This is a genomic window from Sinorhizobium sp. 22678 (genome assembly GCF_052044265.1).
Classification (GTDB): domain Bacteria; phylum Pseudomonadota; class Alphaproteobacteria; order Rhizobiales; family Rhizobiaceae; genus Sinorhizobium; species Sinorhizobium meliloti_A.
The window spans coordinates 83,787-139,350 of record NZ_JBQEMS010000015.1; the positions used below are offsets into that span (position 1 = coordinate 83,787).

55 protein-coding genes (2 of these 55 only partly in view) are annotated in these 55,564 nt (G+C 63.2%); 23 read left to right on the plus strand and 32 right to left on the minus strand.

All coding sequences use genetic code 11. The features are described from left to right. Both ACTJKL_RS21470 and rplI read left to right on the plus strand, forming a co-directional pair. Positions 1–400, plus strand: partial view of a YybS family protein gene (locus tag ACTJKL_RS21470; protein WP_018094656.1) — the 3' portion only. 554 nt of this gene lie to the left of the window's left edge; 400 of the gene's 954 nt are visible here — the last part of the coding sequence; its start codon lies beyond the left edge, outside the window; it ends in the stop codon at positions 398–400. 33 nt (positions 401–433) lie between these two features. Further along, complete coding sequence (gene rplI / locus ACTJKL_RS21475) at positions 434–1,009, plus strand: 50S ribosomal protein L9 (RefSeq protein ID WP_018094655.1); 576 nt, start codon at positions 434–436, stop codon at positions 1,007–1,009. A 91-nt stretch (positions 1,010–1,100) separates the two neighbouring features. On the opposite strand, the gene ACTJKL_RS21480 is transcribed toward rplI, so the two are convergent. Genes ACTJKL_RS21480 through ACTJKL_RS21490 form a run of 3 tightly spaced genes read right to left on the minus strand, consistent with a single transcriptional unit; the run spans position 1,101 to position 4,230 of the window. Continuing rightward, positions 1,101–2,168: an HlyD family secretion protein gene (locus ACTJKL_RS21480; RefSeq protein WP_440853739.1), complete on the minus strand. Its 1,068-nt coding sequence runs from the start codon at positions 2,166–2,168 to the stop codon at positions 1,101–1,103. Positions 2,169–2,185: 17 nt separating this feature from the next. Next, positions 2,186–3,781 carry an MFS transporter gene (locus ACTJKL_RS21485; protein WP_440853740.1) on the minus strand — a complete coding sequence of 532 codons (1,596 nt, stop codon included), beginning with the start codon at positions 3,779–3,781 and terminating at the stop codon, positions 2,186–2,188. Then, positions 3,778–4,230, minus strand: coding sequence for a MarR family winged helix-turn-helix transcriptional regulator (locus ACTJKL_RS21490; protein WP_411932821.1), 453 nt, complete (start codon positions 4,228–4,230; stop codon positions 3,778–3,780). Before ACTJKL_RS21490 ends, ACTJKL_RS21485 begins: the two co-directional genes overlap by 4 nt. Before the next feature lie 315 nt (positions 4,231–4,545). Between ACTJKL_RS21490 and ACTJKL_RS21495 the strand changes: the two genes are divergently transcribed. Then, the gene (locus ACTJKL_RS21495) at positions 4,546–6,045 is read left to right on the plus strand and encodes a replicative DNA helicase (RefSeq protein ID WP_003531702.1); all 1,500 of its coding nucleotides are present in this window, start codon (positions 4,546–4,548) and stop codon (positions 6,043–6,045) included. Positions 6,046–6,137: 92 nt separating this feature from the next. Here the strand turns inward: ACTJKL_RS21495 and ACTJKL_RS21500 are convergent, their stop codons facing one another. The 3 genes from ACTJKL_RS21500 to ACTJKL_RS21510 all read right to left on the minus strand — a co-directional run bounded on the left by ACTJKL_RS21500 (position 6,138) and on the right by ACTJKL_RS21510 (position 8,129). Continuing rightward, positions 6,138–6,440 (minus strand): branched-chain amino acid transport AzlD family protein, encoded by a 303-nt coding sequence (locus ACTJKL_RS21500; RefSeq protein WP_411932820.1) that lies wholly within the window; start codon positions 6,438–6,440, stop codon positions 6,138–6,140. Next, a complete protein-coding gene (locus ACTJKL_RS21505) occupies positions 6,437–7,090 on the minus strand; it encodes an AzlC family ABC transporter permease (protein ID WP_100672269.1) in 654 nt (217 codons plus the stop codon). The genes ACTJKL_RS21500 and ACTJKL_RS21505 overlap by 4 nt, the downstream gene beginning before the upstream one ends. A gap of 181 nt (positions 7,091–7,271) precedes the next feature. Further along, positions 7,272–8,129, minus strand: coding sequence for an AraC family transcriptional regulator (locus ACTJKL_RS21510; RefSeq protein ID WP_100672099.1), 858 nt, complete (start codon positions 8,127–8,129; stop codon positions 7,272–7,274). Positions 8,130–8,261: 132 nt separating this feature from the next. On the opposite strand from ACTJKL_RS21510, the gene alr reads away from it, so the two are divergent. The 5 genes from alr to ACTJKL_RS21535 all read left to right on the plus strand — a co-directional run bounded on the left by alr (position 8,262) and on the right by ACTJKL_RS21535 (position 13,992). Then, the gene (gene alr / locus ACTJKL_RS21515) at positions 8,262–9,401 is read left to right on the plus strand and encodes an alanine racemase (protein ID WP_324763159.1); all 1,140 of its coding nucleotides are present in this window, start codon (positions 8,262–8,264) and stop codon (positions 9,399–9,401) included. Between the two features lie 123 nt (positions 9,402–9,524). Next, on the plus strand, positions 9,525–10,928 hold the full coding sequence (gene radA / locus ACTJKL_RS21520; RefSeq protein WP_440853741.1) for a DNA repair protein RadA: 1,404 nt from the start codon (positions 9,525–9,527) through the stop codon (positions 10,926–10,928). Positions 10,929–11,003: 75 nt separating this feature from the next. After that, complete coding sequence (locus tag ACTJKL_RS21525; protein ID WP_018094645.1) at positions 11,004–11,603, plus strand: CvpA family protein; 600 nt, start codon at positions 11,004–11,006, stop codon at positions 11,601–11,603. A 146-nt stretch (positions 11,604–11,749) separates the two neighbouring features. Next, positions 11,750–13,240 carry an amidophosphoribosyltransferase gene (purF, locus tag ACTJKL_RS21530; protein WP_440853742.1) on the plus strand — a complete coding sequence of 497 codons (1,491 nt, stop codon included), beginning with the start codon at positions 11,750–11,752 and terminating at the stop codon, positions 13,238–13,240. Positions 13,241–13,251: 11 nt separating this feature from the next. After that, positions 13,252–13,992: an SDR family NAD(P)-dependent oxidoreductase gene (locus tag ACTJKL_RS21535; RefSeq protein ID WP_440853743.1), complete on the plus strand. Its 741-nt coding sequence runs from the start codon at positions 13,252–13,254 to the stop codon at positions 13,990–13,992. A 107-nt stretch (positions 13,993–14,099) separates the two neighbouring features. Here ACTJKL_RS21535 and pssA read toward each other — a convergent pair whose 3' ends face one another. From pssA to ACTJKL_RS21555, 4 genes are all read right to left on the minus strand, one after another. Next, positions 14,100–14,975, minus strand: a complete 876-nt coding sequence (gene pssA / locus ACTJKL_RS21540) for a CDP-diacylglycerol--serine O-phosphatidyltransferase (RefSeq protein ID WP_100672094.1) — start codon at positions 14,973–14,975, stop codon at positions 14,100–14,102. Positions 14,976–14,984: 9 nt separating this feature from the next. Further along, positions 14,985–15,683 (minus strand): phosphatidylserine decarboxylase, encoded by a 699-nt coding sequence (locus ACTJKL_RS21545; protein ID WP_018094641.1) that lies wholly within the window; start codon positions 15,681–15,683, stop codon positions 14,985–14,987. Between the two features lie 105 nt (positions 15,684–15,788). Beyond that, positions 15,789–17,672 (minus strand): ABCB family ABC transporter ATP-binding protein/permease, encoded by a 1,884-nt coding sequence (locus ACTJKL_RS21550; protein ID WP_275596528.1) that lies wholly within the window; start codon positions 17,670–17,672, stop codon positions 15,789–15,791. A 284-nt stretch (positions 17,673–17,956) separates the two neighbouring features. Next, entirely contained in the window at positions 17,957–19,666 is a 1,710-nt protein-coding gene (locus tag ACTJKL_RS21555) for a LysM peptidoglycan-binding domain-containing protein (RefSeq protein WP_440853744.1), read from the minus strand. Between the two features lie 242 nt (positions 19,667–19,908). Here ACTJKL_RS21555 and ACTJKL_RS21560 point away from each other — a divergent pair, with 242 nt between their 5' ends. Then, positions 19,909–20,526 (plus strand): LOG family protein, encoded by a 618-nt coding sequence (locus ACTJKL_RS21560; protein ID WP_440853745.1) that lies wholly within the window; start codon positions 19,909–19,911, stop codon positions 20,524–20,526. A 128-nt stretch (positions 20,527–20,654) separates the two neighbouring features. Here the strand turns inward: ACTJKL_RS21560 and rarD are convergent, their stop codons facing one another. The 7 genes from rarD to cysS form a co-directional block, all read right to left on the minus strand. Next, complete coding sequence (rarD, locus tag ACTJKL_RS21565; protein ID WP_275596531.1) at positions 20,655–21,596, minus strand: EamA family transporter RarD; 942 nt, start codon at positions 21,594–21,596, stop codon at positions 20,655–20,657. A gap of 212 nt (positions 21,597–21,808) precedes the next feature. Next, a complete protein-coding gene (cimA, locus tag ACTJKL_RS21570) occupies positions 21,809–23,425 on the minus strand; it encodes a citramalate synthase (protein WP_440853746.1) in 1,617 nt (538 codons plus the stop codon). Between the two features lie 54 nt (positions 23,426–23,479). Continuing rightward, the gene (pip, locus tag ACTJKL_RS21575) at positions 23,480–24,442 is read right to left on the minus strand and encodes a prolyl aminopeptidase (protein ID WP_440853747.1); all 963 of its coding nucleotides are present in this window, start codon (positions 24,440–24,442) and stop codon (positions 23,480–23,482) included. Further along, positions 24,439–24,939: a GFA family protein gene (locus tag ACTJKL_RS21580; protein WP_440853748.1), complete on the minus strand. Its 501-nt coding sequence runs from the start codon at positions 24,937–24,939 to the stop codon at positions 24,439–24,441. Before ACTJKL_RS21580 ends, pip begins: the two co-directional genes overlap by 4 nt. After that, positions 24,936–25,415, minus strand: coding sequence for a GFA family protein (locus tag ACTJKL_RS21585; RefSeq protein WP_440853749.1), 480 nt, complete (start codon positions 25,413–25,415; stop codon positions 24,936–24,938). The genes ACTJKL_RS21580 and ACTJKL_RS21585 overlap by 4 nt, the downstream gene beginning before the upstream one ends. Beyond that, the gene (locus ACTJKL_RS21590; protein ID WP_440853750.1) at positions 25,412–25,894 is read right to left on the minus strand and encodes a GFA family protein; all 483 of its coding nucleotides are present in this window, start codon (positions 25,892–25,894) and stop codon (positions 25,412–25,414) included. Before ACTJKL_RS21590 ends, ACTJKL_RS21585 begins: the two co-directional genes overlap by 4 nt. A 49-nt stretch (positions 25,895–25,943) precedes the next feature. Then, entirely contained in the window at positions 25,944–27,344 is a 1,401-nt protein-coding gene (cysS, locus tag ACTJKL_RS21595; protein WP_440853751.1) for a cysteine--tRNA ligase, read from the minus strand. 414 nt (positions 27,345–27,758) lie between these two features. Here cysS and ACTJKL_RS21600 point away from each other — a divergent pair, with 414 nt between their 5' ends. After that, entirely contained in the window at positions 27,759–27,908 is a 150-nt protein-coding gene (locus tag ACTJKL_RS21600) for a hypothetical protein (RefSeq protein ID WP_080662060.1), read from the plus strand. Positions 27,909–27,996: 88 nt separating this feature from the next. Here ACTJKL_RS21600 and ACTJKL_RS21605 read toward each other — a convergent pair whose 3' ends face one another. Continuing rightward, positions 27,997–28,827 carry an SOS response-associated peptidase gene (locus ACTJKL_RS21605; RefSeq protein ID WP_201269669.1) on the minus strand — a complete coding sequence of 277 codons (831 nt, stop codon included), beginning with the start codon at positions 28,825–28,827 and terminating at the stop codon, positions 27,997–27,999. On the opposite strand from ACTJKL_RS21605, the gene ACTJKL_RS21610 reads away from it, so the two are divergent. The 8 genes from ACTJKL_RS21610 (at position 28,826) to ACTJKL_RS21645 (ending at position 33,972) form a co-directional block, all read left to right on the plus strand. Continuing rightward, entirely contained in the window at positions 28,826–29,290 is a 465-nt protein-coding gene (locus tag ACTJKL_RS21610; protein WP_018094628.1) for an NUDIX hydrolase, read from the plus strand. The genes ACTJKL_RS21605 and ACTJKL_RS21610 overlap by 2 nt on opposite strands. After that, positions 29,287–29,727, plus strand: coding sequence for a TIGR02301 family protein (locus tag ACTJKL_RS21615; RefSeq protein WP_440853752.1), 441 nt, complete (start codon positions 29,287–29,289; stop codon positions 29,725–29,727). The genes ACTJKL_RS21610 and ACTJKL_RS21615 overlap by 4 nt, the downstream gene beginning before the upstream one ends. Positions 29,728–29,884: 157 nt before the next feature. Beyond that, the gene (locus ACTJKL_RS21620) at positions 29,885–30,154 is read left to right on the plus strand and encodes a hypothetical protein (protein WP_010969047.1); all 270 of its coding nucleotides are present in this window, start codon (positions 29,885–29,887) and stop codon (positions 30,152–30,154) included. 15 nt (positions 30,155–30,169) lie between these two features. After that, a complete protein-coding gene (locus ACTJKL_RS21625; protein ID WP_275596536.1) occupies positions 30,170–30,916 on the plus strand; it encodes a hypothetical protein in 747 nt (248 codons plus the stop codon). 108 nt (positions 30,917–31,024) lie between these two features. Beyond that, a complete protein-coding gene (ygfZ, locus tag ACTJKL_RS21630; protein ID WP_440853753.1) occupies positions 31,025–31,873 on the plus strand; it encodes a CAF17-like 4Fe-4S cluster assembly/insertion protein YgfZ in 849 nt (282 codons plus the stop codon). Further along, entirely contained in the window at positions 31,870–32,478 is a 609-nt protein-coding gene (locus ACTJKL_RS21635; protein ID WP_028012012.1) for a YfbR-like 5'-deoxynucleotidase, read from the plus strand. The genes ygfZ and ACTJKL_RS21635 overlap by 4 nt, the downstream gene beginning before the upstream one ends. A 2-nt stretch (positions 32,479–32,480) precedes the next feature. After that, complete coding sequence (locus ACTJKL_RS21640; protein ID WP_440853754.1) at positions 32,481–33,014, plus strand: tyrosine phosphatase family protein; 534 nt, start codon at positions 32,481–32,483, stop codon at positions 33,012–33,014. Beyond that, positions 32,968–33,972, plus strand: a complete 1,005-nt coding sequence (locus ACTJKL_RS21645) for an NUDIX hydrolase (RefSeq protein ID WP_379942560.1) — start codon at positions 32,968–32,970, stop codon at positions 33,970–33,972. Before ACTJKL_RS21640 ends, ACTJKL_RS21645 begins: the two co-directional genes overlap by 47 nt. A 53-nt stretch (positions 33,973–34,025) precedes the next feature. Here ACTJKL_RS21645 and ACTJKL_RS21650 read toward each other — a convergent pair whose 3' ends face one another. The 8 genes from ACTJKL_RS21650 to ACTJKL_RS21685 form a co-directional block, all read right to left on the minus strand. Then, a complete protein-coding gene (locus ACTJKL_RS21650) occupies positions 34,026–34,544 on the minus strand; it encodes a superoxide dismutase family protein (RefSeq protein WP_018094621.1) in 519 nt (172 codons plus the stop codon). Positions 34,545–34,646: 102 nt separating this feature from the next. Next, positions 34,647–35,546 (minus strand): carboxylating nicotinate-nucleotide diphosphorylase, encoded by a 900-nt coding sequence (nadC, locus tag ACTJKL_RS21655; protein WP_018094620.1) that lies wholly within the window; start codon positions 35,544–35,546, stop codon positions 34,647–34,649. A gap of 49 nt (positions 35,547–35,595) precedes the next feature. Then, entirely contained in the window at positions 35,596–37,194 is a 1,599-nt protein-coding gene (locus tag ACTJKL_RS21660; protein WP_018094619.1) for an L-aspartate oxidase, read from the minus strand. Between the two features lie 49 nt (positions 37,195–37,243). After that, the gene (nadA, locus tag ACTJKL_RS21665) at positions 37,244–38,323 is read right to left on the minus strand and encodes a quinolinate synthase NadA (RefSeq protein WP_379942565.1); all 1,080 of its coding nucleotides are present in this window, start codon (positions 38,321–38,323) and stop codon (positions 37,244–37,246) included. A gap of 184 nt (positions 38,324–38,507) precedes the next feature. Continuing rightward, positions 38,508–39,746, minus strand: a complete 1,239-nt coding sequence (locus tag ACTJKL_RS21670; protein WP_440853755.1) for an MFS transporter — start codon at positions 39,744–39,746, stop codon at positions 38,508–38,510. A 137-nt stretch (positions 39,747–39,883) separates the two neighbouring features. Continuing rightward, positions 39,884–40,726, minus strand: coding sequence for an MOSC domain-containing protein (locus ACTJKL_RS21675; protein ID WP_018094616.1), 843 nt, complete (start codon positions 40,724–40,726; stop codon positions 39,884–39,886). 78 nt (positions 40,727–40,804) lie between these two features. Then, positions 40,805–41,461 (minus strand): HD domain-containing protein, encoded by a 657-nt coding sequence (locus ACTJKL_RS21680; RefSeq protein WP_440853756.1) that lies wholly within the window; start codon positions 41,459–41,461, stop codon positions 40,805–40,807. Beyond that, positions 41,458–44,217 carry a DUF2339 domain-containing protein gene (locus ACTJKL_RS21685; RefSeq protein ID WP_440853767.1) on the minus strand — a complete coding sequence of 920 codons (2,760 nt, stop codon included), beginning with the start codon at positions 44,215–44,217 and terminating at the stop codon, positions 41,458–41,460. The genes ACTJKL_RS21680 and ACTJKL_RS21685 overlap by 4 nt, the downstream gene beginning before the upstream one ends. A gap of 245 nt (positions 44,218–44,462) precedes the next feature. On the opposite strand from ACTJKL_RS21685, the gene ACTJKL_RS21690 reads away from it, so the two are divergent. Beyond that, positions 44,463–46,466, plus strand: a complete 2,004-nt coding sequence (locus ACTJKL_RS21690; RefSeq protein ID WP_440853757.1) for a PhoX family protein — start codon at positions 44,463–44,465, stop codon at positions 46,464–46,466. 112 nt (positions 46,467–46,578) lie between these two features. Here ACTJKL_RS21690 and recO read toward each other — a convergent pair whose 3' ends face one another. After that, positions 46,579–47,322 (minus strand): DNA repair protein RecO, encoded by a 744-nt coding sequence (gene recO / locus ACTJKL_RS21695; protein WP_440853758.1) that lies wholly within the window; start codon positions 47,320–47,322, stop codon positions 46,579–46,581. 223 nt (positions 47,323–47,545) lie between these two features. On the opposite strand from recO, the gene ACTJKL_RS21700 reads away from it, so the two are divergent. Then, positions 47,546–48,286: a L,D-transpeptidase gene (locus tag ACTJKL_RS21700; protein WP_440853759.1), complete on the plus strand. Its 741-nt coding sequence runs from the start codon at positions 47,546–47,548 to the stop codon at positions 48,284–48,286. A 110-nt stretch (positions 48,287–48,396) separates the two neighbouring features. Here the strand turns inward: ACTJKL_RS21700 and ACTJKL_RS21705 are convergent, their stop codons facing one another. Continuing rightward, the gene (locus ACTJKL_RS21705; RefSeq protein WP_411923241.1) at positions 48,397–48,759 is read right to left on the minus strand and encodes a hypothetical protein; all 363 of its coding nucleotides are present in this window, start codon (positions 48,757–48,759) and stop codon (positions 48,397–48,399) included. Between the two features lie 9 nt (positions 48,760–48,768). Continuing rightward, on the minus strand, positions 48,769–49,251 hold the full coding sequence (locus tag ACTJKL_RS21710) for an SRPBCC domain-containing protein (protein WP_018094610.1): 483 nt from the start codon (positions 49,249–49,251) through the stop codon (positions 48,769–48,771). A gap of 51 nt (positions 49,252–49,302) precedes the next feature. Here ACTJKL_RS21710 and ACTJKL_RS21715 point away from each other — a divergent pair, with 51 nt between their 5' ends. The 3 genes from ACTJKL_RS21715 to rkpK all read left to right on the plus strand — a co-directional run bounded on the left by ACTJKL_RS21715 (position 49,303) and on the right by rkpK (position 52,192). Continuing rightward, the gene (locus tag ACTJKL_RS21715) at positions 49,303–49,635 is read left to right on the plus strand and encodes an ArsR/SmtB family transcription factor (protein ID WP_018094609.1); all 333 of its coding nucleotides are present in this window, start codon (positions 49,303–49,305) and stop codon (positions 49,633–49,635) included. A 71-nt stretch (positions 49,636–49,706) separates the two neighbouring features. After that, positions 49,707–50,732: an NAD-dependent epimerase gene (locus ACTJKL_RS21720; RefSeq protein ID WP_440853760.1), complete on the plus strand. Its 1,026-nt coding sequence runs from the start codon at positions 49,707–49,709 to the stop codon at positions 50,730–50,732. Between the two features lie 146 nt (positions 50,733–50,878). Next, positions 50,879–52,192: a UDP-glucose 6-dehydrogenase gene (gene rkpK, locus ACTJKL_RS21725; protein WP_018094607.1), complete on the plus strand. Its 1,314-nt coding sequence runs from the start codon at positions 50,879–50,881 to the stop codon at positions 52,190–52,192. Positions 52,193–52,277: 85 nt separating this feature from the next. Here rkpK and ACTJKL_RS21730 read toward each other — a convergent pair whose 3' ends face one another. From ACTJKL_RS21730 to cfa2, 3 genes are all read right to left on the minus strand, one after another. Beyond that, positions 52,278–52,592, minus strand: coding sequence for a hypothetical protein (locus tag ACTJKL_RS21730; RefSeq protein ID WP_100672057.1), 315 nt, complete (start codon positions 52,590–52,592; stop codon positions 52,278–52,280). Between the two features lie 240 nt (positions 52,593–52,832). After that, positions 52,833–55,139: a Tex family protein gene (locus tag ACTJKL_RS21735; RefSeq protein ID WP_440853761.1), complete on the minus strand. Its 2,307-nt coding sequence runs from the start codon at positions 55,137–55,139 to the stop codon at positions 52,833–52,835. Positions 55,140–55,297: 158 nt separating this feature from the next. Then, positions 55,298–55,564, minus strand: partial view of a cyclopropane-fatty-acyl-phospholipid synthase gene (gene cfa2 / locus ACTJKL_RS21740; protein ID WP_275596549.1) — the end only. Its footprint extends 990 nt past the window's final position; the window shows 267 of its 1,257 coding nt (coding positions 991–1,257); the start codon falls outside the window, past its right edge; it ends in the stop codon at positions 55,298–55,300.

Sequence of the window (55,564 nt, forward strand, 5' to 3'; positions counted from 1 at the left end):
TGCCATCTGGGTATTGATGCTGTTCGCCGCCTACTATCTCGCGACCCGCATCGTGCAACTGTCCGGCAAGGCGCTTCGGCCGCGGGAGGACGTTCCCTCGTCGCTCAGGATGCACCGCAACGCCATCTTCGTTTTTCTCGGCGGCCTGGCCCTCACCTTCTTCGGCGGGGCGCCGGCTGTGATCGGTGCGCTCGTCTGCGGTACCTTCGGCGCCGGCTTCCTGCTGTCGGGCTTCGCCTCTTTTCATTTTCGCACGCGCGGCAAGTCCTGGCGGCTTCCCGTGCTGTGGATCGCATACCTGTCGGTGTTCGTCTTTACGATTCCGGCTTTCTTCTTCCTCCTGTCCGGCTTGATCGATACGCGCCGCGCCATCGCACTCACGCCCACGGGAAAAAACTGACCAACGAAACGAACAAACTGAAAGGAAATCAAAATGGAAGTCATTCTCCTCGAACGCATCGCCAAGCTCGGCCAGATGGGCGAAACCGTAAAGGTTCGCGACGGCTTCGCGCGCAACTACCTGCTGCCGCTCGGCAAGGCGCTCCGCGCCAATGCCGCCAACAAAGCCCGTTTCGAATCCGAGCGCTCGACGCTCGAAGCCCGTAACCTCGAGCGTAAGTCGGAAGCCCAGAAGGTTGCCGATTCGCTTGACGGCAAGTCCTTCATCATCGTCCGTTCCGCTGGCGAGACCGGCCAGCTTTACGGCTCGGTTGCCGCCCGCGACATCGTCGAGACGCTGGCTGCCGAAGGCTTCAACATCAACCGGAACCAGGTCGACCTCAACCAGCCGATCAAGGCTATCGGCCTGCACAAGGTCACGCTGCACCTGCACGGGGAAGTCGACGTGGCGATCGAAATCAACGTCGCCCGTTCGGCAGAAGAAGCCGAGCGCCAGGCCAAGGGCGAAAGCCTGACCTCGGCCGATGCCATCTACGGCGTGGACGAAGACGCCCTGAAGCCGGAAGATTTCTTCAACCCGGAAGCCGAGATCGAGTCCGAAGAAGAATAAGTCCCGAGCGGACCTCAAGGAAAGAAGCCCGGATCCGATCGGATCCGGGCTTTTTGTTTGCGGGCGATTCCTTGCGGAACCTGGAATTGCCCTACCCGGCGGACGCGATCGCCGCCTGAGGTTCGGCCGCCTTGTCGACCCTCACCACCACCGAAAGCCCGGGAGCAAGGCGGTCGGCCATCGGCTGTTCGGGATCGACGGCGATGCGCACGCCGAGACGTTGCGCCACCTTGGTAAAATTGCCGGTGGCGTTATCGGGCCGGATGATGCTGAATTCCGATCCGGCAGCGGGAGAGAAGCGCTCGATGTGGCCTCTCAGCACCTGCCGGTTCAGGGCGTCTACCGAAATGGTGACGGGCTGACCAACCCGCATCCCGTCAAGCTGCGTCTCCTTGAAGTTGGCGACGATCCAGACGTCGTGCGGCACGACCGAGAGCAGCTGTGTGCCGGCGGTGACATATTGCCCGACACGGGCACCGATCTCGCCGAGCCTGCCGGCACGCGGCGCAACGATCCTGGTGTTGTCGAGGTCGATCTCGGCGAGTTTCACGGCCGCCTCGGCGCCGGCTACCGCACCCTCGAGGCCGGCGCGGGCGCCGAGCGTCGTCGCAAGCGACTGGCGCGAAACCTCGAGATTTGCGATCGCCTGTTTGACACCCGCGTCCGCCTGCTCGAACGCAGCCCGGGCCTGGTCGGCGTCGCTCCGCGTCGCGACACCTTTGTCGGCGAGCGGACGAATGCGGTCCCAGGTTGCTCTCGCGGTTGCCAGAGCCGCTTTGGCCCCGTCGAGCTGGGCCTCGCTTGCGGCGATTCCGGCCTTTGCCGATAGCTCCTGTTCGAACGAGTTCGCCAGTGCCGACCGTTGTGTCGCAAGCGTCGCTTTTGCCTGCGCAAGCTTCTGGACGTAAATCCGGTCATCGATCCTGACGAGGAGCTGACCAGCCCTCACCTCCTCGTAGTCGCGCACCGGCACCTCCGCGACGTAGCCGGAAAGTTGCGGGCTGATGGTCGTGACATAGCCGCGGACATAGGCGTTCTCCGTGGTTTCGACGGAGCTCGCGAAGGGCGGCAGACGCCAGGCGTAGAGGACGAGCGAAAGACCGGCGAGGCCGGCAAGAAATACGATGAGCGTTGTAGGAGAGCGGAAGTTTTTCAACATGATTACGACTTCATTGTTCAAGATATGGCCGCCGGCACGGTGTCGGGATCGCGCCCGGCAAGCCGTTTGACAGCGATTTGGATGAGCAGCACCGCGAGCGCGAAAAGCGCTATGATCGCCGCCAGCAGGAAGGCATCGTTGTAGGCGAGGATGTTGGCCTCGCGGGTGATCGTCTGCCCGAGCAGGGCAACGCCTTCCCCGTTCAGCAACGCCCTGTCGCCGATTGCCTTGGCGTAGGCGCCCGATAGCTGCCCGATGCGCTGCGCGACCAGAGGATTGGTCAGAACGATCTGCTCGGCCAGAATGTTGGCGTGGAACTTCTCCCGCAGTGTCACGAAGGTTCCGAAGGCGGCAGAGCCCATCAGGCCGCCGATGCTCTGCGTGAACAGAAAAACGACGATAAAGCTCAGGATGTAGCTCGGGCCTTTCGCGAGTGCCGCCGTGAAACCGCGGGCCATGGCCGGCGGCAGGAAAAGGGCCGTGCCGGCGGCGACCAGCGCCTGGCTCACATACATTTGTTCCGGACGCGTAAGGCTCGTCGCATGGCTGTCCATATAGGCGCCGCCAGCGAGCATGCCGAGGGCGAACACGTGGATGACGTCCGCGTGCCCCGGCTTCATCAGCGCCGCACAGAGCAGACCGCCCCCGAGCGATGCGGCCAGAATGATCCAGTAAAGTGTCGCGAGCTGGTCATACTGCAGGCCGAGCAATTGGTAGAAGTTGGTGGCGATCGCCGACTGTTCGGAGGCGACGAGGCGGAAGATCAACAGTACGGCAGCAAAATGCACGATCTCGCGCGAGGCCAACCAGCGTATGTCGATCAAGGGCTGCTCGCGATTGAGCTCGATCAGGACGACGGCCGTGAGGGTAACGACCGACAAGGCGAGCAGCATGCCGAGCCACGGTGCCTCGAACCACCAATAGAGCCTCCCCATCGCGAGGACGACGGCAACGCAGCCGAAGCCGACGGCGAGCAGCAGGTAGCTGAGGATGTCGGTACGCTGAATGACTTTGGCATGAGGCACCGGCGTCAGCGGCAGCAGATAGATGACCGGCAGCGCGATCAGCGCGAGCGCCATCTCAAGCGTGTACAGCCCGTGCCATTGTCCGATCTCGATGAGCCGCGGCGAGATCAGCCGCGTGATCGGAGCGGCCAAGGTCGTGCATGTCAGGGCGAGTGCGAGGCCCACCGTCAGCTTGCGCGCCGGCGGAAAGGCTTCCAGCATATAGAGAAAGCCGAGGCTCGACATCGGCGCGGCCGCAATGCCGCTGATGAAGCGGACGACGACCGCCGAATGAAGGTCCGAGACGAAGACGTTCATCAGTGAAGCGATGACGAAGCCGACTATGCCGATCTCAGCGAAGCGGCGAAGACCATATTGGGCGCGGATCTTCACGAGAGCGGCCGAAAGGCTGACATTGGGCGCCATGTAGGCAGCCGCAAGCCAGGCAGCCTCCACCGAGGTGGCCGAAAGCGACCCCTGGACCTGCGCAAGATTGGCCGAGGCGAGATTCAGGCCGAGGCCCTGCGTCAGAAAGAGGAGAGCGGAGCCGGCGATATAGAGAGCCGATCTACCGATGCGCATCGAGTCGGGAGCGGCAACGGCATTCATCGGTCGCCACTCCGCCCGATCGACTGGATGTTCGTCGCGATCTTGCAAACGACCTTCAGCGCGACGGCGATTTCCTGTGGCTGCAGCCCGCCCAGGACCTCCTCGCGGATGTCGCTCGCGAGCTTCTGAATCTCATCCGCCACGGAGCGGCCGATGTCCGTCATATGGATCTGCTTCGCACGCCGATCGGAAAGCTCGACCCGGCGCTCGATAAATCCCTGCTTTTCCATGCCGTCGAGAAGGCGAACGATCGTCGGCGTCTCGATATCGAGCTCTTCGGCCAACTCGCGCTGGTTGAGACCTTCTTTCCTGGCGAGCGCGAACAGCATCCGCGCACGCGGCAGCGTCAGGCCGCGCTCCTTCACCCGCGCGTCGAACACCGACCGCAGTTTGCGATTGACGGTCGCAAGTGCGTCGAACAGTTCACGATTGTCGTTTGGATTCGGCATTTAGTATCTTTTCCATATTACTAGCACGCTAACTATATGGACACTATTTAATCCGGCCATGGGCATTTTTCAAGATGCCCATCGAGGACGCGGGGACGCGAATCAGGTAGTTTTTACCGCTGCGTCAACCAGTGTCGCGTGAGAATGTAGTTTTTTACAACTTCTCCCTTGCCTCCCTGTGGATCAGTCGAACAACGGGCAAAGGCGACAGGCGGGGTTGTATGGCACGCCACTGTTGCGTGCCTGCACTAGACGCGGCGGGCAACAGTCAGCAAACCGGGTGCCTCACGGGATCATAAGCGGAAACGGAAAACGATGAACGACGCAGCGCGAAAGCTCGCCCCTTTGGCCAAGGATCAGGCGGAACAGCATTATCGCGAGGCGCCGAACAATCTGGAAGCGGAACAGGCCCTGCTCGGCGCCATTCTCGTCAATAACGACGCCTTCTACCGGGTGTCGGACTTCCTCAAACCCGTACACCTGTATGAGCCGTTGCATCGCAGGATCTTCGAGATCGCCGGCGAAATCATCCGCATGGGCAAGACTGCCAACCCGGTGACGGTCAAGACCTTTCTCAAGGCCGACGAGAAGGTCGGCGACCTGACGGTTGCGCAATATCTCGCGCGCCTCGCCGCCGAAGCCGTGTCGATCATCAATGCGGAGGACTACGGCCGCGCGATCTACGACCTGGCGCTCCGCCGGTCGCTGATCACCATCGGTGAAGACATGGTGAACATCGCCTATGACGCACCGCTCGACATGCCGCCGCAGAGCCAGATCGAGGATGCCGAACGGCGCCTGTTCGAACTCGCCGAGACCGGGCGCTACGACGGCGGCTTCCAATCGTTCAACGACGCGGTCGCGCTCGCGATCGACATGGCCGGACAGGCGTTCGAGCGGGACGGTCACCTCTCCGGCATTTCCACCGGCATCCATTCCCTCGACGGGAAGATGGGCGGATTGCAGCGTTCGGACCTGATCATCCTCGCCGGCCGTCCGGGCATGGGCAAGACCTCCCTCGCGACGAACATCGCATACAACATCGCCGCCGCTTACGAGCCGGAGGTACAGCCCGACGGCTCCTTCAAGGCCAAGAACGGCGGCGTAGTCGGCTTCTATTCGCTCGAAATGTCGTCCGAACAGCTCGCTACCCGTATCATCTCCGAGCAGACCGAAGTCTCCTCCTCGAAGATCCGCCGCGGTGACATTTCGGAAGCGGATTTCGAGAAGCTGGTCGCCTGCTCGCAGATGATGCAGAAAGTGCCGCTTTATATCGACCAGACCGGCGGTATCTCGATCGCCCAGCTTGCCGCGCGCGCGCGCCGATTGAAGCGGCAGCGCGGCCTGGACGTGCTCGTGGTCGACTACATCCAGCTCATGACCGGTTCGAAGAAGTCGGGCGAAAATCGCGTACAGGAAATCACCGAGATCACCACCGGCCTCAAGGCGCTCGGCAAGGAACTCAACGTGCCGATCATCGCGCTGTCGCAGCTTTCGCGCGCGGTGGAAAGCCGCGAGGACAAGCGGCCGCAGCTCTCCGACCTGCGTGAATCGGGCTCGATCGAACAGGACGCAGACGTGGTTCTCTTCGTGTTCCGCGAGGAATATTACGTGAAGAACATGGAACCGCGCGACGAGTTCGATCCGAAATACGAAGAGTGGAAGATGCAGATGGAAAAGGTGAAGGGCACGGCAGACGTGATCATCGCCAAGCAGCGCCACGGACCGACCGGCACCGTGAAGCTCGCCTTCCAGTCGGAATTCACGCGCTTCTCGGATCTCGCCGATCCGTCGTTTACGCAGTACGAGCACTGAGGGGCGGACTGAGAGCATTGCAATGTTTCATGGAAACACTGAAATGCTCTAAGTCTCTGGTCCAACGCACTTCCGGACGGAAAACGGGCTCTCTACCCTACGAACACCCTCGCAACCGCCACGACGATCACGCCGGCCGCCACGGCGGCCAGCAGCGGAAGCCTCGTGGCGACAAGCGCTGTCGCGAGGGTTGCGAGCGTTTCGGCCGGCCCGGTGACCAGCGCCGTCGGCGCGATGACGGCCATCAATACGGCCGGTGGGATCGCCTCCAGCGCCCGCTTCTGCTTCTGACCTATCGTGACGAAACGGATGAGGACGAGACCGCCGATCCGGGTCAGCACCGTCGCAACGGCCATCGCGAGGATCGCAAGAAGCGTGTGCGGATCGAGCGTCATGCGCGGGCCTCCTGACGTTCCCCGGTGAAGAGCGCCGCAATGACGCCCGCCCCCGCGCCGGCTGCGATGTACCAGACTCCGGGGAGGAGTTGGTGCGCGAGGACCGCGGCCGCAGCGCTCGCAGCGAGAACCGCGCCGGTCTCTCGTCCCTTCCAGAAACCCATGACCAGGACGATGAAGACCGCGGGAAACGCAAAATCGAGACCGAGCGCTTTCGGGTCTCCGAGGAACGCGCCGGCGAGCGAGCCGGCAAGGCCGGCAAGCACCCAGACCAGGTAGAACGGGACCGCGAGGCCCGCATACCAGGCGGGCGTGAGGCGCGACTCACCGGCTCGGACCTCGGCCATGGCCCATATCTCGTCGGCAAGGAGAAGCATCGCGGCATATCTCGCCGGCCCCGAGAAGGCCGGCATCTTCGTCCCGATCGATGCGCTCATCAGAAGATGGCGGATATTGACGAGCAGAGCCGAAAATCCGAGGGCCGCCCAGGAGGCCGGATGAGTCCAGATGTCCAGCGCGACGAATTGTGAACCGCCGGCGAAGACCAGCGCGCTCATCATCACGACTTCGAGGGTCGACAGGCCCTTGGTTGCGGCGACGGCCCCGAAGACGAGCCCGATCGGCATCACCGCCACGATAAGCGGTGCCATCGCCCTGAAACCTCCCCAGAATTCCTCGACTGCCCGCACCTTTTTCACGCCAGGGATCTCCCGTACCTGCAACACCAATCTTCTGAAATTGCGCACTCCCGGAGGAAAACCGTTACGCGCTTTTCCTGGAAGAGCGCCAGCAGGTAGCCCGGCAGAAGACACCCGTCTTGAACGAAAGTGATCAGCCTGAGCGATAGGTGCCCGGCGTGACGCCGGTTCGAGCCTTGAAATGGCGGCTGAAATGCGCCTGATCGGCAAAGCCGCAGTGATAGGCGGTGTCCGCCGCAGACCAGCCCTTGCGCAGCAGGGCCTTGGCTTCCCGCACCCGCTTGTCGGTGAGAAAAGCATGCGGGGTGATGTGAAATTCCTTTCGGAAGGCGCGGATCAGATGGGCGCGGCTGAGCCCCGCCAGCTTCGCAAGTTCCTCCAGCCCGATATCGTGCGTGTAATTTTCAACAAGATAGTCGCGTGCCCGGTGCACGGCTGAACTCTCGCGCGTCTGCAGAGGGACGATGATAGCGTTGCCGTGGCGCTCGAAGAGCCTAGCCAGGAACCCGAACATGCTTTCGTCCGCTTCCAGCGTACCGACCTTGCCTTCCAATGCGCGGTGCGCACGATGAAACCCGATCGCAAGCTCTCTATCGGTGAGAAGCAGCCGCGAGAAGGACGGCGTTCCCTTGAAGGAGCGGCCGGTCACATCCTCGAGTATCTCCACCAGCAGGTCCGTGGATGGATAGATCATCCGGTAGCGGTAGCCTTCATGACCCGGATGCCCGTCGTGGATTTCATCCGGATTGATGAGATAGAGATCTCCCGGGCCCGTCTGCGATCGTTCCCCCTTGATCGTGCTGATCTGGGAACCCGCTTCGATCGCACCTATGCTGAAGGTGTCGTGCGCGTGGGGGGCGAATTCGTGTGTGATGAAGGTCGCGCTCAGGCACTCCATGCCCTTGAAGCGCGGGTCGCGCCAGAAACGAGTCCGCTCGGCTCCCTCGAGCGGCATGGCCTCGATGGCCTTTTCCTGTGAGATCGTTTCCATCGGCCGATCTTATCGGGCGAGGAAAGGCTCGTCTTGCATAAAAGTGCTTTCGGCCGGAGCATTGCGTCGGCGGTTTGCGGGACGGAGCACTTGGATGTATTGCTGCGGGTATCACCCACGCAGAGTTCCAGTATGCAAAGCCCCGAGTTTCTTTCCGCCTCCAGCAGGCTCACCGTCGACCTCACCGCGCTTGCCGACAATTGGCGGGCGATGAACGAGCGGTCCGGAAGAGCCCGCACCGCCGCCGTTCTGAAGGCCGATGCCTACGGCCTCGGCGTCGTGCATGCCGCACCGGCTCTCTATGCCGCCGGCGCGCGCGATTTCTTCGTGGCCAGCGTCGAAGAAGGGGCCGAGCTTCGCCCGCTTGTTCCGGATGGGCGAATCTACATTCTCGCGGGAATGTGGCCCGGCAACGAGGAACTCTTCTTCGAGAACGATCTCGTGCCGATCATCAACTCGGAGGAGCAGCTGGCGGTCTTCATGGCAGCGCTTTCCGAACGGGGCGACCACCCCTGCGTTCTCCACGTCGACACGGGCATGAACCGGCTCGGCCTGTCGCCTGAGGAGGCCGTTGCCCTCGCCCACGACCCTGCGCGGCCTGCGAGTTTCTCGCCGGTCCTCGTCATGAGCCATCTGGCCTGCGCCGACGATCCTGGACACCCGATGAACCGCTATCAGCTTCAGCGTTTCCGCGAGGTTACGGCCGCCTTCGAGGGCGTGCCGGCAAGCCTCGCAAATTCCGGCGGCGTGTTCCTCGGCGCGGACTACCACTTCGATCTCACCCGGCCCGGTATCGCGGTTTATGGCGGCGAAGCGATAGACGGCGCCGTCAATCCGATGAAAGCGGTCGTCACCGCCGAAGCGCGCATCGTGCAGGTCAGGACGGTTCCATCCGGCGAAACGGCAAGCTACGGCGCCTCGGTCCGCTTCGGCCGCGACAGCCGCATTGCGACGGTCGCGATCGGTTATGCCGACGGCTACCACCGTTCGGTTTCGGGCGGCGGCGTCACCCTCAGACAGGCGATGCCCTCGGGCGCCTTCGGTTTCCTGCATGGTATGAAGGTGCCGCATGTCGGGCGGGTGACTATGGATCTGAGCCTGTTCGACGTCACTGACCTGCCGGAAACGGCCGTGCGTGCCGGCGATTACATCGAGGTCTTCGGGCGCAATGTCGCCATCGATGACGTCGCGCGCGCCGGCGGCACCATCGGCTACGAGCTGCTGACGAGTCTGGGCCGCCGGTATCATCGGACCTATGTCGGAGGCGCTTGAACAAGGCGCAAAGGAATATCGTCCTTTCAATCAGGAATTCGCGGCATTATGTGACCGCCAAGAGTGATTCTCGGGCGGCGGCAATTCCGCCATCCGCCCGCAAACATCCGAAAGCCGACATCCATGGCGAAAGCCCGCACCCAGTTCGTCTGCCAGAATTGCGGCACTGTCCATTCCCGCTGGGTGGGCAAGTGCGACGGTTGCGGCGAGTGGAACACGATCATCGAGGATGACCCGACGGGGGGGATCGGCGGCGGTCCCATGCGCACGCCGAAGAAGGGGCGTCCCGTCGCACTTACCACGCTGTCCGGAGAGATCGAAGACGCGCCGCGCATCCACACCGGCATTTCGGAACTCGATCGCGTGACCGGCGGCGGCTTCGTTCGCGGATCCGCACTGCTCGTCGGCGGAGATCCGGGCATCGGCAAGTCGACCGTACTGATGCAGGCGGCCGCGGCACTTGCCCGCCGGAAGCATCGGGTGATCTATGTCTCGGGCGAAGAAGCGATCGCCCAGGTCCGCCTGCGTGCTCAGCGACTTGGCGCCGCCGATAGCGACGTGCTTCTTGCGGCCGAGACGAATGTCGAAGATATCCTCGCGACGCTTTCCGAGGGCAAGCGCCCGGACCTCGTCATCATCGATTCGATCCAGACGCTTTGGAGCGACATCGTCGACTCCGCCCCCGGCACGGTGACGCAGGTCCGCACCGGCGTGCAGGCGATGATCCGCTTCGCCAAGCAGACGGGCACGGCGGTCGTGCTGGTCGGCCACGTGACGAAGGAGGGCCAGATCGCCGGCCCGCGCGTCGTCGAGCACATGGTCGATGCCGTCCTTTATTTCGAGGGCGACCGCGGCCATCATTACCGCATCCTCAGGACGGTGAAGAACCGCTTCGGACCGACCGACGAGATCGGCGTTTTCGAAATGTCGGACAAGGGCCTGCGCGAGGTCGCCAACCCGTCGGAGCTGTTTCTCGGCGAACGCAACGCGAAATCGCCGGGTGCCGCGGTCTTCGCCGGCATGGAGGGCACGCGGCCCGTGCTTGTCGAGGTACAGGCGCTGGTCGCGCCGACATCGCTCGGAACGCCGCGCCGCGCGGTGGTCGGCTGGGATTCGGCCCGCCTTTCGATGATCCTCGCCGTGCTGGAAGCCCATTGCGCCATTCGCCTCGGCCAGCACGACGTCTACCTCAATGTCGCGGGCGGCTATCGCATTTCCGAACCGGCGGCCGATCTCGCTGTGGCTTCCGCACTGGTTTCGTCGCTTGCCGGGCTTGCCCTGCCGGCCGATTGCGTCTATTTCGGCGAAGTCAGCTTGTCGGGTGCAGTCCGGCCGGTTGCGCATACCGCCCAACGTCTCAAGGAAGCCGAGAAGCTCGGTTTCTCCCAGGCCGTCCTGCCATCTGCATCGACCGAGTTGCCGAAGAACGGCAACGGCCGCTGGAGCGAGATGGAAAGCCTGCCGGATCTGGTGGCGCGTATCGCGGGATCGCGGCGTGCCCTGCAGCAGACGAGTGACGAGGACTGACGGAATAGCCGCGCCCTGGAGCATCAACAGGATGTGCCGCCTGGCGATTGGCGGTGAAGTCGGAGTAAGGACAACATGCCCATCACAATTCTCGACGGTATCGTTCTCGGCGTCGCGCTGTTTTCGGCCATCCTCGCAATGGTTCGCGGCTTCTCGCGCGAGGTTCTGTCGGTGGCGAGCTGGGTCGGCGCAGCCGCCGCGGCCTATTTCCTCTATCCGCATCTTCTGCCCTACGCCAGCCAGTACACGACCAGCGGAACGGTCGCGATGATCGGCTCGGCGGCCGTGATCTTCCTGATCGCACTGATCATCATCTCCTTCATCACGATGCGGGTGGCCGACTTCATCATCGACAGCCGCATCGGCGCGCTCGACCGTACGCTCGGCTTCCTGTTCGGAGCCGCTCGCGGCATTCTGCTCGTCGTCGTCGCCATGCTGTTCTTCAACTGGCTGGTGGCGCCGCAGCAGCAACCCGTCTGGGTGACCCACGCGAAGTCGAAGCCGCTGCTCGACAATCTCGGCAATCAGTTGGTGGCGCTGCTGCCGGAAGAGGCCGACGCCACCATTCTCGACCGCTTGCGCGGAAAGGATACGACCGGCGAAGGCGAAGGCGAGACGCCGCCGGCTCAGACGGAACAGGCGCCCGGCGAAGAAGCACCGGCGACGAACGGCTGAGATCGACAGGAAAGTTTGCGACAAAGCCCGCTGTGCGGGCTTTATCCATTTGGAATGACGCTTGTCAGTGTTTTCGGGTAAGATCGCTTGAAGACTGGCGGCCCGATCACGATATGCGCACCGGCACGTAGCAAAGGCGAATTGCGATGACCGATCTCAGATCCAGCGAAATTCATGACGAACTCGACGGCGACACCCTTCATGAGGAGTGCGGCGTTTTCGGCATTCTCGGGCATCCGGACGCCGCCGCGCTGACGGCGCTCGGCCTGCATGCGCTCCAGCATCGCGGGCAGGAAGCCGCCGGCATCGTCACCTTCGACGGGCGGCAGTTCTATTCGGAGCGCCGCATGGGTCTCGTCGGCGACCACTATACCGATCCCACGACGCTCGCGAAGCTGCCCGGTTCGATGTCGATCGGCCATGTACGCTACTCCACCACCGGTGAGACGGTCCTGCGCAACGTCCAGCCGCTGTTTGCCGAGCTGCAGGAAGGCGGAATCGCAATTGCGCACAACGGCAACTTTACGAACGGGCTGACGCTCCGGCGCCAGATCATTGCAGACGGTGCCATCTGTCAGTCGACATCCGACACCGAAGTGGTGCTGCATCTGATCGCGCGGTCGAAACACGTCTCCTCCAGCGACCGCTTCGCCGACGCGATCGCCCAGGTCGAAGGCGGCTATTCGATGCTGGCTCTGACGCGCACCAAGCTCATCGCCGCCCGCGACCCGAACGGCATTCGCCCGCTCGTCATGGGCGAACTCGACGGCAAGCCGATCTTCTGCTCGGAGACCTGCGCGCTGGATATCATCGGCGCCAAGTTCGTTCGCGATATCGAGAACGGCGAAATCGTCATCTGCGAGATTCAGCCGGACGGGTCGATCACCATCGATGCCCGCAAGCCGCAGAATCCGCTGCCGGAACGCCTTTGTCTTTTCGAATACGTCTATTTCGCCCGACCGGATTCGGTCGTCGGCGGCCGCAACGTCTATGTCGCCCGCAAGAACATGGGCAAGAACCTCGCCATCGAAGCCCCCGTCGAGGCGGATGTCGTGGTGCCCGTTCCGGATGGCGGTACTCCGGCTGCAATCGGCTACGCGCAGGAAAGCGGTATCCCCTTCGAACTCGGCATCATCCGCAATCACTATGTCGGGCGGACCTTTATCGAGCCGACGCAGCAGATCCGTGCCTTCGGCGTCAAGCTCAAGCATTCTGCGAACCGGGCGATGATCGCCGGCAAGCGCGTCGTGCTCGTCGACGATTCCATCGTCCGTGGCACCACTTCGGTCAAGATCGTCCAGATGATGCGTGACGCAGGCGCGCGCGAGGTGCATGTGCGCGTCGCGAGCCCGATGATCTTCCACCCGGATTTCTACGGCATCGATACGCCGGACCGTGACAAACTGCTCGCCAACCAGCATGCCGACCTCGCCTCGATGTGTCGCTTCATCGGCGCCGATTCGCTCGAATTCCTCTCTATCGACGGGCTTTATCGTGCCGTCGGCGGCGAGACGCGCAACCCACAGGCGCCGCAGTTCACCGATCACTATTTCACCGGAGACTACCCGACCCGCCTTCTCGACCAGAGGGCAGCGAGCAACGTTCGCAAACTCTCGGTTCTCGCAAGCAACGGATAACGAACAACAACATGACGCCCAATCTGAAAGACCGGATCGCCGTCGTCACCGGCGCATCGCGCGGGATCGGCTATTTCACTGCTCTTGAACTCGCCAGGGCCGGCGCCCACGTCGTCGCCTGCGCCCGCACCCTCGGCGGCCTCGAAGAAATGGACGACGCGATCAAGGCTTTCGGCGGTTCGGCAACGCTCGTCCCCTTCGATCTCTCGGACATGGCCGCCATCGACAAGCTCGGCGGCGCCATAGACGAGCGCTGGGGCAAGCTCGACATCATGGTCGCCAATGCGGGCGTCCTCGGCACGATCTCGCCGATCGGCCATGTGGAAGCCAAGGTCTTCGAAAAGGTGATGGCCATCAATGTCACCGCGACCTGGCGCTTGATCCGTTCGCTCGAACCGTTGCTCGTCCGTTCGGATGCCGGCCGCGCCCTCATCCTCTCCTCGAGCGCGGCGCACAAGTGCAAGCCCTTCTGGGGGCCCTACTCCGCCTCCAAGGCTGCGGTCGAGGCGCTGGCACGCACCTGGGCCTACGAGACACAGCGCCTGCCCCTGCGCATCCTCAGCGTCGATCCGGGCGCCACGCGCACCGCCATGCGGGCGCAGGCCGTGCCCGGCGAAGATCCCGAGACCCTTCCGCATCCCTCCGAGGTGGCTCAGGCGCTGTTGCCGCTGCTCGGCCCCGAGCAGACCGAGACGGGAAAGCTCTTCATCGTTCGGGAAAAGAAGATCGTCGACTACCGCATGCCGGAATAGGCCGGCGGCGCTTCCCCGCATCCGGCCTGCCGGCCCGCAAGCGGGGCGAAGGTGATTGGCGCTGATGCTCCGCCCCCGGCGGGCATCCGCGCGCGGTAACCTTTCAGCTATTCGCTATCCCCCGGCAAACCGTCGTTCCCGTGGCCACCCGGCCAGTCGCCATATTTGCGCTGCCAGGATCGGGCACCGAAGGGCAGGCTCACCAGATAGGCCACCGCAGTCACCACCATCGTCTCCCAGGTATAGGTCATCAGCGTCGCCACGTAGAAGACGACGACCAGGATGACGGGAAGGACCAGATCCCGGCGGACGCGGTTCTCCGACTTGCCGGACCAGACAGGAAGACGGCTGACCATAAGGAAGGCGATCAGGACCGTATAGACCGACGCGATCAGCGCAAATGTCCTTTCCGGCGCAAGACCGAGCAGGCCAAGATAGACGGGCAGCAAAACCAGCATCGCACCGGCCGGCGCCGGAACGCCGACGAAATATTCCGACTGCCAGGACGCCTTGACCTGGCGCTCCGCCATCACGTTGAAGCGCGCCAGCCTCAGACCGACGGCAATGGCGTAGATCAGCGCCGCAATCCAGCCGAGGGAACGCGCCTGATCGAGCAGAAACACGTAGAGGACGAGCGCGGGCGCGACCCCGAAATTGATGATGTCGGCAAGCGAGTCCATCTGGACCCCGAAACTCGAGGTCGCCTTTAGAAGACGCGCGATGCGCCCGTCGATGCCATCGAGGAAAGCGGCAAGGAGAACCATCGCAACCGCGAGTTCGAACCGATTCTCGAATGCCAGCCGGACGCCCGAGAGGCCGGCGCAGATCGCCAGGACCGTGATCATGTTCGGGACCATCAGCCGTAGCGGAATCTCCCGCAACCGGGGCCCGCGGGCCTTGTCGTGGGTGCCGGTGGCGTCCACGTGCTCAGCGGCGGACTGTTCAGGGCTTCCTGCGGATTGTTCGTGGCGGGGCTCTTCCATGACCTGTCCTCACGCGCGCCGGCTGATGACCGGGCCCTTCGCCGACCCGAATTCGGCGAGCACCGTCTCGCCGCCGGTGGCCGTCTGACCGACCGTCACGCGCGGTTCCGCACCGGCAGGCAGGAACACGTCGAGACGCGAGCCGAAGCGGATGAGGCCGAAACGCTCGCCCGCCTCGAGCGACGCGCTCTCCCGCGTCCAGCAGAGGATGCGGCGGGCCACGAGACCGGCGATCTGGACTACGCCGATCTGGCCGTGTTTCGTTTCGATGACGAGGCCGTTGCGCTCGTTTTCCTGACTTGCCTTGTCCAGCTCGGCATTCACGAACTTGCCGGCACGGTAGGCGATCCGTCGTACCGTGCCGCTCATCGGCGCGCGGTTCACGTGGCAATTGAAGACGTTCATGAAGACCGAAATGCGCAGCATCGGCTCCGATCCGAGGCCCAGTTCCTCAGGCGGCGTCACGGTGGCGACCGACGATACGGTGCCGTCCGCCGGGCTGATGACGAGATCGTCGTCGATCGGCGTCATGCGCTCCGGATCGCGGAAGAAATAGGCGCACCAGGCGGTCAGAACGAAGCCGATCCACATCAGCGGCTCCCAGAGGAAGCCGAGCGCCAGCGACACGACAAAGAAAATCGCAATGAAGCGGTAGCCTTCCCTGTGGACCGGTACGAGCGTGTTGCGCACTGTGTCGATCAAACTCATGAACTCTACTCTCCATATTTGCTTTGCGACGTGAACTAGCGCGAATCAGACAGCCCGGCAATGTCGAGGCCGGGAGATAGAGGACTCGCGGTAACATCATTGCGATCAGAGCGCCGGCATTCCGCGGTCGACGATGCCGAGATCGTCGCTCTCACGCACGCGTTTCAACTGTTCTTCGGCCTGCGTTGCCTCGCGCTGGCGGCTCCACATGGAAGCATAAAGACCGCCGCGGTCGATCAGTTCGCCATGGGTGCCGCGTTCGGCAATGACGCCGTCCTTCAGGACGATGATCTCGTCGGCGTTGATGACCGTCGACAGGCGATGGGCGATGACGAGCGTGGTGCGATTGCGCGACACGATATCGAGCGCAGCCTGGATTTCCTGTTCCGTCTTCGTGTCCAGAGCCGACGTCGCCTCGTCGAGGATCAGAATCGGCGGCGCCTTCAGGATGGTTCGCGCAATCGCGACGCGCTGCTTCTCGCCGCCCGAAAGCTTCAGGCCGCGCTCGCCCACCATGGCGCGGAAGCCTTCCGGCAGGTCACGGATGAAATCGGCGATCTGCGCCGCCTCGGCGGCTGCCTCGACCTCCGCATCGCTCGCAGTCACCCGGCCGTAACGAATATTGTAGGCGATCGTATCGTTGAAAAGCACAGTGTCCTGCGGCACCATTCCGATCACGGAGCGCAGGCTCTTCTGGGTGACGTCACGCACGTCCTGACCGTCGATAGTGATCGAGCCTTCCTGGACATCGTAAAAGCGGTAGAGCAGCCGCGACAATGTCGACTTGCCGGCTCCTGAGGGGCCGACGACTGCGACAGTCTTTCCGGCGGGCACATCGAAGGTGATCCCTTTCAGGATCGGCCGTGCCGGATCATAGGCGAATTGGACGTTCCTGAAGGAAATTGCGCCTCTTTCGATCTCCAGCTCCTTCGCGTTCGGCCGGTCGACGACCTCCGCCCGAACGTCGAGCAGATCGAACATGTGCTCGATATCGGTCAGGCCCTGGCGGATTTCGCGATAGACGAAACCGATGAAGTTCAGCGGGATCGCGAGCTGGATCAGCATCGCGTTGATGAAGACGAAGTCGCCGATGGTCTGTTCGCCGCGCTGTACGGCGAGCGCCGATATCGTCATCATCACCGCCGTGCCGGCACCGAAAATCAGCGCCTGGCCGAAGTTCAGCCAGCCGAGCGACGTCCAGACCTGCGTCGCGGCCCGCTCGTAACGCTCCATAGACTTGTCGAACCGCTTCGCCTCCATCTCCTCGTTGCCGAAATATTTCACGGTCTCGAAATTCAGGAGCGAATCGATCGCCTTGGTGTTCGCATCGGTGTCGCTGTCGTTCATCGAGCGTCGAATGGCGATGCGCCAGTCGCTCGCACGCACCGTGAACCAGATGTAGAGCCATACCGTGACAGCGGTCACCAGGAGATAGGTGAAGCCGTAGCCCCACCAGAAGATCACCGCCGTCAGCAGGAACTCGATGAGTGTCGGTACGCTGTTGAGGATCGTGAAGCGGACGATCGTCTCGATGCCCTTGGTGCCGCGTTCGATGATGCGCGAAAGCCCGCCCGTGCGCCGCTCGAGATGGAAGCGCAGCGAGAGCTGGTGCATGTGAACGAAGGTCTTGTAGGCAAGCTGCCTGACGGCATGCTGGCCGACACTGGCGAAAAGCGCGTCGCGCAGCTGGTTCAGGCCCGCCTGCAGCAAACGCGCGAGATTATAGGCGAGTACCAGCATGACGGCGCCGGTCAGGAACTGCGGCAGGAAACCGAGCGCGTCGGGCTTGTTGTTGAGCGCATCGGTCGCCCATTTGAAGAAATAGGGGACAAGGATGAGCACCGCCTTGGCGATCACCAGGATCACCGTCGCCCAGACGACCCTCAGCTTCAGATCGATCCGGTCCGCCGGCCACATGTATGGCCACAGATTCGCTATGGTTTCGATGGGATTGGCACTGTCGGCGGAAACCGTCTTCTTCTGGGGCACGTCTCAGTCCGCTTCATGATTTGATTGACGAAGACATGCGGGCGAACCGCTACGTCGCGCGCCTTCATCCCGCACCAGCTTCAATGAAAAGCGGCGCCTTTTTGGAGGACGCCGCTTTTCCTGACAGATAGGTCCACCTCCCCGCCAACGCAATGGAAGTGCCGGCAAAAGACAAACTTAGAGCGGGATGAGGAAAACTATGTGCGGTTTTCCGCCCGCATCCCGCTCTTGGGAACGATCACGTTAGTGCTTTCAGGTCGAACCGACCTCAAAAGCATCGTGATCTAGTGTCGCATATGCTTGCGGTGGATTTCCCGCGATTCTTCCTCCGACAGCATCTCGTCCGGAACCCCGAAAACCTGGCCCGGTCGGATCAGATCCGGATTTTCGATCTGTTCGCGGTTGGCGAGATAGATGGTGGTGTAGCGCAGACCGGCACCGTAGACGCGGCGCGAGATCTGCCACAGCGTATCGCCGCGGCGGATGATCACCGACGTCTTGCTTTCCTTGAGCGGTGCCTGCTCGATGGTGGCCGGCTGTTCCTTCGCCGCATCCGAAGCCGGCGCCGCCGCCTGTTCGACCACGGTTGCATTTGTCTCGCCCGCTGCCGAAGGCTCCGGCTGCTTCGAGGCATCGCTCGCCTGCGCCGCCAAGGGTTCGGCGGATGCCACCGAGGTGCCGACATTCTGGCGCGTCAATGCGTTCCCAAGAGCGCCATCGACCTTCTCCACCGCCGCTGCGACGCTTGACGGGTCCTGCGGCGCAGCCTTGAGCGCGTCCAGCGCCGTTGTCGCCGCCTTGGACGCTTCAGCGGCGGCTGCCGCCAAATCGGCATCGGAGCCGTCGGCCGGCTTGAATTCGGCCAGCGACTGGAGGGCGAATTCGGTTGCCGAGCGGGCCGCGGCGAGCTGCTCCACGGAGGGCTGCTTCCCGTCGGCAAAAAGCGCTTTCAAGAGAGTAAGCGCCTTGCCCGCTTCCGCCTTCAAACGGTCGAGACCCGTCGTGGGTGCTGCAAGCGTCGAACCGGCGATGGCGGCAACCTGAGCGCCCGCCGGCCTGTCGAAGGGAACGGAGGCGCGCATCGCGACCTTGCTCGCATCTTCGTTCATCATATCGGCGCGGATGATATGGCTGCCGACCGAGAGCTCGATCGAGCCGTCGACGACGAAATGTCCCTTGTCGTCGGCTTTCACCTCACCCAGCAGCTCGTCGTCCGCGTAAATGCGGACAAGGGCACCGGGCTTGGCGTTGCCTGCGACATACATCATGCCGCCTTCGATCTCGACCGCAGTCACCTGCAGCCCGGGAATGGTTGCCGGTGCGGCGGGAGAAGCGGAAGCGCCGCCGGGCTCGCCAGCCGGTACCGTGCCCGGATCGGCGGCTGCCTGCATCGGCTTCGGCTCGGCTTCCGGCGTCGTGATCAGCCGGCTCGCCTTGCCCGCCTTGGATACCATCGCCAGCAGGTGCCCGCTCGAATCCTTCGGTACCGAAACAGTCGCAACCTCCTCCGACGTCTTGCTGTGTCCGCCTGAGCCGACGCTTCTGAGCGTCAGCTGGTGGTCGCCTGCCGAGAGCGGCTTGTCGAAGACGGCGGCAAAATCGCCGCCCGCGCCGACATTGGCGGTACCGACGACCGTGTCGCCGCTCAGGATCTCGAGCTTCGTGCCCGGCTGGGCTCTGCCCGCGACGACCGTCGAGCCGTCCGGTTCGACGCGCAGGACGTCAAACCCCGGAACCGTCCAGTTCGCCACCGGGTCGGAGGCGGCCGCATTGCGGCCGGAGGCCGCTGTCGCTCGTTGTGCTGCGTTGCCATGCGGGGCGGACGGATCGGTCTTCGTCGCCGCCGCCGTTTGGCCGGGCTGCTCGCCTGCGCCCGATTGGGCCACCGCCCCCTTGTCGCTGTCACGCAGATTCGGCTGAACCACAAAGATCATCAATGCGGTCGCGATTGCCAGGACGCCAAGCGCCACCCAGCTGGCCTTATTCTTAATCATGCCACTCTCCACAGGGCGGAGCGCCTTGATGCTCCCCGCATGCCCCATCGGCCGGCGCTGCGACGCCAGGTGCATTATAGCGCAACCGCAGCACACTGTCCGAATTCTTCAATGTATTACTGAAATTGCTAACGTTTCTTATAGTGCTATACAAGCGCTCACTATGATTCCGACGCTCGACAGCCGGAGATTTTTCGTCCATTTTCCTTGACCCGTGCTGCACTGCAATCTCTGGTGGGACCATGAACGAGGAAACCACGCCGATTCTATCCGTTTGCGTTTATTGCGGTTCTCAGCCCGGGCGTGACGACGCCCACATGCAGGCCGGCCGCACCCTCGGCAAATCGATCGCCGATCATGGCCTGCGCCTCGTCTATGGCGGCGGCACGCGCGGGATCATGGGCGCCGTGGCGAGCGGCGTGCTTTCGTCCGGCGGACACGTGACCGGCATCATTCCCGAATTCCTGATGGACAAGGAAGCGACGCGTCACTCGCTAGGCCAGCTGAACGAATTGATCGTTACCGCCGACATGCATGAGCGCAAGCACAAGATGTTCGAGCGCGCCGACGCCTTCGTCGCCCTTCCGGGCGGGATCGGCACGCTCGAGGAGATCGTCGAAATCATGACCTGGGCGCAGCTCGGCCGCCACAGGAAGCCGATGGTCTTCGGCAATGTCAACGGCTTCTGGGATCCGATGCTGCAGCTGATCGACCACATGCGCGGCCAGGGATTCGTTCACACCGCGCATCTCGTGCAGCCGCTGGTGATCGACCGTGCGGAAGACATCATCCCCGGCATACTTGCCTCGGTCCGCGCCAACGGGCGCGAAGGCGAAGCCGAGATCATCGCCAGGCTCTGATCCAGATCGGGATGAGGAAAAGTGTGTGCGGTTTTCCGCCCGCATCCCCGCTCTAAGTTCTTAGAATCGATCACGTTCATGGCTTCAGGTCGATCCGACCTGAAGTCATCGTGATCTGACTCTGCCGATTATTCGGCCGGCGTCGGTTGAGCCGCGCGCCGCGCCCTGCTCTCCGCAAGCATCGCTCCCGAATAGATGAAGAGCGCGGCCCAGATCAGGGCGAAGGCGACGAGTTTGGCCGTTCCAAAGGGTTCGTGGAAAACGAAGACCGCGATAAGGAAGATCATCGTCGGAGCGATATATTGCATGATCCCGATCGTCGAAAGCCGGAGCAGCTTCGCGCCATTGGCATAGATCATCAGCGGCACGGCGGTGACGATCCCGCAGGCGAGGAGCAGCAGGACATCCGTCATGTTGGCGTCGCCGAGGAAGTGGCCCTGCCCCGTCGCCTCGAGCCAGATGACGTAGCCTGCAGCCGGGATGCTGAGCAGCAAGACTTCGAGGAAGAAGCCCTGGTTCGGCCCGACCGGCAGCGTCTTCCGGAAGAACGCATAGAAACCCCAGGAAAAGCACAGCCCGATCGAAACCCAGGGAAGACCGCCCGCGTCGAAGGCAAGCACGCCCACGGCGAGCGCGGCGAGGCCGATCGCCACCATCTGCGCCGGATTTGGCCTTTCCTTCAGCAGCAGCGCACCGAGGAAGATTGAGAACAGAGGGTTGATATAGTAGCCGAGCGCCGTCTCGATGGCCCGCCCCGCCCCGATCGCCCAGACATAGATGCCCCAGTTGACCGTGATGAGAGCCGCCGTGATCGTGGCCATCATCAGCACGCGTGGAGAGCGCAGCGCTACTTTCACGTCCTGCGTGCGGCCGAGCCACACGAGCACCAGGCCTGCGAGCGGTACCGACCAGACGATACGATGCGCCACCACTTCCGCCGCAGGGATATGCGACACCGCCTTCATGAAGAAAGGCAGGAAACCCCACAACAGGTAGGCTGCCAGCGCGAAGGCGAAACCTTTCGGGGAATCGACATTCTCTGCGGGCAAATTCGCGTTCGGCTCGGCCATGATTTTGATCCTGAAATTCCACCGGAGCCGAGCGGGAAGCGCTCCGGTCGCAATCGACGGCCAACCCTCTCGGGAGCAATTGCCGTCAGTCCTCCTGCGTCCTACTCCAACCGACGGTGATGCACCAATTCATTTCCGTGAACCGATGGATGAACGGCGTTGATACGACGGAACCGGACATCCCGCGCAACCCGAATTCATCGTGATCCAAACTACTCGGCCGCGATCGATCCGACCTGATCGCGGTTTTTGAGCAGCTTGTAGACGATACTGTCCATCAATGCCTGAAATGAGGCGTCGATGATGTTGTCGGACACGCCGACCGTCCACCAGCGCGCCCCTGAGCGATCCGTCGATTCGATCAGAACGCGGGTGACGGCCTCGGTGCCGCCGTTGAGGATGCGCACCTTGTAATCGGCAAGTTCCAGATCGGCGATCTCGGACTGGTACTTGCCGAGATCCTTGCGAAGCGCGAGGTCGAGCGCGTTGACCGGGCCATGCCCTTCGGCGACCGACATCATCGTTTCGCCGTCGACGATCACCCTGACCACGGCCTCCGATACCGTCTTCAGCTTGCCGTTCGCGTCGAAGCGGCGCTCGACCATCACGCGGAAGCTCTCCACCCGGAAGAAGTCGGGCACGGTGCCGAGAATACGGCTCGCGAGCAGCGTGAAGCTCGCATCCGCACCTTCATAGGCATAGCCCGTCGCCTCGCGTTCCTTGACGATCGAGATCAGCTTGTCGAGCCGCGGATCGTCCTTGGAGACCGTGATGCCGCGCCGCTTGAGGGCATTGATGAAATTGGCCTTGCCTCCCTGATCGGAGACCATGACCTTGCGCAGGTTGCCGACGCTTTCCGGTGCGACATGCTCGTAGGTCCTCGGGTCTTTGAGCAAGGCGGAGGCGTGAATGCCGGCCTTGGTGGCAAAAGCCGATGCGCCGACATAGGGCGCCTGGGGATCGGGAGAGCGGTTGAGCAATTCGTCGAAGGCATGGGCGAGCTTGGTCAGCTCCTGGAGCCTCTCGGCGTCGATTCCCGTCTCGAAACGGTTCGAATAGGTTTCCTTCAGGGCAAGCGTCGCAATCAGCGTCACGAGATTGGCGTTGCCGCAGCGTTCCCCGATGCCGTTGAGCGTGCCCTGGATCTGACGAACGCCGGCTTCGACCGCAGCCAGGGAGTTGGCCACCGCCTGCCCCGTGTCATTATGCGCATGGATGCCGAGATTTGCACCGGGCACTCCCGCCGCAATCACGGCCGAGACGATCTCGCGGATCTCGCCCGGCTGCGTGCCGCCATTGGTGTCGCAAAGGACGACCCAGCGCGCGCCCGCCTCGAAAGCCGTTTTCGTGCAGGCGAGCGCATAGGCGGGATTCGCCTTGTAGCCGTCGAAGAAATGCTCGCAATCGACCATCGCCTCGCGCCCGGACTCGACGACCGCCTTCACGGATGTGCGGATATTGTCGAGATTTTCCTCGTTCGTGCAACCGAGCGCCACCTCGACATGATAATCCCAGCTCTTGGCGACAAGACAGATCGCATCGCTCTTGGCGCTCAGCAGTGCGCTCAGTCCCGGGTCGTTGGACGCGGAGACGCCGGCGCGCTTGGTCATGCCGAAGGCGACGAAGGAGGCCTTGTCGGTGCGCCTGCACTTGAAGAACTCCGTGTCCGTGGGGTTAGCGCCGGGATATCCGCCCTCGACATAGTCCATGCCGAATTGATCGAGCAGCGTCGCAATCGCGATCTTATCCTCGACGGAAAAGTCGATGCCCGGCGTCTGCTGCCCGTCCCGAAGCGTCGTGTCGAAGAGATAGATGCGTTCCCTGGTCATGTCTCGGTTCCAACGTACAAATCACTGTTCGATTGCGGGTTCTTCGCACCCGCTCTATTCGGTCTTGCCGGCAAATTTATCGGTCGCCCGGATGAGCCGGTCGAGAATGCCCGGCTCCGAATAGGCATGTCCCGCCCCCTCGATGAGGTGGAATTCGGCATGCGGCCAGGCCTTGTGCAGCTGCCAGGCATATTTTGCCGGGCATGGCATGTCGTAGCGGCCATGCACGATCACGCCCGGAATTCCGTGGAGCTTATGGGCATCGCGCAGCAATTGCCCGTCTTCCAGCCAGCCGGCATTGACGAAGAAATGGTTTTCGATGCGGGCGAACGCGTGAGCGTATTCGTCCTCCTCGAAGGGTGTGCTGGTGTCCGGCTCCGGCAGAAGCGTGATCGTCTCCCCCTCCCAGATACTCCAGGCCTTGGCCGCGGCGAGCCGCGTCGCGCGGTCTTCGCTTGTCAGGCGGCGGTGATAGGCTCGCATCATCTCGTGGCGTTCTTCCGGCGGGATCGGTGCGATGAAGCGTTCCCACTTGTCGGGGAACATTTCCGAGACGCCGAACTGATAGTACCAGTCGAGCTCGGCCTTGGTCAGGGTGTAAATGCCCCTGACGACGAGTTCGCTTACCCGCTCAGGATAGGTCTCGGCATAGGCCAAGGCCAGCGTCGAGCCCCAGGAGCCGCCAAAGACGAGCCACTTTCCAACCCCGCAAAATTCCCGCAGCCGTTCGATATCGGCCACGAGGTGCCAGGTCGTGTTGGCTTCGATCTCTGCATGCGGCGTCGACCTGCCGCAGCCGCGCTGGTCGAACAGCATCACATCGTAGAGCGACGGATCGAAGAGCCGGCGGTGGTTCGGCGAAATCGTACCGCCCGGGCCGCCGTGGAGGAAGACCGCCGGCTTGGCGCCGGGCGTGCCCGCCCGTTCCCAATAGATCGAATGGCCGTCGCCCACATCGAGGTGCCCGGATGCATAGGGTTCGATTTCGGGATAGAGGGTACGCAATGGAGAACTCACGATAGATCTTCCTCGGGCGGCCAGTGCACCGTGTCGTAGTCGGGGTGCTGGCGGTTGGATTCCAGGACTATGAGATGGCGCTCGGCGGCCGCTTCGCTGCCGTCGTCGGTCTCTGTTTCGGGAAGCTGCGGCAGATGCGAAAACCAGAACATCCGCGACTCGACGCCGGACTGGTAGACCGGCTGGACGTCATCCGGATCGTCGAGCGAACCGAGCGCGATGTTCAGGAAGCTCGCATGCGGCATGTCATAGAAGAGCGGCGTCCCGCAATCGCGGCAAAAGCCGCGGCGCACGAGATCGGACGAACGGTACCAGGCGGGCTGGCCGCGCACGATGCGGAAATCTTCGCGCGCGATATTGGCGAGCGGCAGAAAGTAGTTGCCCCCCGCCTTCTGGCACATGCGGCAATGACAGATATGCGGATCGTCCAGCGTGCCCTCGGCGCGGTAGCGCACCGCGCCGCACTGGCAGCCGCCGGTGAAGATGCGTCCGATCATCGTGCCCAGACTCCGCCCGGAGGCCACTGCTCCGTCTCATGGTCCGGATGCTGAAACGAGATGATCTGCTCCTGCCGCCCATAATAGTCGGCATCGTCGTGAACCGGCTGCTCGAAGATCGATTCGACCCAGGGAAGCCGGGACTGGTAATTGACCTGAATTTCCGGCGCGAGATCGGAGCGGTCGTCGAAGGCGCCTATGGCGATTTCGAGGCCGCCGGGATGCCGATAGGTCATCGGCGTACCGCATTTCGGGCAGAAGCCGCGATCGATATTGACTGATGACTGGAAATAGCTCGGCTCGTCGCGGATCCACTCGACCCCGTCCTTCGGCGCCGTCACCAAGGCGGAGAAGAAAGAGCCGAACTGTTTCTGGCACATGCGGCAATGGCAGATCGAGGGGCGCCCGAGCTCTCCGTGGATGCGGAAGCGAACGGCCCCGCACTGGCAGCCTCCAGTCCTGACGGTATTGCTCATCCTTTTTCCTCCGGTGGCCAGGTTTCGGTGTCGTGGTCGGGGTGCTGATAGGAAACGAGGTCGGCAAGAAAGGAGACAGCCTCGGCGTCGGCCATGGTCTCTTCGCCGGGCAGCTCGGATACATGATCGACATAGGGCAGTTTTCCTTCGACGCCCCATTGGATGGTCGGCACGATGCCTTCCGGCCTGTCGAATGCAGCGATCGCGAGCGCCATCCCGTCCGGCGCCTCGTAGGTCAGCGGTGTTCCGCAGTCGCCGCAGAAGCCGCGCCAAACCACATTCGAAGACCGGAAGCGCTTGCGCTCGCCGCGGGTCCATACGAGCTTCGCCCCGCGTACGGAAACGAGCGGCAGGTAGAAATTGCCGCTCGCCTTCTGGCACATGCGGCAATGGCAGACGGAAGCATCGCCGAGTGTTCCCTCGACGCGGAAGCGGACCGCGCCACACTGGCAGACGCCCATATGGATCTCGTCAGCCATCTCGCCCTCCTCTTTCCTCCGGCGTGCCGGCAGCGCCATCATCCTGAAACTAGACCTGAGACCGCTTCACCTCCCAGGTGGTCACTCTTTCGCCGGTTTCGGGATCCTTGCCGTCCTTGAGCTGGATGCCTCTCGCCAGGAGATCGGCGCGGATGCCGTCGGCCTGCGCGTAGTTCTTGGCCTTCAGAAGCTCCAGACGCTCACGTACACGGCCATCGATCTCGTGAACGACCGCCTCGTCGAGTTCGACCTGCTTCGGCACCACCCCGAGAAGCGCCGCGCTCGCGGCGAAGGCCCCGAGATGGCGCGAGTCGGCGGAAGCCTTTTGCGCCAATGCATGCAGCGCCTGAATGGCCGCCACGGTGTTGAGGTCGTCGGCCAGGGCGGTGACGACGGCCGGATCCGCCTCGCCTGCAGCGTCGCCGTAGACCGGCCATTTCGACAGCAGATGCTCGGCCTCCTCCAGCCGCTTGATCGAGAAGTCGATCGGTTCGCGGTAATGGGTCATAAGCATTGCCAGCCGAAGGACCTCGCCGGGCCATTTGCGGCCGCCGAATTTTTCCGTGTGAAGAAGCTCGTAGATAGTGATGAAATTGCCCTCGGACTTCGACATCTTGCGGCCTTCGACCTGCAGGAAGCCGTTGTGCATCCAGACATTCGCCATCATCTCGGTGCCGTGGGCACAACGCGACTGGGCGAGCTCGTTTTCGTGATGCGGGAAGATCAGGTCGATGCCGCCGCCGTGGATGTCGAACACGTCGCCGAGATAGCGCCCGCTCATCGCCGAGCATTCGATGTGCCAGCCCGGCCGCCCGCGGCCCCAGGGGCTGTCCCAGCCCGGCTCGTGCTCGGCGGAAAGCTTCCAGAGCACGAAATCGCCCGGGTTTTTCTTGTGCGCCTCGACGGCGACACGGGCACCGGCCTGCTGCTCGTCGAGATTGCGCTTGGAAAGCTGGCCGTAATCGTCCATCGACCGTGTATCGAAGAGCACCTCTCCCTCGGCCTCGTAGGCATGGCCCTTGGCGATCAGCTTTTCGATGATTTCGATCATCCCGGCGATGTTTTCGGTCGCGCGCGGTTGCACGGTGGGCTCGAGGCAGCCGAGCACCGCCGCATCTTCGAGGAACTGCGTCTCGGTCTTCTCGGTCACCTGCCGGATCGCCTCGTTCAGCGGCAGCCCGGGATAGTCGCGCAATGCCCGCGCGTTGATCTTGTCGTCCACATCGGTGATGTTGCGAGCATAAATGACGTGATCCGCGCCATAGACGTGACGAAGCAGCCGGAACAGGACGTCGAATACGATGATCGGCCGTGCATTGCCGATATGGGCATAGTCGTAGACCGTCGGGCCGCAGACATACATGCGGACGTTCTGAGGATCGATCGGCCGGAATTCGGCCTTTTCCCGCGTCAGCGTGTTGTACAGTTTCAAAATCGGCATTCCGCCCATCCCAGATCTCCAAGTCTGCATGCTGCCGTCGCAATATAATCGCCGGGTGGCCCCGCGCGTTTGTCATCTTGGATTTTTGGAGACGAAAACGGCCAGGCCAGCGGTTCGCTAGCGAATAATCTTCCGGCAAATAATGCAGATGACCGTTTTCATGGCGACCCTTATCGCGCGTCACCCGGCGCCGGTCAAGAGGCGAGCCACGTGCAAGAGAAAGTCGGCATTCTGCAACCATGACGGCCATGGATTTGTCACGATTTGGCTTATCTGGAAATCGTCAGAGGGGAAGGAGATTCGCCAATGCAGCCCGGCACGGCATCAGGTCCTGTTTCCCGAGGAACAACAGGGACATGGTTTTCGTTGAAAATTCACGAGGGCTAATGCTCCCGATAGGGAAAACACCAAGGAAGACATGCAATGAAGGCCGCCAAAATTGCCGAACGCAACCCGCCGCCATCCGATCTGCTGACGAAATACCGCCCACTTGGCCTGAAGGCCGTCCTCGCAGCCGCGCTGCAAGTCAGGGCTAAACCGGCTGACAAGAAGATCGCGAAGCGTTCGGCTTAGTTCCGATCTGGGGCAGCGCCGCGCGTCCCCTTCGCCCCGCTTGCGGGGAGAAGGTGGCCGGCAGGCCGGATGAGGGGCGGTCCTTGGCTCAAAACAACGACATCTGCCCGCCATCATCCCGGTCGTCGGAGCGCCCCCTCTTCGGGACCGGCGCTATGGGCGTGACCTCGTCCTGGAGCTCAGGGCCGGTGTTGGCGACCTTGTTGACCTTGTCCGACACGGGGATTGCTTCGAAATAATCCTCCGCCGCCGGCACCATGAGGTCGGCCACCTCGCGAGGTTCCTGGCTCTTGCAATCGAGCCAACGGGAAAAGTCTTCCGGCTGGATCACGACCGGCATGCGGTCATGGATGTGACTGACGGCGCCGTTCGCATCGGTGGTGAGGATCGCCGCGGTGTCGACCTCCGAACCGTCGGCGGAAGACCACGTCTCCATGAGCCCGGCAAAGGCCACGATCCCGCCCTTTTTCGGCCGGACCCAAAAAGCTTGCGAGGCCTCCCGGCTGCCCTTGACCGGGCGGCGCCATTCGTAAAAACCGGACGCCGGCACCAGCACACGGCGATGGCGCATTGCGGCGCGGAAGGCAGCCTTCCCGATCGCGGTTTCTGCCCGAGCGTTGATGAGCAGCGGAAACTTGCGCGGGTCCTTGACCCAGCCTGGCGTGAAGCCCCAACGGACGAGCACAGCCTTGCGTTCCGGCAGGTTGCTGCCCGGTTCCGGCCGATCGGAGGCCACGATAACGACTATCGGCTGCGTCGGCGCGATGTTGAAGCGCGCAGGAAAGCCCTCCGCTTCAAGCAGGCCAAACAGTTCCAGCAATTCCTCCGGCGTGGCCGTAAGCGCAAAACGTCCGCACATGACATCGATGTGGCACTTCACGTAGTATGGGTCAACGACCAAGGTGATTTTCGATTCCATGATAACGAAGCAACCCGAGCGCGCCTCCTCCGCCATTCTCGAACGGAACGGCCGCTATCTTCTTGTCCGGCGGGCCAATCCGCCGTCAGCCGACATGTACGCGTTTCCCGGCGGCAGGGCGGAGCCCGGGGAGACGCCTGCGCAGACGGCATTGCGCGAACTCGCCGAGGAAACGGGCATCAGCGCCCGCGATCCCGTGCTCTTCGAAATCTATGACCTGCCCGGTATAGGCCCGCAGGAGCGTCACTTCCTGCTTTCGGTCTTCACCGTCCAGGCCGATCCTGATTTGGTCGCGATCGCCTGCGATGATGCCGCCGGCGTTGGCTGGTTCACACCGGAGGAGATTTTCACCTTGCCCATTCCGGAAAGCGTGCGCGACTGCGTGGAAAAGCTGGCTGCCGGCGGGCCAAGGCGTATTCCTGAGGCGACGACCGGCGTCAGTTCGGATTTGAGGGGCGCATGACCGATCAACGGCTCCCGTTCAGACTGTTGCTGCTGACAGGCATTCTCCTTGCGACCGCCGCGGGCGTGGCGGCTCAGGAAAAGCAGCCTGCCCAGCAGACGGCCGCTCCTTCCCCGGCGCAGGAGGAAAAGCCGACCCCCTACGACCGGCGGTTGATCCGCCTCGCCGAAATTCTCGGCTCGGTGCATTATCTGCGCAATCTCTGTCTCGACCAGCCCGAGGACGGCTGGCGCCGCTCCACGCAGGAACTGATCGACAAGGAGGCGGCCGGAGAGCCGAAACGGCGCGAGCGCATAACCGCGGCTTTCAACCGGGGCTATCGGACCTTCGCCTCGGTCTATACCAGGTGTACGGAGCCCGCGACGCTCGCGGAAGAACGCTACCGTGCCGAAGGTGCAACACTCGTTTCGGAAATCGTCGCCCGCTTTGGAAATTAGGAAGATATTAACCTCTTTTTCCCTGACCCCGTGTCGTTTCGGGAAAAGGCTGCTAAGTTTGTTAAGAGAGTGATAAGAAGTAGCCGGCCTGTCTGCCCGTTCAGTTGCGGTTCAGCGGATAGGCGTTAGGTTAGCCAGTGCACGTAATGGAAGCCGCATGGAACGAATGATGGAACCAAGCCTGACAGACATCGACGACATGATCGTCCACGAGAAGATGCAGGCGGCGCTCGAGCACCAGAACGAGGCTTGGGCGGATGGCATGGCCGACGGCATCGAGCCCGAAATCATCGCCGATGCGGCGATTGCGCTGGCCATGCGCGAAACCGTCCGGCTTCATGGCGAAGAAGGTGCCGAGGCAATGCTTAATTCGCTTCGCGAGCGCATGCTCGCCGGAGAATTCTCGCCAGAGCGGACGATTCAGTAACATCAGGACTGCCCGATGAACCGGAACCCTGCAAACCGGGCCCTCCCGGTTGGTCTTGTCGTGTTGCTGCTGGCGAGTGCGACGATGCCCCCTGCGCCCGCGTTCGCGCTCAGTGAGTTTCAGGGCGCCCCTGCCCCCATTGCCGGCGAACAGAACGCAGCCCCAGGCGACGAGGCCGAAGAGTCCGCGCCGGAAGAACGGGCCCCCCTCGAAATTCCGATGCCAGACCCTCTCGTCGACAGGACGGCCGTCGAGTCGAAGGACGATGAGATCGCCGCGCCTGACGTTGTGGAGCCTGTCGAGGTCCTGACGGATGTTTCGAAGATCCCGGTGCCGGTCGCACGCATGCGCGAACTGATCGTCGAGGCCGCGGCTTCGGGTGACATCGAGCGGTTGCGCCCGCTGCTCGGCAAGGGCCCCACCCAGACCCAGGTTACCGCCACCGCCGGGGAAGACGACCCGATTGCCGCACTCAAAAGTCTTTCCGGCGACCAGGACGGCATCGAAATTCTGGCCATCCTCCTCGATGTCATGTCGACGGGCTTCGTGCTTGCGGACAAGGGTACTCCCGAGGAGGCCTATGTCTGGCCCTATTTCGCCGAGAAGCCGCTCTCGTCGCTGACCGCCCCGGAAAAGGTCGACCTCTTCCGACTGGTGACCGCCGGCGATTTCGCCGGGATGGAAGAGTTCGGCACCTACAATTTCTACCGCGTCGGCATCACGCCGGATGGAAAGTGGAAGTTCTTCGTCGCGGGCGATTGAGCGCGTCTCGTGCCGGAGAGAGGGAAATGCTGGCGGTTCCCGCTCGGCATGCTTGCCCTTCCCCGGCAGACATCCTACCTCTTCGGAATAGAGAATAGGACTCGACATATGCCAATGGTTTGCCTCGACGGCCGCGCAATCATTCGTGTCTCCGGAAAGGACGCGGAGACCCTTCTTCAGACGCTGATCACGACGGATATCGCCTCGTTGACCCTGGACGAGGTCAGGCCTGGCGCGCTGCTGACACCGCAGGGCAAGATCCTTTTCGATTTCCTGATCTCCCGCGACGGCGAAGCGTTGCGTCTGGAGACGACGGAGGATCAAGCCGAAGCGCTCGTCAAGCGCCTGACGATGTACAAGTTGCGATCGGCAGTGGAGCTGTCGCTCAATTCGCCGGCGCCGGTGACGGTCGTGTTCGGAGAAGATGCGCCTGCCGAGAGCTATCGCGATCATCGGTTCGAGAAGGCGGGCATATCCGCTTGCCGCCTCTATCGCGACATGCCTGCAGCGGAAGCGGGCGTCGCCGATCTGGACCGGCTCAGAATCGCGGCGGGCATCGCCGTTGCCGGGCGCGATTACGACCTGCAAGATGCCTTTCCGCATGACGTGCTCATGGACATGAACGGCGGCCTTTCCTTCCGCAAGGGCTGCTATGTCGGGCAGGAAGTCGTTTCGCGCATGCAGCACCGCGGCACTGCGCGACGCCGCCTCGTCATCGTCGCCGGCGAGGCGACGCTGCCGCCGAGCGGAACCAACATTTCGGTCAACGGACGGCCGATCGGTTCTCTCGGCACCGTACTGGATCGGGACGGCCTGGCTATCGTCAGGATCGACAAGGCAGGCGAAGCGATCGCCAAGGGTGAGGCCATTCTTGCAGGCGACGTGCGCCTTACCCTCACGCTCCCCGCCTGGACGGGACTCGTCTTTCCGAACGAGACAGGTGAGGCGAGCGCATGATGAGTGCGCGTGCGTGGCAGCGTATGCTTTCCGGGCGGCGGCTCGATCTTCTCGACCCCTCACCGCTCGACGTCGAGCTTTCCGACATCGCCCACGGACTTGCCCGCGTGGCGCGTTGGAACGGGCAGACTTCCGGCGACCACGCCTTCTCCGTTGCCCAGCACAGTCTCGTTGTCGAGGAGATTTTCCGCCGCACCAATCGCTGCGATGCCCAGGATTGCCTGATGGCCCTGCTTCACGACGCGCCGGAATACGTCATCGGCGACATGATCTCGCCGTTCAAGGCTGTCGTCGGCGGCGGTTACAAGACCGTGGAGAAGCGCCTGGAGAATGCGGTCCACCTGCGCTTCGGGCTTCCGGCACATACGCCCCGGGAGCTCAAGGAGCGGATCAAGAAGGCCGACCGTATCGCGGCCTATTTCGAAGCGACGGAACTTGCCGGCTTTTCCGCAGAGGAGGCCCGAAAGTTCTTCGGTCAGCCGCGCGGCATCACCCGCGAGACGTTGCTGATCGACCCTCTGCCCGCGGTCGAGGCGCAGCGGCTCTTCGCCACGCGCTTCAATGCGTTGGAGTCCGAACGCGCCAAGGCGAGACAGGAGGCGTGACCATGACGGCAATCGTCGTCTCGCCGCTTCAGCGTATCGCGGAAATGGCCGTCCGGCACGGCTGCCGCGAAATGCTGAGCCTGCTTGCGAAGGGCCAGAATTTTCATCGCCCAACCGTCATCAACCATGCGAAGCATCTGACGATCGGCGTCAACGACATCAGCTTCGCCGGAACGGGCGATCTGATTGCGCCCCAGGAAGAACACGTTCATCGAATCATCGATTTCGCCCGCCAATGGGACCGGACGCGGCCGATGCTCATACATTGCTGGATGGGCGTCTCCCGCTCGCCTGCGGCCGCGCTGATCGCCGCACTCGCCGTCGAACCGGACCAGGACGACCACGCGCTCGCGAAGCGCCTCCGGCTCGCCTCGCCCTATGCGACGCCGAATGCGCGGCTCGTGGAAATCGGCGACCGGGCGTTGTCCCGCAAGGGTGCGCTCGTCGCCGCAGTGCGAGCCATCGGCCGCGGCGCGGATGCCGACGGCAATGCTCCGTTCATCCTGCCCCTGCAAGACGTGCAGCATGCCGGGTGAAGCGCAGCCGGTCACGGTCGAGATCGGGCTCAATGCCGTGATCGTCGCGGTCGTCAGTCGCAGCCCGCGCATCCTCGCGGTCAGCGAGGCGGACGGGGACGCTCGGGACAGCCTGCCCTTCGGCCCCTTCGATCCGGCCCGCCACCGCACTTTCGAGGCAAGCCTGCGGGCGCGCGTCGAGAAGCGTACGGCGCTCAAGCTCGGCTATATCGAGCAGCTCTACACCTTCGGCGACCGCGGGCGCCAGCGTCTGCCCGGCGAGGAAGGCAAGCACATGGTGTCCGTCGGCTACCTGGCGCTGACGCGCACGGACGCGGAGAACAACGAGAGGCTGGCCGAAGCGGGCGCCCATTGGCGCGACTGGTACGGCTATCTGCCCTGGGAAGACTGGCGTCTCGGACGTCCCGCGATACTTGACCAGACCATCCTGCCGGCGCTTGTTCGCTGGGAGTCCGGCGACGAAAAGCCGGCCTCGGCGCAGCGTCGTTCACGGATACGCCTCGCCTTCGGCCTTGACGATTTTCCCTGGGACGAAGAGCGCGTGCTGGAGCGCTACGAATTGCTCTATGAGGCGGGTCTGGTGCGCGAGGCCGTGATCGACGGCCATTGCCGCGATCCGGAAAACCCGGCGGCGGGGCTGGCGATGCGCCACGACCACCGCCGGATCGTCGCGACCGCTGTCGCGAGACTGCGCGGCAAGCTCAAATACCGGCCGGTGGTTTTCGAACTGATGCCGCCGGCATTCACCCTTACCGATCTGCAGGCAACCGTCGAGGCGATTTCAGGCCGCCATCTCCACAAGCAGAACTTCCGCCGGCTGGTCGAAGGAGCGGAGCTCGTCGAGCCGACGGGAGAGACCCTGGCATCGACCGGTGGCCGTCCGGCCGCACTCTTCCGCTTCCGCCGCCAAATCCTGGACGAGCGGCCCGCGCCCGGCCTCAAGGTCGGCGGCCGCTGAACCTTAAAGCGCGCCGCGTTTTGCCAAAACCGCTGCGCACCGGGCGAGATGCACTATTTCACCACCGCGCAGGCCAGCCGGTCGCCGGCATCGCCGGAGGGCTGGCTGCGGTTGTCGTCCGAATGCATATGGATCACCAGGGCCCGGCCGCGAAGGGCGGTGGCCTTGTCGTCGAGAGACACGAAGCTGTTGAAGACCTGGGCGCGCAGGATGCCATCGGCGCCGACATACTGGTTGGGCATGTCGCCGGCATGCGGGCCATTGGAAGCGAGGAAGCCGTGCTCGGAATTTTCATCCTCGCCGGCAAAATGCTTTCCCGCCGACTCGAACCCGTCCTTGGGATCGCAGCGCCCCATTTCGTGAGCATGAAAAGCGACCCAGGTATCCTTCGGCAGGCCGCTTATCTCCATCTCGATCAGCACGCCCTTGCCACCTGCCGTCAAAGTGGCCCGCCCGATGTCGGTACCGTCCTTGCCCACGAACTCGGCCGTTGCCGTTTGCGAGGATTGTTGTGCCGAAGCGGCACCCGCCAAGCCTGCCGCACAGGCGATCGCGATCATCGTTCTCATCATCGGAGTTCTCCCTCTCACTCGCGGGTCGATAGAAGACAACGCGCGGCTGCCGAGGTCGTTCCGCAAAAACGCGGCTGAGTTGCAGTCATCCGGCGAATTGAGCTAAATCGACACGTCCAGACCGATGTCGAGCGTCGGTGCGGCCATCGTGATCTTCGAAGTCGAGATGTAGTCGACGCCCGTTTCGGCGATTGCCCGAATGGTTTCGATCTTAACGTTTCCCGACGCCTCCAGCCTGGTGCGGCGCAGGTCACCGGGATAGGAAGCGGCGGACAGTCCCCAATGTGCCGCGTTGATTGCGACGGCCTCGCGCAGCAGTTCCGGCCCCATATTGTCGAGCAGGACCACGTCCGGCGAGGCGGTCAGTGCCTCGCGCAACTGGGCGAGGCCGTCGACTTCGACCTCGACCTTGACAAGATGGCCGCAATAGGCCCGCGCGGCGCGGACGGCGCCGGCAACACCGCCGGAAACGGCGATGTGGTTATCCTTGATCAGCACCGCGTCGTCGAGGCCGTAACGATGATTGGAGCCGCCGCCGAGGCGAACGGCGTATTTTTCGAGAGCGCGAAGGCCGGGGATCGTCTTGCGCGTGCAGCAGACCTTGGCGCCCGTATGGGCGATCTCGTCGGCGAACGTCGCCGTGTAGGTCGCGACCCCCGAGAGATGCATGAGAAAGTTGAGCGCCACCCGCTCGGCCGAAAGGAGTCCTCGGGCACGGCCGGAAATTCGCGCAATCGTCGTACCTGGCGCCACCCGGTCGCCGTCCGCAGCGAGCGCCTCGAAGCGGATCGACGGGTCGATCAGGCGGAAGGCGGTTCGCGCCAGTTCCAGCCCCGCAATCACGCCCGCTTCGCGCACGCTCATATTCGCGGCGGCTGTCCGCTCCGGCCCGATCGTCGAGAGGGTGGTGATGTCACCGGCCCGGCCGAGATCTTCCAAAAGGGCCGCTTTCACCTGCTCCTCGACCATGAGAGCGGGCAGTTCCGGGCGAAGGGCGATCATTATGTCGTTCCTGCGATTGGAGTAGCTTCTAATTTCGCGTTTGCCGCCGTCATGCCGGCTCGCTCTCGGCCACGTCCGCGGCCAGACGCTCCGCCTGGGCAAGCGTCAGATAGGTCCGGCGCCGCCATTCCGGCCGCTCGTCCGGGCAATCGGCCCGAAAATGACCGCCGCGGCTTTCCGTCCGCTGCAGGGCGGCGATCGCGATGAGCTTGGCCGTGGTAACGATATTGGCGAAGCGCAGGCGCTTGTTCGTCCTCTCGAGTTCCGCAATCCCCCGGATCGCCCGGGTCAGGCTTTCGCGCGTACGCACGACCCCGACGCAATCGCTCATCAATTGCCGCAGCACCTTGAAAGGCGGGCTGTCCTCGACCGTCACGGGATCGTCGTTCTCGCCGGCATTGTCGCCCCAGGCAGTCAGCTTCGGGGCCGGCAAGCTGCCCTTGATATTCTCCGCGATCCGCGCCGCGAAGACGACCGCCTCCAGCAGCGAATTCGAGGCAAGACGGTTCGCGCCGTGAACGCCGGTCGATGTCACTTCGCCCGCCGCCCAGAGGCCGTCGATGGAGGTACGCCCCTCCCCGTCCGTCAGCACGCCGCCCATGTGGTAGTGCACGGCAGGCGTGACGGGGATCGGCTGTCTGACCGGATCGATGCCCGCTGCCATGCATGAGGCGTAGACGGTCGGGAACATCTCAGGAAAATGCCTGCCGACGGCCTTTGTGCAATCGAGGAAGGCGCCGCGTCCGGCCTGAACTTCCGCAAAGACCCCGCGCGAAACGATATCGCGCGGCGCGAGCTCTCCATCGGGATGGATGTCGAGCATGAAACGGCGGCCTTGCGAGTTCACAAGGGTGGCGCCATCTCCGCGCAACGCCTCGGTGGCAAGCGGCGCCGGATCCTTGCCGATGTCTATCGCGGTCGGATGAAACTGGACGAACTCGGGATCGGCAATGATGGCGCCCGCCCGTGCCGCCATGCCGACGCCCTGGCCGCATGCTTCCCATGGATTGGTGGTGACCGCATAGAGATGGCCGACACCGCCCGAGCAAAGAACGACGGCGCGCGCCGGGAAGGAAACGCGGCTCTTCGACTGGCCGGCATCCGGCCGCGCGATCACGCCGGAGATAAACCGGCCCTCGCGCACCAGTTCCTCGACCACGTAGCCCTCGATCACCCGGATCGACGGGGTATTGCGCACCGCGGCAATGAGCGCCTCCATGATCGACTTGCCGGCCATGTCGCCCTTGACGCGGACGATGCGCCGCTCGGAATGCGCGGCTTCCCGCGAAAGCAGGAGCTTTCCCTCCAGGTCGCGGTCGAAGGGCACCCCGAATTCGAGCAGATCGTGGATGCGGGCCGGGCCCTCTGCGACCATCATGCGCGTCATCTTCTCGTCGACGATACCGGCACCGGCCGCAACCGTGTCGGCGACATGCTTCTCGAATGTATCGCCCCTGCTCATCGCGGCGGCGATGCCGCCTTGCGCCCAGGCCGAGGAGGCGCCGTAGCCGATCGGTGCGGCGGCAAGGATCGTAACGGGACGCGGCGCCAGTTTCAGCGCGCAGAAAAGCCCGGCAAGGCCGCCGCCGACGATGACGATGTCATCGATCCCGTTGAAGGACTGCGGGCGGAAATGGTCGGTCAGCATGGCTCGATAACTCCTCCACGGGCCTGCGCCGGGTTTGCCCCGGCATTGATCACTGCTTGAGGTTCACCATGCGCTCGACCGCCAGCCGCGCGCGGTCGGCGATCGCCGGATCGACCAGAACCTCTTCCGTCATGTCGAGCAGGCTGTCGAGGATCTTCGGCAGCGTGATGCGCTTCATGTGCGGACACAGGTTGCACGGCTTGACGAAATCGACGCCCTTGACTTCCGCCTGGATATTCGAGGCCATCGAGCATTCCGTCACCAGCAGCACCCGTTGCGGCCGCTTGTCCTTGACGTAATTGATCATGCCCGATGTGGAACCGGAGAAATCGCAGACGGCGATGACATCGGGGTGGCATTCCGGATGGCCGACGATCTCGATGCCGGGATTGGCTTCCTTGTAAGCCAGGAGTTCGGCTGCGGTGAAGCGCTCGTGCACCTCGCAATGACCTTTCCAGGTCAGGATCTTCTTATTCGTCTGGCGCGCCACGTTCATCGCCAGATACTCGTCCGGGATGCAGAGCACGGTGTCGGACTCCAGGCTTTCGACTACTGCCAGCACGTTGGAGGAGGTGCAGCAGATGTCGGTCTCCGCCTTCACGTCGGCCGAGGTGTTGACATAGGTGACGACCGGCACGCCCGGATAGCGTTCCCTGAGGAGCCGCACATCCGCTCCGGTGATCGAGTCCGAAAGCGAGCAACCTGCTCTCGCATCGGGAATGAGCACCGTTTTTTCCGGATTGAGCAGCTTCGACGTCTCGGCCATGAAGTGCACGCCGCACTGGATGATGATCTCCGCGTCGACCTTGGTAGCGTCGCGCGCAAGCTGGAGCGAATCGCCGACGATGTCCGCCACGCAGTGAAAAATGTCCGGCGTCTGGTAATTGTGGGCCAGGATGACCGCGTTGCGTTCCTTCTTCAGCCGGTTGATCGCATGAACGTAAGGCGCATATGCCGCCCACTCGAATGCAGGAATGAAGTCCTTGACCTTTTCGTAAAGGTGCTCGGTCTCGCGCGCGACTGCCGGGGTGAAGGCGAGATCCGGCTTTTCGATGACGCCGAAGCGTGCCGCAGCGCTTGCAAAGGCCGGAGCGGGCGCCGCTTCCTTGCGAAGGTCAAGAGTGGTCATCGGGCTCTCCTCTCTCGCCGTTTCCGGCAATTTCTAATTATGCTCAAAATGAGCATAATTAGATCAAAACAAAAGCGGCTGAGCCGCCGGAACTGATTTAGAAAGTTTTGTGACAGATTTCAAGCGCGCAGGGTGGAAACGACACGCCCGCATATCGCACGGGCGCATCGCGACATTTTGGTGATCAGGCCATTGCCGGGCGGGCGACGGCACGCTCCTCGATCGGCCAGTGCACGATGGCCGCGAACACTCCGAGCGCGACGCCCACCCACCAGACCGGATCGTAGGATCCGAATTGGTCATAGAGATAGCCGCCCATCCATACGCCGAGAAATGAGCCGATCTGGTGCGACAGGAACACGATGCCGCCGAGCAGGCCGAGATGCCGCGTGCCGAACATGATCGCCACCAGCCCGTTGGTCGGCGGCACCGTCGAGAGCCACAGGAGGCCCATGGCGACCGCGAAGACGATGACCGATGTCGGCGTCTGCGGCAGCAGCAGGAAGGCCGAGACGACGACTGAACGGGCCAGATAGATCAGCGCCAGGAAATAGGGCTTCGAATAACGCTGGCCGATGATGCCGGCCGAGAAAGAGCCGATGATGTTGAAGAAGCCGATCAATGCCAGCGCGATTACCGCATAGCGGGCGTCGATTCCGATATCGCCGATATAGGCCGGAAAATGCGCGGTGATGAAAGCGACCTGATAGCCGCATACGAAGAAACCCGAGACGAGCAGAAGATAGCTCTTGTGCCCGAGCGCTTCCTTGAGCGCTTCCCCGACTGTCTGCTTGAACAATGCCTCGGACTGGCGCCCGGAAGAGGCATTGCCGCGCAGCGGAATCGCAAAGAGCGGAACGAGCAGCATCATGAGGCCGAGATAGACGAGGCTGTCGGACCAGCCATAGGCGGAGATGAGACCTTGGCTCAGCGGCGCGAAGAGGAACATGCCGGCCGAGCCGGCTGCGGTGCCTATGCCGAAGGCGAGCGAGCGCTGCTCGGGCGCGACGTTGCGGGCAAAGGCGGAAAGCACGATGCCGAAGGAACCCGACGCAACGCCCAGACCGACCATGACGCCGCCGCCGATATGCAGCCAGATCGGCGCATCCGCGAAGGCCATCAGGATCAGCCCCGCTGCATAGACGAGGCCGGAGAGCGCGAGCACGCGCCAGGTGCCGAACTTGTCGGCGATCGCGCCGAAGAACGGTTGGCCAAGGCCCCAACAGAGATTTTGAAACGCCATTGCCAGGCCGAAGGTCGTCCGGTCCCAACCCTTCTCGGCAAGCATCGGCAGCTGGAAGAACCCCATGGCGGAACGCGGCCCGAAGGTCAGCATCGCGATGATGGAGCCGGCAACGATGATGAGCCACGGCAGGCCGCTGCGCTCCGCCGGACGGGTGACTGCGGGAGAAATGGCAGACATGGGCAAGCTCCTGATGATGAGGGGCCATCCTATGGCGGCGACGAGCCCGGGGGAAACCAATTATATTGAGGGTGGCATCACAGGAATTGATCCGCCGGCCGCTCGCACGTTTTCGCACGCCCGCGTTTTAAGCCGCCTCAGCGCACCTTCATCGGCCAGCGCTCCTCGCGACGGCGGAGGACCTCGACCGCGTCGCCGAGCCTGACAATGCCCTCCCCCCGCGGCACGGCGTTCCAGCCGAAGAGCACGCCGGGCACGCGCCGGTCCGCAGACATGCGCTTTACCGAAAGACCCTGGATCGGGTTACCGCCGACGCGTTCGCCGGTCGTCTGATCCTGCGTCGTCATGATGCACCGGGCGCAGGGCTTTACGAGATCGAAGGTAATCCCGGCAATCTCCAGGCTCTCCCAGAAGTCCTCGGCCCAGGCCTCGTCGCAATCGATGACGATATTGGTGCGGAAGCGCTCCATGCCGACCGGCTCCTGCCCCTTTTCCATCAGGGTGCGGTTGAGGTCGGCGAGCGAGCCCGTTGTCGTAACCAGAACCGGGAAGCCGTCGGCGAATGCGACGGGCGCCGCCGCTCCCGCCCATTCGGCGCCGACGAAGCGCTCGGCCTCATCGTCCATGCGGACGAGCTTGACGGGGCGCCCGAACCAGCCGGACAGCGTGTCGTTTGCAGCACCCCCGGCGACCGCCGCATTGACGTCGCTCGACCAGACCCGGACATCGAGGCGGTCATTCGGGTCGAAGCGAACGGAAAGCTCCTTGCCGTTCATCCGCAGGCGCACACCGCCGGCGACATGCTCCGCCTCCACCTGCGCAAGCGCCTGCAGCTCGCGCTGTGTGATAAAATGTCCGTCGGGCGCGACCAGCATGAAGCGCCGGTCGCCGGCGAGCCCATCGAGATTGACGGTAACGGCCGTTTGCGGCACCGCGCGACCGCTCTTCAGGGGATGGATGTTCAGGCCGGTCACTTGCATGTCAATTTTCCGAATTCAGAAATCGGGTCAGGCCGTTGCCAATCTGATTCACCGGGACGTGCCAACCCATTGAAGCTTTTAGATTTCATCCAGCATCATGGCAAGCACGCCGCGAAGCCGCTCCTGCCGCTCGACGGCCAGCCGCCGCCCCGCCGCGGTCTGGAAATCCTTCGCCAGGCGGAAGAGCTTCGCCTCGAAATGGTCGATCGCGAAAGCCTTGTCGTCGAGCGGCCGGGCTTCGGCCAGGGGATCGAGGGGATCATAAAGCGCGCTGTTCATGCGCCCGGCGATGTAAAAGCAGCGGGCAGCGCCGACCATGCCGATGGCATCGAGCCGATCGGCATCCTGCAGGATCTGCGCCTCCAGCGTTTCCGGCGGCAGATTGGCCGAAAAGCTGTGTGTCAGAACGGCGTGGGCGACGGATGTGATATCGGCCGCACTCCAGCCGAGCCTCTCGAGGATTTCGGACGCCTTTTCGGCCGCCAGCCGAGAAGCCGCTGCACGCCGTGGGGAATTTTTCTCGACCGACACGCAGTCGTGCAGCAGCACGGCGGCGGCCAGCAGGCGGGTGTTGCCACCCTCCTCCGACTGGATGCGGAGAGCGTTTTTCCAGACTCGGATGAGATGCGAGGCGTCATGGGAACCATCGTCCGCGGCGAAGGCATGCGGGAGGAGTTCGCCGGCGAGCCGGTCATGGGGTGCGAAGGCGGCCGCGAGTGCAGGAAGTCGGCTCATGCGCGGTGAGCCCCGTTGCCAGCGCTGCTCGACAATATCTTCTGGTAGAAGAGCCCGATACCGATCAGTACCGCCCCCAGGCCGATGAAGGACAGCGCCCGCAGAAAGCCTTCGAGATTGGACATGTCGACCAGGAATACCTTGAGCACGGCGATGAAGACCAGCACCGCCGAGGCGATACGGATGCTCTTGGCATTCATGCGTGAGCCGACCACGAGAAGCAGCACGCCGAGAACCAGCCAGACCACCGAATAGGTGTAGGTCTCACCCTGCAGGAAGCCCTTCCAATCGGCGACGTTCTGCCCTTGCCAGAAACGGCGCACGCTGAGGCTCGCCCAGGCGAAGGCGAGAACGGCGCCACTGACGGCGAGCGCCGCCACATAGGGCAGCGGGCGACGGCCCCGCGCATACCGGGCAAGCCCCGCATAGCCTATGGCGGGGAGCAGATAACCGATGAGGAGCAGGTCGAAGAAGGGAACGCTTCCGAGCAGTTCACCGCTGAAATACGGGTTCAGACCGACGAGGTGGGCGGCAAGCACGGAAAGCATCGACAGGACCCCGAGCACCATGCCGCCATAGCGGAACACCGGACTCGGCGACCTCCCGTCGAGTGTCATGAATATCCCGGAGGCGCCGATCGCGAGAAGCGTGTAGATCGCCTGCTCACCGAGTGTCGGGACGGAACTGTCGAGCACGCCGCGGTTCATCGCGTGGCGAACGAGGATCGCGACCGTCAGAAGCACGAAAAGGCTCGCCAGCGCCTGCAGCAGATTGCGCACCCGCACATCCGGCAAGGTCCTCAGGAAATAGGCGGAGGCGACGAGCAACAGCGCCGGGATGCCGTAGCCCGGGAGCAGCGCATTGAAGACCGGCACCGTTCCGAGGCTGCCCGGCCCGACGATCGTCGGCTCCCAGGCAATCCGCGCGAGAACGACGACCGCGCCGGCGACCGTCACCCAGGGAAGAACCGGCCAGGAGCGAAGACGCGTCGCGAAGCTGTATGCGGCCCCGAGGAAGGCGATCGCCAGTGTCGTCACCAGGCCGTCGGTCCAGGCGTGAAGCCCGATGACGAGAAGACCGAAGGAGCCGAGCGCCAGCAGACCGCCGGGAACGTCGGCTTCCCCCGCCTCTGTGCCGCGGCGATCGAGCCATTCGACTAGCCCGAGAAGGAACAGCCCGCCGGCGAAGGCGGCGAGGCCATGCGGCAGGTCGAAGGTGAAATTGCCCGTCATCAGGAACGACATGGCCAGAAGCGCATTTGGCACTGCCGCGGCGAGCCCTGCCCAAAGAACGACGAATGGCCGATTCCCTGCCGGGCGCCGGGCAAGCACGAGGGCGCCGAAGAGGACGAAGAGCGCCGAAAGTATCATTGCGCTCAGCATGGCCGTGTGGCCGGGGACGACGATCTCGGGCGGCAAATCGGCCAAAGACGGATCGAGATAGGACAGAACACCACTCAGCGCAGTCAAGCTCCAGGTGCCTGCGATGGCACCGAAGGCGGCGAGCAGTGCCGTATAGACCGCGTTTGGACGCAAGGAGCCTGCAGCGGCAAGCGCCGCGACGACGACCACGAATTCGGGCACCGGGAAACGCTGGGCGTCGACGGCCGGGCTGATGAACAGCAGCGCGAGAACGGCTGCGACGATCGCCGCCGAGATGGAGATGGCAAGTCGGGGCGGCTTGAAGAGCCGCTCCCAGGCACCCGCCGCCGCCGGCGCTCCGCTCGGCTCCGCGTCCCGCTCGCCGAGGCCCGGCCAGATCAGCGCGACACCGGCGATCATCACCAGGAGCGCGAAGGTAACCGGAGGCGCCTCGAAAGGCGTCGCGAGCGCTACATAGGCAAGGCCCCAGAGACCGAGGCCGGCATTGGCAAGCGTCGGAACGACCGACCAGCGGCGCAGACGCGACGCGGCAAGCGTGGCGAGCCATGCGGCCGCAAGGAAGCCGAACAACACCCAGGGGCGCGGCTCTCCGCTGGAGACGAACAGGGGCGTCAGAAGCGATGCGAGAAGACCGAGGCCGGCAAATGCCTGACCGTGCAGCAGCGACAGCCCCACCGTCGCAAGCGAAATCACCGCCAGCAGAATGAAAGCGGCTGCAGTGCCGATGAAGCCGTAGATGCCATAGGCGGCATAGACGACGCCAAACAGGGTGACGGCACCGGCAGCGGTCAGAACGCCCGGTATCATCGCGTTGCGGAAGCGGTCCGCGACAGCAGGCACGGCGCGCCGGCGGATCACCTCGCCGGCTGCTCCGAGCGCGACCCCGAACAGCGCGGCGAGGGTCAAGCGGACCGTGGGGCTCAGCAAGCCGGCATCGATCGAATACTGCACGAGGAAATAGCCGCCGAGCGCCAAGGCGAGCCCCCCGACCCAGACCGGCCACCTCCCGCCGATCCGGCTCTCCAGGCTCTCGGTCCGCGCTGCCGCAGCCGAGGGTACCGCCGGTGGCGCGGCCTCCTCGTCGAGGCTTTCGGCAGCACCCCTGGTTTCGTCAGCAACGGTGTGAGCGTCCTGCCGCGCCCGCGCCCATGGACCGTCGGCCATCGCCTCGGGCTCGGCAGCCTTCGCAACGTCAGCCTCAGTCCTCACGGATTCGATATCCGGGGAGCCCTGTTCCGTCGACTCTCTCCCGAGCCGCGCGATCTCCGCCTTCAGGCTCTCGATTTCACGGTCAAGGCGCTCGGCCGTCCTGCGGCCGCCGAGGAAAGCAGCGAGCGCCATCACGAAGGCTAGAAGAGCTATGGCCTCGAGCATCAGTTCCCCCGGCATCACCACGATCAGGATCGATTCGGACAACGTTAGCGCGAAACGGGCGCCGAAAATATCCTGCGGCAGATATCCGCGGATTTATGGAGCCGTGGGGAGCGTCGCGGCATCGCGACCCTCTGCAGCAATCTCTTCATCCAATTGTCGCAGAGCTGTCATGAACTCGCTGGTAAAGCGAGACCGGGACGCCCGGGAGATCGGGCGCGTCTACCGTCTCAATGGGGAGAATTGCCATGGACAAGTATCTCGGCCTTACCGAAGAAACCGAATTCAAGACGCTGACGGAGCGCAGGGAAGAACTGGAAGACGTCGGCCATAACTGTTCCACCAACCCGACCATGGGCGACATCATCAACCGCCGCTTCTCGCGCCGGTCGTTCATCGGCGGCTCTCTGGCCGTGGCTGCCATATCCACGACGGTCAGCCCCCTCGCCCTGCTGACGGCTGACGAAGCACGGGCAAACGGCGAAGCGTCGCGATTCGCCTTCAAGGAGATCGAAGCCGGTGTCGACGAGACCCATCATGTTGCCGAGGGTTACGACGCCGACATCCTGCTGCGCTGGGGCGACAAGGTCTTTGCCGACAGCCCGGAATTCGACCCGCTGAACCAGACAGCCGAAGCCCAGAGCCGGCAGTTCGGCTATAACAACGACTATGTCGGCTTCATTCCGCTCGAAGGCAATCCGGACCACGGCCTGCTGGTCGTCAACCACGAATACACCAATGCCGAGATCATGTTCCCGAACTTCGCCCGCGTCGAAAAGGTGACGGAGGACGGCAAGGAGGAGGACAAGGTCGTGCTCGGCGAGTACACCAAGGACCTCGTCGATATCGAAATGGCCGCCCATGGCGGCACCGTCATCGAAATCCGCAAGGTCGACGGGAAATGGCAGCCGGTCCTCGACGGCAAGTACAACCGCCGCATCACGGCCACGACCGAGATGCAGCTTTCCGGCCCTGTTGCCGGCCACGAGCGGGTCAAGACCCCATCGGATCCGACCGGCAGGAAGGTCTTCGGCACCATCAACAATTGTGCCGGCGGCGTCACCGCCTGGGGCACCTACATGATGGCCGAGGAAAACTTCAACGGCTATTTCGGCGGCGAGTTCGCCGAGGATCATCCGGAATTCAAGCAGATGAAGCGTGTCGGCGCGCCGGGCGGGCAGTATGAATGGTCGAAATTCTACGACCGCTTCGACGTATCCAAGGAGCCGAACGAGGCCAACCGCTTCGGCTGGGTGGTCGAAGTCGATCCGCTGGACCCCACCTCCGTCCCGAAGAAGCGCACCGCGATCGGACGCTTCAAGCACGAGGGCTGCGAGTCGATCGTCAACAAGGATGGCCGCGTCGTCCTCTACAGCGGCGACGACGAACGCTACGATTATGTCTACAAGTTCGTGACGAAAGGCACTTACAACCCTGACGACCGCGCCGCGAATATGGATCTCTTCGACGAAGGCACGCTCTACGTGGCGAAATTCGACGAAGACGGCACGGTGACCTGGATGCCTCTGGTCCACGGCGAAGGGCCGCTGACGACCGAGAACGGCTTCGCCTCCCAGGCCGACGTGCTGATCGACACCCGTTTTGCCGCCGATGCGCTCGGCGCGACCAAAATGGACCGGCCGGAAGACGTTCAGCCCAATGCGAAGACCGGCAAGGTCTATGTCATGCTGACCAACAACACGAAGCGCAAGGAGGACGAGATCGACGCCGCCAATCCGCGCGCCAAGAACGCCTTCGGCCACATCGTCGAAATTTCGGAAACCGACGGCGATTTCGCCTCGACGAAATCCCGCTGGGACGTCCTCCTGAAGTGCGGCGATCCGAGCGTCGCCGAGGTCGGTGCCTCCTTCTCCACCGCGACGACCAGGAACGGCTGGTTCGGCATGCCGGACAATTGCGCCATCGATGCCGATGGCCGTCTCTGGGTCTCGACCGACGGCAACAATGAAAAGGTCACGGGGCGCACGGACGGTGTCTGGGCCGTGGAGACGGAAGGCGAAGGCCGCGGTACCTCGAAGCTGTTCTTCCGGGTGCCGGTCGGTGCAGAAATGTGCGGGCCGAGCTTCAACCCGACGAGCGACACCTTCTTCCTCGCGGTTCAGCATCCGGGCGATGCCGGTCTCGCAACCTACGAGAAGCCGGCGACGCGCTGGCCGGATTTCCGCGACGACATGCCGGTGCGCCCGGCCGTCGTCGCCGTCACCAAGCAGGGTGGCGGCAAGATCGGCTGAAGCGTTCGGAGCGCCACACGCTCTGCGACCTGCCATCCCTGTGCCCGTCACAGGGATGGGAGAAAAAGGCATCCGCCACCCGTCGCCACCGCGGTCGCCTTCTCAAAAACACTTAAGCCTCCGACGATGCGGCCTTCAGCGCCTTCAGCGTCGAATGGACGAAACCGTCCCGCGCCGACGCGGCGTCGACGCCCCGCGGCTCGTAAACATGGCGGTTGAGGAAATAGGCGGTAAGGCGGAAGGCGGCGGCAAGGCTTTCGTGATCGGCAGCTCTGCTTCCTCCCGATAGGAAGTCCGGGAGGGCGAGCATGCGGTCGGCGTAAGGGGCACCCGCTTCGCGGCAGATCGCGCGGCCCGATTTCGGCGATACGAAGACAAGGTCGCTTTGCGCACCCGTCGCCCCACATTGAGAAAGATCCAGGCCGAAGCCGAGATCGTTCAGCACCGCGAGTTCGAAGCGCACGAACAATTCGCCGGCATCTGCCGGGTCCTGGAGGTGATCGACGATGACGGCGAGCGCCTCGTAGAGATGGGGATGCGGGTCGCGCTCCGGCAGGAGCCGCAAGAGTGCGCCGATCGCCTGAATTCCGTAGACGGAAGTCGCCGTCTCGATCAGCCTCGCGGCGCGCAATTGCAGCGGCTCGACGCGGAATTCGCCGAGATGCTCGTCCAGCCTCGCCCGCCAGCTCACCTCCACGGAATTGCCCGGCTGCAGCACCGGCTGCATCGCACGCGAGCGGCCCGAGCGCACGAGCCCGAGATGCCGCCCGTGCCCGGGCGTCATCACCTCCGCTATGACAGAGCTCTCGCCATGCCGCCGGATGCCGAGAATTATGGCTTCATCGCTCCATTGCATGAAAGAGGCATACACCCGCCGCGGAAACCGGAGCAAGCGAAGAAACGCGCCCGGTTTCGAGCCTTGTCCGGTGCGGCGGAAACAAACTGTAGCCTTTCCGCTACACTTGCCGTGCGCCGCAAATCTATTGTCGTTTTTGCCGCATTGCGACGCCTTTCAATGCGGGTTGCGAGGCCTTAGACGTGCCTCCTCAAGAATGACAGTCAGCAGGAACAATTCGACTATGTGTGTGTCCGGGAATCGCGCCAGCCGTCTGATGCAGCTTTGCGCCGCTTTGGCCCTCTCCGCCGCGCTGGCGGGTTGCGTGAGCAGCAGCCAGCCGGTCCGGCCGAAAGGGCCGGATCCCTATTTCGTGGCAATGTATGGGGCGAAGCCGGATGAGACGTTTCCGCTTCCGGCCACCGACATCAGCAAGGTCGAACCGCGTTTTCTGCGGCAACAGGTGCCTTACGTCACGTATGAGCCGCCGGGTACTGTCGTGATCGACACGGAAAACCGCTTTCTCTATCTCGTGCAGGGCGGAGGCATGGCGCTTCGTTACGGCATCGGCGTCGGCAAGGCCGGGCTGGAATTCGAGGGCGAGGCGCGCGTCGGCCGCAAGGCGGAATGGCCGCGCTGGACGCCGACATCCGACATGGTCGCGCGCGAACCCGAGCGCTACGGACCGCTCGCGGGAGGCATGGACCCCGGCCTGCGCAATCCGCTCGGACCGCGCGCGCTCTATCTCTACCAGGGAAACCGCGACACGCTGTTCCGCATCCACGGCACCATGGAGGCCTGGTCGATCGGCAAGGCGGTCTCGAGCGGCTGCATCCGCCTGTTCAACCCGGATATCATCGACCTTTACAGCCGCGTGCCGGAAGGCTCGCGCGTCGTCGTGCTCCAGGCGGAACCGCCGATGAGCCAGCCGATGGATGCACCGATGTCGACCGCCGCCGACGGCAGCGGGTCGCTTTCCTTCTAAAGCACTTCCAGGAAAAGTGAGTAAACGGTTTTCCGCCCGGAAGCGCGTCGGATCAAATGCTTAGAGCATTTCAGTGTTTCCATGAAACACGTTGAAATGCTCTCACTCGCTTACCAGGCATCCGGCTCGCGCACGAGGTGCACGATATTGGCGGGGTTCATGATCCATCCGCCGCGAAAGCCCTCGCCCAGTTCCTCGACCTGGTCGCAGCGCACGACCTTGTGCGCTGCGAGACGATCGAGGGCTGCCTCGTGATCTTCGGTAAAGAGTTCCAGCCATATTTCCGCCTGGCTGTAATGCGGCGCTTCGTCTATCCACAAACGATTGGGGCCGAGAACGAAGCCTTTCGCCGGTGCCTTTTCGTCGAAAGGCGCGAGACCGACGACGTCGCGGTAGAAGGCGATCACCGCTTCGTATTGATGGCTCGGAACTTTCATGGCGATGTTGATACCGCCCTTGATTTCGGTGGACATCGCCCCCTCCTACAGTTGCGGCTCGAGTGCCGGCTTGCCGGAGAGTTCGCTCACATAATAGCCCTCCCGCAAATTGATGCCGTATTCGACCCAGGCCTTCATGCAGGCGAGCATCTGCGACCAGCCCTCGCAATTGAGATAGGAGCTCTTCTGCCCCTGTTCGTTTTCCCGCCAGCCGCTCTCGGCGATCGTCACCATGGTGGCGCCGTCGTCGAGCGACTGAAAGCGCATTTCAACCCGCGTCTGGTAGGGAGACTCGCCCTCACCGGTCATGGCATCCCAGCAAAAGACGATCCGCTCGTTAGGCTCCACTGCCTCGACCTTGATGGGAACCTCGCCCCACCACGTCACGGTGGTGCCGGCAACCAGCGGTCCGCTGATGCCGCCGAGCGTTACGAAATAGCGGCTGAGCTGATCCGGGTTTACCACCGCGTCGAAGACCTGCTCGACGGGACGGGCAATACGTCCATTCACACGAAATTCGAATGCCATGACGTCCTCCTCACGATTGTATCAGTGGATAATATGTTATAAAAACATAACATGTCAAACGATTCGAAAGACGATGCGGTTTTCAAAGCGCTGGCGAACGGCCTGCGGCGACGGATGCTCGACGCGCTGAAGGAGAAACCGCAAACGACGGGCATGCTCTGCGAGCTCTTCCCGAACCTGGATCGCTGCACGGTGATGCAGCACCTGAAGGTTCTGGAGGAGGCCGATCTCGTTCTCGCCAGGCGCGAGGGCCGCGAGCGGTGGAACCACCTGAACGCCTTGCCCATCCGTGCCATTCACGATCGTTGGATCAGTCAGTATGCCGGCCACGCAATGTCCGTTCTGACAGCCCTCCAACGTGAGCTCGACGAGCCCCGCGAGTGACGGAATTGACTTTTCATCGGCCGGCTTTCTGCGTATGAACTGTGGAGTGGGGCAAACTGGGGGAAATCGTCATGCATTACCTCATCACCGGCACTGCAGGATTCATCGGTTTTCATGTTGCAAAACGACTGATCGACGAGGGGCATTTCGTCGTCGGATTCGACGGCATGACGCCCTATTACGACGTGACGCTGAAAGAGCGCCGACACGCGATCCTTCAGCGCTCCAACGGCTTCAAGGCGGTGACGGCCATGCTCGAGGACAGGGCCGCACTGGACCGGGCGGCGGAGCTTGCCGATCCGGAAGTCATCATCCACCTCGCCGCCCAGGCAGGCGTCCGCTACAGCCTCGAAAACCCGAAAGCCTATGTGGACGCAAATCTCGTCGGGTCGTGGAACATGCTCGAGCTCGCCAAGGCGATCGCACCGAAGCACCTGATGCTCGCCTCCACCTCTTCGATCTACGGCGCCAACGAGAAGATCCCGTTTGCCGAAGCGGACCGGGCCGACGAACCCATGACGCTCTATGCCGCGACGAAGAAGTCGATGGAGGTGATGGCGCACAGCTATGCGCATCTCTACAAGGTGCCGACCACCGCCTTCCGCTTCTTCACCGTTTACGGCCCCTGGGGGCGGCCGGACATGGCGCTCTTCAAATTCGTCGACGCCATAGACAACGGCCGGCCGATCGACATTTATGGCGAGGGCCGGATGAGCCGGGACTTCACCTATATCGACGATCTCGTCGAAAGCATCGTCCGGCTGTCGCATATTGCGCCTTCGGAGGAGAACCGGGTGGCACCGGAAAAGGCCACGGACACGCTTTCGCGCCATGCGCCGTTCCGCGTCGTCAATACCGGCGGTGGCCAGCCGGTAGAGTTGATGACCTTCGTCGAAACGGTCGAGAAGGCTGTGGGGCGTCCGGCGGTCCGCAACATGCTGCCGATGCAGCAGGGCGACGTACCGCGCACCTTCGCTTCGCCGGACCTGCTCGAAGCCCTGACCGGATTCAAGCCGTCCGTTTCGGTCGAGGAAGGCGTTGCGCGCTTCGTCGAGTGGTATGAACAGAATTATCGCCGTGCACCCACGACCGTCTGATGGTAAAACAAACGATATTTGTGCGAAGCGCATGCTTCCGCACGCAATTGCAATTTGGTTTTTCTTTACTTTTTTCTCGATGACATCCTTTTATTAGATAAAACTTAATTGATCAGCGTTCTCAAGAACAATCAAAGGAAAAGCGGATGAAAATCACGATGATCGGTGCCGGCTATGTCGGCCTTGTTTCCGGTGTTTGCTTTGCGGATTTCGGCCATGACGTCGTCTGCGTCGACAAGGACGAAGGCAAGATCTCGGCGCTGAAGAAGGGTCAGATTCCCATCTTCGAACCCGGGCTGGACCATCTCGTCGCCAGCAACGTCGCGTCCGGGCGCCTGAACTTCACCGATGATCTCAAGACCGCCGTGGCCGCCAGCGACGTCGTTTTCATTGCCGTCGGAACGCCGTCGCGGCGCGGTGACGGACATGCGGATCTTTCCTATGTTTACGCAGCTGCACGCGAAATCGCTGCCAACCTTCAGGGCTTTACCGTCGTGGTGACCAAGTCCACGGTTCCGGTCGGTACCGGAGACGAGGTCGAGCGCATCATCCGCGAAACCAACCCTGCGGCTGACGTCACCGTCGTCTCCAACCCGGAATTCCTGCGGGAAGGCGCCGCGATCGAGGATTTCAAACGGCCCGACAGGATCGTGATCGGGGTCGACGGCAGTGACGGTCGCGCGCGAGAGGTAATGACGGAGGTCTATCGGCCGCTCTATCTCAACCAGTCGCCGCTCGTATTCACGACACGCCGCACGTCGGAACTGATCAAATATGCCGGCAACGCCTTCCTGGCGATGAAGATTACCTTCATCAACGAGATTGCCGATCTCTGCGAGAAAGTCGGTGCCAATGTGCAGGACGTCGCCCGCGGCATCGGGCTGGACGGCCGCATCGGGTCGAAGTTCCTGCATGCCGGGCCGGGATATGGCGGCTCCTGCTTCCCCAAGGACACATTGGCGCTGGTTAAAACCGCCCAGGACCACGACACCCCCGTGCGGCTCGTCGAAACCACGGTCGCCGTCAACGACAACCGCAAGCGGGCGATGGGACGCAAGGTGATCGCGGCGGCCGGCGGCGATATCCGCGGCTCCAAGATTGCAGTCCTCGGCCTGACCTTCAAGCCGAATACCGACGACATGCGCGACAGCCCTGCGATCGCGGTCGTTCAGGCGTTGCAGGACGCAGGCGCCCGCGTCACCGGCTACGACCCGGAAGGAATGGAAAACGCGCGCAAGCTGATAGAGGGCCTGGACTGCGCGAGCGATCCCTATGAAGCGGCGGCCGAGGCGGATGCTCTGGTGATCATCACGGAATGGAACGAATTCCGGGCGCTGGATTTCGACCGTTTGAAATCCGCGATGAAGACACCCCTGCTCGTCGATCTGCGCAACATCTATCGCAAGGACGAGGTCGCAAGGCACGGCTTCCGCTATGCGAGCATCGGCAGGCCGGACTGACCGGCACCGCACCGTCGCATTCAATGGCCAGCAGAGGGAAGCTGCACGGGCTTCCCTCTGCGCGTCTCGCGCAGGAGGCTGGCGGTCAGGCCTTCGGGCCGACCTGGATGACCTGTTCCCAGCTTTTTCCGGCAAGGAAGACGCAGCTGCGGCCGGAAACATCGGTCACGATCAAAGTCCAACTGCCGCCGTCGGCCGCATAGAGTTCCATGACCGCTTGCGGATTGATCTGCCCGAACGCGGCCTGCTTTTCTTGATATTGTCGAGCCAGCAGCTCGATGACCTGCGAACGCTCAGCGCAATTCACAACGGCCTGTGAGTCTGCCGCATGGGGGTAGGCTGTCACTGCGGCCGTCAGAAGGACGGCAAGAGAAAGGCCGCGGACCACATTGCGTACCATGACGCACCTCCTTTAGCCGGGAAGCCCCGGCGGAAGAGGGTTTCCGCTGACCTGTTCCGCCGTATACCGGCATTCGATGGTCGACACCTTCACGAGACGGAGCAATGTCGCCATCTGAAAAGTGTGACGGAGGCGGGTTACATCTCAGTTGGCTAAATTATCGAACGCAACCTCAGCCATCACACGAGCATCGATGCTCGGGTAACGATCCTTCCATGCGGGCCGTTCCATCGAACGCTCTCATTTTTTCTTCATCGCCGCCATCAGCGCCGCACCGAACGCGCCCTGCGCCGGCTCCTGCGGTGTTTGCGACCGAGCCGTCCCGCCCCGGTTCCCGCCCTTCGGTGTCGCCCCTCTCGGCTCGCGGGGCGTATCGGCGCTACCTTCCTTTCGCATGGAGAGCCCGATGCGCTTGCGCGCGACGTCGACCTCCGTGACGCGGACCTGCACGACGTCACCCGCCTTGACGACCTCATGCGGATCCTTGACGAAGCGGTCGGCCAATTGCGAAACGTGGACGAGGCCGTCCTGGTGCACGCCGATATCGACGAAGGCGCCGAACGCTGCGACATTGGTTACCGTGCCCTCCAGCCGCATTCCGACTTTCAGATCCTTGATGTCGTCCACGCCTTCCGCGAAGGTGGCCGTCTTGAAGCTCGGGCGCGGATCGCGACCCGGTTTCTCGAGTTCGGCCAGGATGTCCTTGACCGTCGGCAGGCCGAAGCGCTCGTCGACGAAAATGCGCGGATCGAGTTTTTTCAGCTCGGCGCTGTCTGCCATCAGCGAGCGCACGTCCCGCCCGCAGGCTGCAACGATCTTCTTGGCAACGCCATAGGCCTCCGGATGCACCGCAGACGCGTCGAGCGGCTCGGAACCGTTCGGTATCCGCAGAAAGCCGGCGCACTGCTCGAAGGTGCGGGCGCCGAGACGCGGCACTTTCAAAAGCTCCTGGCGGCTGGCGAAGGCCCCCATCGCATCGCGGTGCGCGACGATTGCCTCGGCCGAGGACTTGCCCAGCCCGGAGACCCGCGCCAGGAGCGGCGCCGAGGCGGTGTTGAGATCGACCCCGACGGCGTTTACCGCATCCTCGACAACGGCGTCGAGCGAGCGGCTCAGCTTCGACTGATCCACGTCGTGCTGATACTGGCCGACGCCGATCGATTTCGGTTCGATCTTGACGAGCTCGGCCAGCGGATCCTGCAGCCTGCGGGCGATCGAGACGGCGCCCCGCAGGGAAACGTCGAGGCCCGGAAACTCGGCAGCCGCCGTCTCCGAAGCGGAATAGACCGATGCACCCGCTTCGGACACGATCACCTTGGTAGGCTTCGGCGCCGGCATGGCAGCGAGCATGTCTGCGACGAGTTTCTCCGTCTCACGGCTACCGGTGCCGTTGCCGATCGCAATCAGTTCCACCTTATGCTTGCGCACGAGCGCCGCAAGCTCTGCCTGGGCGCCGCGAATGTCGTTCTTCGGCGGAAAGGGATAGACCGTGGCGGTGTCGAGCAGCTTGCCTGTGCCGTCGACCACCGCGACCTTGACGCCGGTGCGGATCCCGGGATCGAGGCCCATGGTCGCGCGCGAGCCCGCGGGCGCCGCGAGCAGCAGGTCCTTGAGATTGCGTGCGAAGACGCGGATTGCCTCTTCTTCGGCCCGCTCGCGCAGCTCGCGCATCAGGTCCAGCGACAGCGAAAGCGAAAGCTTGACTCGCCATGTCCAGCCGATGACCTCCAGCAGCCATCTGTCGCCGGGCAACCGATCGCCGACATTGTAGGCCGCCGCGATCATCCGCTCGGTCGGCCTGTGCGAAGGCGCGGCCTCCTGATCGACCACGATATCGACCGAGAGGACCTCTTCGTTCCAGCCGCGCAGCATCGCCAATGCGCGGTGCCCGGCCACCGTCGCCCAGCGCTCGGAGTGGTCGAAATAGTCCGAGAATTTGGCGCCGGACTCCTGCTTGCCGTCCACGACCCGAGCGCGCAGGAAGGCTGCCTCCCGCATATAGTTCCGCAACCGCCCGAGAAGGTAGGCGTTCTCGGTCATGGCCTCGGCGATGATATCGCGGGCGCCGTCGAGTGCGGTCTTGACGTCCGGCACATCGGCGGTGAGGAAGGCGGCCGCGCGTTCGGCCGGCGCGATCGAGCGATCGGAAAGAATTGCTTCGGCCAGTGCACCCAGCCCACGTTCGCGTGCGATTTCCGCCTTGGTGCGGCGCTTCGGCTTATAGGGCAGGTAAATGTCTTCGAGTTCCGCCTTGGTAACCGCGCCGGCGATCTTGCCTTCGAGCTCGTCGGTCATCTTGCCCTGGCCGCGGATCGAATCGACAATCGACGCCCGTCGCGCTTCAAGCTCGCGCAGATAGGTAAGCCGCTCCGACAGGACGCGCAGTTGCGTGTCGTCGAGACCGCCGGTGACCTCCTTGCGATAGCGCGCGATGAAAGGCACCGTCGCTCCGCCGTCCAGCAATTCGACTGCCGCTGTGACCTGGGCGGCGGTCGCCTTGATTTCGCTGGCGATGATGGCGGCGATGGGCTTTGCGGTCGTGACCATTCTCTCGTTCCGTTTCCTGTTTCGGCCGGACCATACTGGCGCAGACCATCAAGGCCAAGTGAAGGCCGATGGCCGCCCGGGCGAACTCCACAGAAGATACAGAAGATCAGGAGACGGTGCCGTCGTGGGGGCGGATGAGGAGGCTTTCGCCCGCCCCCTCAGACCGCGACGAGTTCCAGCCGTTCGCGGGTCTTTTCGAATTCCAGCAATTCGCGCTCCTTGATGGCGATGTAGTCGCGCGACACCGGCACCGTCGCGAGTGACGGCGAGAGCTGGAGCTGGAAGACAAAATGCTTGTCGTAGAGGAAGGCCGTTTCCGAGGCGGCGAGATAGAACTCCCACATACGGAAAAAGCGCTCGTCATAAAGCCTGACCGCCTCGTCCCGCTGCGCCAGGAAACGCTCGCGCCAGGCCCTGAGCGTCCA

Excerpts from the sequence above, each read along its gene's own strand:
- ACTJKL_RS21600 (WP_080662060.1), top strand. The coding sequence starts at position 27,759 with ATGAAGGCCGCCAAAATTGCCGAACGCAACCCGCCGCCATCCGATCTG.
- ACTJKL_RS21545 (WP_018094641.1), bottom strand. The coding sequence starts at position 15,683 with ATGAGTTTGATCGACACAGTGCGCAACACGCTCGTACCGGTCCACAGG.
- ACTJKL_RS21675 (WP_018094616.1), bottom strand. The coding sequence starts at position 40,726 with ATGCAAGTGACCGGCCTGAACATCCATCCCCTGAAGAGCGGTCGCGCG.
- ACTJKL_RS21500 (WP_411932820.1), bottom strand. The coding sequence starts at position 6,440 with ATGACGCTCGATCCGCACACGCTTCTTGCGATCCTCGCGATGGCCGTT.
- ACTJKL_RS21510 (WP_100672099.1), bottom strand. The coding sequence starts at position 8,129 with ATGGAAACGATCTCACAGGAAAAGGCCATCGAGGCCATGCCGCTCGAG.
- ACTJKL_RS21650 (WP_018094621.1), bottom strand. The coding sequence starts at position 34,544 with ATGATGAGAACGATGATCGCGATCGCCTGTGCGGCAGGCTTGGCGGGT.
- ACTJKL_RS21505 (WP_100672269.1), bottom strand. The coding sequence starts at position 7,090 with ATGGCACCGCTTATCGTGGCGGTGATGCCGATCGGGCTCGTCTTCGGG.
- ACTJKL_RS21710 (WP_018094610.1), bottom strand. The coding sequence starts at position 49,251 with ATGGCATTCGAATTTCGTGTGAATGGACGTATTGCCCGTCCCGTCGAG.
- ACTJKL_RS21620 (WP_010969047.1), top strand. The coding sequence starts at position 29,885 with ATGGAACGAATGATGGAACCAAGCCTGACAGACATCGACGACATGATC.
- ACTJKL_RS21625 (WP_275596536.1), top strand. The coding sequence starts at position 30,170 with ATGAACCGGAACCCTGCAAACCGGGCCCTCCCGGTTGGTCTTGTCGTG.
- ACTJKL_RS21720 (WP_440853760.1), top strand. The coding sequence starts at position 49,707 with ATGCATTACCTCATCACCGGCACTGCAGGATTCATCGGTTTTCATGTT.
- ACTJKL_RS21480 (WP_440853739.1), bottom strand. The coding sequence starts at position 2,168 with ATGTTGAAAAACTTCCGCTCTCCTACAACGCTCATCGTATTTCTTGCC.
- alr (WP_324763159.1), top strand. The coding sequence starts at position 8,262 with ATGCAAAGCCCCGAGTTTCTTTCCGCCTCCAGCAGGCTCACCGTCGAC.
- ACTJKL_RS21700 (WP_440853759.1), top strand. The coding sequence starts at position 47,546 with ATGTGTGTGTCCGGGAATCGCGCCAGCCGTCTGATGCAGCTTTGCGCC.
- cimA (WP_440853746.1), bottom strand. The coding sequence starts at position 23,425 with ATGACCAGGGAACGCATCTATCTCTTCGACACGACGCTTCGGGACGGG.
- ACTJKL_RS21535 (WP_440853743.1), top strand. The coding sequence starts at position 13,252 with ATGACGCCCAATCTGAAAGACCGGATCGCCGTCGTCACCGGCGCATCG.
- ACTJKL_RS21730 (WP_100672057.1), bottom strand. The coding sequence starts at position 52,592 with ATGGTACGCAATGTGGTCCGCGGCCTTTCTCTTGCCGTCCTTCTGACG.
- rplI (WP_018094655.1), top strand. The coding sequence starts at position 434 with ATGGAAGTCATTCTCCTCGAACGCATCGCCAAGCTCGGCCAGATGGGC.
- ACTJKL_RS21615 (WP_440853752.1), top strand. The coding sequence starts at position 29,287 with ATGACCGATCAACGGCTCCCGTTCAGACTGTTGCTGCTGACAGGCATT.
- ACTJKL_RS21660 (WP_018094619.1), bottom strand. The coding sequence starts at position 37,194 with ATGCTGACCGACCATTTCCGCCCGCAGTCCTTCAACGGGATCGATGAC.
- ACTJKL_RS21670 (WP_440853755.1), bottom strand. The coding sequence starts at position 39,746 with ATGTCTGCCATTTCTCCCGCAGTCACCCGTCCGGCGGAGCGCAGCGGC.
- ACTJKL_RS21585 (WP_440853749.1), bottom strand. The coding sequence starts at position 25,415 with ATGAGCAATACCGTCAGGACTGGAGGCTGCCAGTGCGGGGCCGTTCGC.
- rkpK (WP_018094607.1), top strand. The coding sequence starts at position 50,879 with ATGAAAATCACGATGATCGGTGCCGGCTATGTCGGCCTTGTTTCCGGT.
- ACTJKL_RS21605 (WP_201269669.1), bottom strand. The coding sequence starts at position 28,827 with ATGGAATCGAAAATCACCTTGGTCGTTGACCCATACTACGTGAAGTGC.
- ACTJKL_RS21485 (WP_440853740.1), bottom strand. The coding sequence starts at position 3,781 with ATGAATGCCGTTGCCGCTCCCGACTCGATGCGCATCGGTAGATCGGCT.
- ACTJKL_RS21555 (WP_440853744.1), bottom strand. The coding sequence starts at position 19,666 with ATGATTAAGAATAAGGCCAGCTGGGTGGCGCTTGGCGTCCTGGCAATC.
- ACTJKL_RS21590 (WP_440853750.1), bottom strand. The coding sequence starts at position 25,894 with ATGGCTGACGAGATCCATATGGGCGTCTGCCAGTGTGGCGCGGTCCGC.
- ACTJKL_RS21705 (WP_411923241.1), bottom strand. The coding sequence starts at position 48,759 with ATGTCCACCGAAATCAAGGGCGGTATCAACATCGCCATGAAAGTTCCG.
- cysS (WP_440853751.1), bottom strand. The coding sequence starts at position 27,344 with ATGGGCGGAATGCCGATTTTGAAACTGTACAACACGCTGACGCGGGAA.
- ACTJKL_RS21525 (WP_018094645.1), top strand. The coding sequence starts at position 11,004 with ATGCCCATCACAATTCTCGACGGTATCGTTCTCGGCGTCGCGCTGTTT.
- ACTJKL_RS21635 (WP_028012012.1), top strand. The coding sequence starts at position 31,870 with ATGATGAGTGCGCGTGCGTGGCAGCGTATGCTTTCCGGGCGGCGGCTC.
- radA (WP_440853741.1), top strand. The coding sequence starts at position 9,525 with ATGGCGAAAGCCCGCACCCAGTTCGTCTGCCAGAATTGCGGCACTGTC.
- ACTJKL_RS21715 (WP_018094609.1), top strand. The coding sequence starts at position 49,303 with ATGTCAAACGATTCGAAAGACGATGCGGTTTTCAAAGCGCTGGCGAAC.
- purF (WP_440853742.1), top strand. The coding sequence starts at position 11,750 with ATGACCGATCTCAGATCCAGCGAAATTCATGACGAACTCGACGGCGAC.
- ACTJKL_RS21680 (WP_440853756.1), bottom strand. The coding sequence starts at position 41,461 with ATGAGCCGACTTCCTGCACTCGCGGCCGCCTTCGCACCCCATGACCGG.
- ACTJKL_RS21490 (WP_411932821.1), bottom strand. The coding sequence starts at position 4,230 with ATGCCGAATCCAAACGACAATCGTGAACTGTTCGACGCACTTGCGACC.
- ACTJKL_RS21580 (WP_440853748.1), bottom strand. The coding sequence starts at position 24,939 with ATGATCGGACGCATCTTCACCGGCGGCTGCCAGTGCGGCGCGGTGCGC.
- ACTJKL_RS21735 (WP_440853761.1), bottom strand. The coding sequence starts at position 55,139 with ATGGTCACGACCGCAAAGCCCATCGCCGCCATCATCGCCAGCGAAATC.
- ACTJKL_RS21495 (WP_003531702.1), top strand. The coding sequence starts at position 4,546 with ATGAACGACGCAGCGCGAAAGCTCGCCCCTTTGGCCAAGGATCAGGCG.
- ACTJKL_RS21645 (WP_379942560.1), top strand. The coding sequence starts at position 32,968 with ATGCTCCGTTCATCCTGCCCCTGCAAGACGTGCAGCATGCCGGGTGAA.
- ACTJKL_RS21560 (WP_440853745.1), top strand. The coding sequence starts at position 19,909 with ATGAACGAGGAAACCACGCCGATTCTATCCGTTTGCGTTTATTGCGGT.
- ACTJKL_RS21610 (WP_018094628.1), top strand. The coding sequence starts at position 28,826 with ATGATAACGAAGCAACCCGAGCGCGCCTCCTCCGCCATTCTCGAACGG.
- ACTJKL_RS21690 (WP_440853757.1), top strand. The coding sequence starts at position 44,463 with ATGGACAAGTATCTCGGCCTTACCGAAGAAACCGAATTCAAGACGCTG.
- nadC (WP_018094620.1), bottom strand. The coding sequence starts at position 35,546 with ATGATCGCCCTTCGCCCGGAACTGCCCGCTCTCATGGTCGAGGAGCAG.
- rarD (WP_275596531.1), bottom strand. The coding sequence starts at position 21,596 with ATGGCCGAGCCGAACGCGAATTTGCCCGCAGAGAATGTCGATTCCCCG.
- ACTJKL_RS21685 (WP_440853767.1), bottom strand. The coding sequence starts at position 44,217 with ATGCTCGAGGCCATAGCTCTTCTAGCCTTCGTGATGGCGCTCGCTGCT.
- ACTJKL_RS21640 (WP_440853754.1), top strand. The coding sequence starts at position 32,481 with ATGACGGCAATCGTCGTCTCGCCGCTTCAGCGTATCGCGGAAATGGCC.
- ygfZ (WP_440853753.1), top strand. The coding sequence starts at position 31,025 with ATGCCAATGGTTTGCCTCGACGGCCGCGCAATCATTCGTGTCTCCGGA.
- nadA (WP_379942565.1), bottom strand. The coding sequence starts at position 38,323 with ATGACCACTCTTGACCTTCGCAAGGAAGCGGCGCCCGCTCCGGCCTTT.
- pssA (WP_100672094.1), bottom strand. The coding sequence starts at position 14,975 with ATGGAAGAGCCCCGCCACGAACAATCCGCAGGAAGCCCTGAACAGTCC.
- recO (WP_440853758.1), bottom strand. The coding sequence starts at position 47,322 with ATGCAATGGAGCGATGAAGCCATAATTCTCGGCATCCGGCGGCATGGC.